The following is a 57671-nucleotide window of genomic DNA, read 5'->3' as shown; positions in this document are numbered from 1 at the left end:
GAGTGCTGGTCGTGTACCGCCTGAAACACCTGCAGCTGGCGAAAGGTCAGCTTGTTGAGCAGCTTGGGAGTGGTCATGATCACTTGCCGGATGGGCGCCGTCGGCCTCCTGTCGGTCTGTGATCCATGCTAGCACTGCCGGCCCCGCCGGGGCCATCGCCAAGGAGGCAACCGTGCCATGAGCACCTTCACCCTTCCCGGGGCGGGCCAGCCGCCGCCGCGGATCGCCCTGGCCGCCGTGGGGCTGGCCGGCCTGCGGGTACGCCAGGCCGCCGCCGAGCTGGGTCTGGCCTGCCTGGGCGCCACCACCCCCGACGAGCCCGCCGAGGCCCTGGTGGCGCGCGCTCTGAGTGCCGGCTGCACGGCGCTGCATCCCGGTGAAGCCGACACCCGGCGTCAGCTCGCCCTGGCCAGGGCCTGCCTGGCCGGCGGGCTTCCCTTCGTGGGGCCTCGGCTGGCGCTGATCGAGGCCATGCAGGATGGTGCCGCGGCCCGGGCCCTGCTGCGCGAGGCGGGTGTCCCCCTGGCCGAGGAGGGCGTGCCCGGGCGGCAGGTCGAGCTGGCGGTGCTCGGCGACCGGCTCGCCCGGGTGCGCTGGCTGGCGGTAAGGGAGCCACTCGGCAGCGCTCAGGTGCGAGCCCCGGTAACCTGGCTGACGCCCGAGCGGCGCGCCTACCTCGGCCAGCTCGCGGTGCAGGGGCTGGCCGGGCTTGAGCTGATCGGGCTTGTGACCCTGCGATTTGCGCTGCAGGAGAATCAACTGGGATTCTGCGAGATGCGCCCCGGGCTGACCGGTCGCGAGTCGCTTGACGAAGTGCTCACCGGCCTGGATCCGGTGGTGGTCCAGCTGCGCTTGGCCGCCGGCGACCGGCTGCGGGATCGCCAGGCGGCCCTGGCCCCCCGCGGGCATGCCCTGCAGTGGCGCTGCGTTCCCGAGACGGCGGCCGGCATCAGCGGCGGGCCCGGCCTGCGCCTGGATCGCGCTCCCGAGACGGGGGGCGAGGTGCGACTCACGGCCTGGGGGCGCACCCCCGAGGAGGCCTGGCGGCGGGGCCGGCGGGGCCTGGAGGAACTGCTCGGCGTGGAAAAAGCCGTCTCGCTGATGGGTCCGCCGAGCGACGAATAGCGCCCCTGTCACGGAGTTTTCACTCGCAGAGGTGTCGAAATTGCGTTATATTGCGATGCAGCAAAAGCCGTGGATTTTCCACGGCCTGATGTCCCCTTTCCTCTGACCGCAATGCCAGGAGCTCGCGATGAATCTTCCGATGCCGACTCCCCCGGCCCCCGTGGTGACGCTGCTCGACCCCTTCGGGTTCGGACGCGCGGCGGGCCGCTACTGGTTGGATGCCTTCGAGCGCAGCGTGCTCTACATGGATGTGATGCGCCAGCGTGGCAACCAGTACCTCGAACACATCGAGCAGACCAAGCCCAGCGTGCTGGGCTTCGATGCCGAGGTATTGATCGACGGCCGCGACCTGTCGCGTCCGGTCAACTATGAACTGCTGCGTATCCTGCCTCCCGCGGGATACCCCACCGACCCGCAGATGCGCCCCTTCGTGGTGGTCGATCCCCGCGCCGGTCATGGCCCGGGCATCGGCGGCTTCAAACCCGACAGCGAGCTGGGCGTGGCCCTGCGTGCCGGCCACCCCTGCTACTTCATCGGCTTTCTGCCCTACCCGGAGCCGGGTCAGAGCGTGGAAGACGTGGTGGAGGCGGAGATCGCCTTCCTGCGCCATGTGAATCGCCTCCACAGCGAGCGCGGGGCCGAGAAACCCATGGTGGTGGGCAATTGCCAGGCCGGCTGGCAGATCATGATGGCGGCGTCACTGGAGCCCGACCTGTTCGGGCCGATCCTGATCGCCGGTGCGCCGCTCTCCTACTGGGCCGGCCAGCGCGGCAATGCCCCGATGCGCTACGCCGGGGGCATGAGCGGCGGCAGCTGGATGACCTCCCTGTTCAGCGACCTGGGAGATGGTCAGTTCGACGGCGCCTGGCTGGTGCAGAATTTCGAGAACCTCAATCCGGCCAACACCTTCTGGACCAAGCAGTATCGCCTCTATGCCAACATCGACACCGAGGCCAGCCGCTACCTGGAGTTCGAGCGCTGGTGGGGCGGCCACGTGGTGCTCGGCGGCAACGAGATCCAGTACATCGTCGACAACCTCTTCGTCGGCAACCGTCTCTCCACCGCCCAGCTGGTGACTTCCGATGGTCGGCGCATCGACCTGCGCAACCTGCGCTCGCCGGTAGTGGTGTTCTGCTCCAAGGGCGATGACATCACCCCGCCGCCCCAGGCGCTGGGCTGGGTGCGCGACCTCTATGAAGACGTCGATGACATCGTGGCCAGCGAGCAGACCATCGTCTACTGCGTGCATGACACCACCGGGCATCTGGGCATCTTCGTGTCGGGCAGCGTCTCCCGCAAGGAGCACGCCGAGTTCACGGCCAACATGGACTATATCGACGTGCTGCCCCCGGGGCTCTACGAGACCACCGTGTCCGATGCCGCCCAGCGCGATGACGCCGAGCTGATCGAGCGGGACTACCTGCTGGAGTTCACCTCGCGCAGCATCGAGGAGCTCGACCAGGTGGTGCAGCACAGCCCCGAGGACGATACCCGCTTCGCCACCGTGGCGCGGCTGTCCGAGATCAACCTGGGCCTCTATCGGCTCTTCCTGCAGCCCTGGGTGCGCGGTATGGCCACACCCGAATCGGCTCACTGGATGCGTCGCATGCATCCCAACCGGATGGGCTATCGCCTCTTCTCCGACCGCAACCCGCTGATGAATGCGATCCCGGTGCTGGCCGACAAGATTCGCGCCGATCGTCACCCGGTGGACGAGGACAACCTCTTCCGGGTACTGGAGTCGATCGCCTCCAGCCAGGTCACCGGCAGCCTCAACGCCTGGCGTGACCTGCGCGACGGTGCCACCGAACGGCTCTTCCTGGATGTCTACGGCCAGCCACTCCTGCAGTCCCTGGTGGGCCTGGGCGGTGATGCCCACGTGCATCGTCGCCGTCCGGGGTCAGAGCCTGAGCATCGCCGTTTCATCGCGCGTCGCCAGGCCGAACTGAGCGAGCAGGTCGCCGAAGGTGGCAGCCACGAGGCGGTGATCCGTGCGCTGATCTTCGTGCTGGGGGGGGCGCCCTCCACCGACGAGCGCAACTTCAAGCGCCTGCGAGCCACTCATGCCGAGCTGGAGCCTCAGCTCACCGTGGGGGACTTCAAGCGGCTGATGCGCGAACAGTTCTTCATCCTCAAGCTCGACCGGGAGGCGGCCGTAGAGGCACTGCCCGAACTGCTCAAGGGGCAGACGGCGGAGCAGATCGCTGGCCACCTCTGGCACATCGAGCACGTGCTGGCGGCCAGCGGTGAGCTCTCCGAGCACTCTACCGAGCGCCTGGCCCGGGTGCGGGGGCTCTTCGAGCAGGCCATCGACCAGGCGCCGATCCTCGAGGCCCAGGCGCGTGCCGAGGCCCAGGAATGGGTCGGCAGCCAGGCCGAGGCCCAGCGCCTGGCCCTGAGCGACCTGGAGGGCCTGATGGAGTCCCAGCCGGCGGCGAATGCCGAGGCGCCCGTCGCCAAGGTCGAGGAACCCGTCGCCAAGGCCGAGCAGCCCGCCGCCAAGGCCGAGGAACCTGCCGCCAAGGCCGCGGCACCGCGCCGCCGGACGCCGGCCCCGCGTCGCAAGCCGGGTGGCAGCAAGCGCTGATCCAGGCCCGGCACGACCCCAGCAGCGCCCCTGCCACTCCGGTGGCGGGGGCGCTGTCATTGACGTCAGGCTTGCCCTGTCGCAAGAGTGCGGTCTAGGGTCAGTAAGCGCCAACCCGAGGCTCCCACTGGCGCGACAAGGGACGCTGGGGTAGGGTAGGCGCATTTTTCGCCCGCCGAATCAGGGCGGTATGGCATTGTCAGGCGAGGACTCGAGGTCCACGCCGTGCACTTTCAGTGGAGCACTATGGGAAAGTCACTGGTCATCGTCGAGTCGCCCGCCAAGGCCAAGACGATCAACAAGTATCTCGGCAACGACTTCATCGTGAAGTCGAGCGTGGGTCACATCCGTGATCTGCCGACCAGCGGCGCGGGCAAGGCGGCCTCGGATCCCAAGGAGCGCGCGCGTCAGGCCGCGCTGACCCGCAAGATGTCGCCGGACGAGAAAGTCGAGTACAAGAAGCGCAAGTCCCGGGAGCAACTGATCCGGCGCATGGGCATCGACCCCGAGCACGGCTGGGAGGCCCACTACGAGATCCTGCCGGGCAAGGAGAAGGTGGTCGCCGAACTCCAGAAACTGGCCCAGAAGGCCGACACCGTCTATCTCGCCACCGATCTCGACCGCGAGGGAGAGGCCATCGCCTGGCACCTTCGCGAGACCATCGGCGGCGACGACGCGCGCTACAAGCGCGTGGTCTTCAACGAGATCACCAGGAACGCCATCCAGGAGGCGTTCAAGGACCCCGGCACCCTCAACATCCCGCGGGTCGAGGCCCAACAGGCGCGGCGCTTCCTGGACCGGGTGGTCGGCTTCATGCTCTCGCCGCTGCTGTGGGCCAAGATCGCCCGGGGCCTCTCGGCCGGCCGCGTCCAGTCGGTGGCCATGCGTCTGATCGTCGAGCGCGAGCGCGAGATCCGCGCCTTCGTGCCCGAGGAGTTCTGGGACGTCCATGCCGACCTGGTCCCGCGGGCCGAGGGGGCCGACGGCGAGCCGGTGCGCTTCGAGCTGGTGCGCCAGGACGGCAAGGCCTTCCGGCCCACCTCCGAGGCCGAGACCCTGGAGCGCATCGCCGCGCTGAGGCAGGCGTCACTCGCCATCAGCGCGCGGGAAGACAAGCCCACGCGGTCGAAGCCGAACGCGCCCTTCATCACCTCGACCCTGCAGCAGGCCGCCAGCGGCCGGCTGGGCTTCTCGGTGAAGAAGACCATGACCCTGGCCCAGCGCCTCTACGAGGCGGGCTATATCACCTACATGCGTACCGACTCCACCAACCTGTCGAAGGATGCGGTGGAGACAGTGCGCGAGTTCATCGGCGAGGAGTTCGGACCGCGCTACCTGCCGGAGGGGCCCAACCGCTACTCCAGCAAGGAGGGCGCCCAGGAGGCCCACGAGGCGATCCGTCCCTCCGACGTGGGGCGGCGTGCCACCGAGCTCGCCGGCATGGAGCGCGACGCCGAGCGGCTCTACGAGCTGATCTGGCGCCAGTTCGTGGCCTGCCAGATGACCCCGGCCGAGTATCTCTCCAGTACCCTGACCGTGGAGGTGGACGGCTACGAGCTCAAGGCCAAGGGCCGCGTGCTCAAGTTCGACGGCTACACCCGCGTGATGAAGCCGGCCGGCAAGAACGAGGACCAGTCGCTGCCGGATCTCGCCGAGGGCACTCCCATGACCCTGGCGTCCCTTGACCCGCTGCAGCACTTCACCAAGCCCCCGGCCCGCTACACCGAGGCGAGCCTGGTCAAGGAGCTGGAGAAGCGCGGCATCGGTCGGCCCTCCACCTATGCCTCGATCATCTCCACCATCCAGGACCGCGGCTACGTCAAGCTGGAGAACCGGCGCTTCTATGCCGAGAAGCTCGGCGACATCGTCACCGAGCGCCTCAAGGAGTCCTTCCCCGACCTGATGGACTACTCCTTCACGGCGCGCATGGAGGATGGCCTCGACGAGGTGGCGGAGGGCGAGCGCAACTGGCGCGCGCTGCTCGACGCCTTCTATGCCGAGTTCAGGAAGGAGCTCGCGGAGGCCGAGAGCGAGGCGGGCATGCGCCCCAACCAGCCGGTGCCCACCGACATCGACTGCCCCAGCTGCGGGCGCAAGATGCAGATCCGCACCGCCTCCACCGGGGTCTTCCTGGGCTGCTCAGGCTACAACCTGCCGCCCAAGGAGCGCTGCAAGACCACCATCGACCTGCTGCCCGGCGAGGAGGCGGTGGCCGCCGACGCCGACGAGGAGGCCGAGACCGATGCCCTGCGGGCCAAGCACCGCTGCCCAAAGTGCGGCACCGCCATGGACAGCTACCTGATCGATGAGACCCGCAAGCTGCATATCTGCGGCAACAGCCCGGACTGCGACGGCTACGAGATCGAGCAGGGCAGGTTCCGCATCAAGGGCTATGACGGCCCGACCATCGAGTGCGACAAGTGCGGCAGCGAGATGCAGCTCAAGTCCGGGCGCTTCGGCAAGTACTTCGGCTGCACCAGCAGCGAGTGCAAGAACACCCGCAAGCTGCTGCGCAGCGGCGAGGTGGCGCCGCCCAAGATGGACCCCATCGACATGCCGGAGCTCGAGTGCCAGAAGGTCGATGACCACTATGTGCTGCGCGACGGGGCCAGCGGCCTGTTCCTGGCGGCGAGCAAGTTCCCCAAGAACCGCGAGACCCGCCCGCCGCTGGTCCGCGAGCTCAAGGCCCACGCCGAGGAGCTTCCCGAGAAGTATCGCTACCTGCTCGACGCGCCCAGCGAGGATCCGGATGGCCGCCCGGCGCAGATCCGCTTCTCGCGCAAGGCCAAGGAGCAGTTCGTGATGACCGACGAGGAGGGCAAGACCACCGGATGGAAGGCCACCTTCGACGGCCACCGCTGGCAGGTGGAGGACAAGCGCAAGTGACCCCGAGAGCCCGTACCAACCAGCTGCTCTACCAGGCCGAGCTACTGCTCGACACCCCCGAAGGCGGCGACGAGCACGCTGAGGCGCGACGCATGGCGGCGGAGGAGGGCGCCCTGGCGCTGGCCGAGCTGGCCCTGGAGTCGCTGTTGCGCGAGGTGACCGAGCATGCTCGCCTCGAGCGCCACGCCTGGCGCGAGCTGCTGGGGGCCGAGGGGGCCGGCATCGCCGAGCTGCACCGCCTGCGCGAGCTGGCCGCGCGACCCGACAGCTGGCTAGCCTGGCTGGTCGGCAGGCTCGAGACGCTGCACTCAAGCGAGGGCGTGGCTCGCCGCCGTAGCGGGGCCGCGGCCGGCCTGATCGCCGTGGGCAGCGGCGCGGCGCTGGGCGACGAACTGCGCTGGTGCCTCGCCGAGGCCAAGGCTGAACTCGCCGCCCTGCGTGAAACCAGTCAGGAGTGGTAGGGGCGAGCGACAAAGGCCCCCAGTCTGCCCTATCTGCCAATTTCAAGTTCCTTCGTCGGGAGCTGATCCGGCAACAGGTCTGCGAGGGGGCGCTGTAAACCCCTCCCTGGGCGCTACCGATGCCATCCCTGGCATAGGACCCCCTCTACGACCTGTCCCCGGCGCTCCCTTGGCCCGAGTCAGCGTTGAACCTGGCAACTTTCAAACAGTTGTTTATACTCGGTGCCATCTCCCACCCACCGGCTGATCGACATGAACGTCACCGCATGGAAGCGCCTGTTCATTGCCCTGGTGTGTGCGCCGCTGCTGGCGCCGGTCGCCGTCTCGGCGGCCGACGCTGCCTTCGATCCGCGCCTGCTGCCGGGCGGCCATGCCGATCTGCCGGCCCTGCAGCGCGAGCTCGATCGCCTCTCCGCCGGACGCGCCACACCTGTGGTCGTGCCGGCAGCGCCCGGCACCGGCGTTCGGCTGCCGGGTCTTGCGCGCCTGGAAATCCCCGCGTTTCTCACCGCCACGGACCCCTTCGCCCTGGAGCCCCTCGACGGCGCCTCCCGGGTACTGCTGCTTGGCCCTGTCTGGTCGATCGAGACCGCCGGCGAGGCCCTGGCCGCCCAGGCCGGGGCCCGCGGCATCGCGCTGGCCCCCCTGGGCGTCACCCCCGCCGGATCTCCTTCTGACGCCGACCTCCAGGGCGCCGATGCCGCCCTGGTGCTGGCCCTGCCCGAGCTCGATGAGGCCGACGAGCGCCGGCTCTTCGCCAGATTGACCGAGGCCGGTGTGCCCAGCGTGGCGCTGACCGATGCCCGCCAGGTGGAGCGCGGCGTGCTGCTCTCCTCGCCCGGGGCCCTGGATGTCGATGCCTGGCTGCGCCGGGTGGCGCTGCGCCTGGATGATCTCGTTGCCGGCCGCCCACCCGAACCCCTCGACTCGCGTCCCGCCCTGGGGCGTGCCTGGCTCAACCTCGAGACCGCCGACCGCCTCGGCTGGTCGCCCAGCTTCGGGCTGCTCAGCCAGGCGCGTCTGGTGGGCGAGGCAGTCGTCCCCGGCGGTGAACGGCTCGATCTCGGACAGGCGGTGGCCCTCGCGCTCGTCGACAACCTGGGCCTGGCCGCCGCCCGCCAGGGCGTCGAGGTGGAAGCCTTCGAACGCGACCTGGCGGCCTCGCGCTATCGCCCCAGTCTCTACCTGGAGGCCACCGGGCGAATGATCGACGAGACCCGCGCCCGCGCGGCCCTGGGCCAGGAGCCCGAGCGCCTGGCCAGCGGCGGGGCGGTGCTGGAGCAGCTGCTCTTCTCCGAGCCGGCGCTGGCTGCCATCGCCGTCGCCGGCAGCCTCGACCGCGCCCGGCGCGCCGAGCTCGAGGTGGAGAGCCTCGACCTGGCCCTGGACGTCGCGCGGGAGTTCCTCGACCTGCTGCGGCTCGACGCCAGCCGCGAGGTGCTCCAGGCCGACCTCGAGCTGGCCCGCGCCCAGCGCGACCGGGCGGTGCGCGGCGAGGCCGCCGGTGCCGTGGGGCGAGGCGAGGTGGCCCGCTTCGAGGCAGAGCTCCTCCAGGCCCGGGAGCGCCTGGAGCAGGCTGTGGCCGATCGCGAGCGGCTGAGGATCGCCCTCAACCGCCGGCTCGGGCGCGACTCGGCCGCGCCGCTGTCCCCGACCGAACCGGACCTCACCCGCCCCGGCTGGCTCGGCGGCGATGGCCGCTTCCTGGCGGTGCTCGATTCCCCGGCGAGCCTCGCCGCCTGGCAGGACCGCCTGGTGACCGCGGCGCTGCGCGATTCGGCCGAACTCGAGGCGATCGGCGAGCTGCGCGAGGCGGCACGCCGCGAGCTGACCTCCCGCCGCCGGGCCTTCTGGCTGCCCGAGGTGGGCCTCGAAGCCCGCTATACCATCGAGCTCTCCCGCAGCGGGGAGGGCGAGCGGGCCCCCTGGGAGTCCCCGAACCCGCTGGTCCAGGCCGGCGTCGGAGCCCTGGAGGGCGCGGGCGTGTCGCTGCCCGAGACCGGTCGCGACCAGTGGAGCGTCGGCGTCTCGGCGCGGCTGCCGCTCTATGCCGGTGGTCGGCGCAGCATCCAGCGTGACCAGGCCGCGGCGCGCCTGGAGCGGGTGGCGCTGGAGGACGCCGACGCGCGCCTCGGACTGGAGGCCCGCCTGCGTGGGGCCAGCGTCGAACTGGTGGCCGCCTGGCGTCGTATCACGCTGCGTGAGGAGGCCCAGGGCCATGCCGAGGAGGCGCTCAAGCTCGCCGAGGTGGCCTGGCGCGAGGGGGCATTGCCCCAGGTTGGGCTTATCGACGCCCGCACCAGCGCCCGCCAGACGGGTCTCGCCGCCGCCGAGGCGCGCTGGCAGGCGCTGCAGGCGCTGGTGCATCTGCAGCGGGCGCTGGGGATGACCCCCGGCCCCATGGCGGCCGAGGCGCGCGACCGGCTGCTGGCGGGGGCTCATGGGGCGACGCGTGCAGGGACGAAAAGAGGAGAGGGGCGATGATCATCCGTACCACCCTGCTGGCGGGACTGCTGCTGTTGGCCGGCTGCGCCGAGGAGGCGGTGGAGGAGCCACCGATGCGTCCGGTACGCACCCTGATCCTGGAGACCAGCGGAGTCGAGGCCGAGCGAGAGCTGCCGGGCCGCCTGGAGGCCGCCGCCAACCGACGCCTCAGCTTCCGGGTGGCAGGTCAACTCGCGTCGCACGAGGTGTCCGTGGGTGATGCCGTCGAGACCGGCCAGCCGCTGGCCAGCCTCGAGGCCACCGACCTGCGCCTGCAGCGCGACCGCGCCCACTCGGCCCTGGCCGGCGCCGAGGCGGCGGCGGCCAACGCCGAGGCCGAGTGGCAGCGCGCGAGGCGCCTCTATGAGGCCGGCAGCGCTCCGGCCCGTGACCTGGACGCCGCCCAGGCCCAGGTGGAGGCAGCCCGCGCCCAGCGCGACGGCGCCCGCGACGCCCTGGCCCTCGCGGACCGCCAGCTCTCCTTCACGCGGCTGGCGGCCCCCGGCGACTGCCGGGTGGCCACCCGCCTGGCCGAGACCGGCGAGAACGTCGCCGCGGGCCAGCCGGTGCTGGTGCTGGCCTGCGGCGATGACCTGGAGGTGCGTGCTGCCCTTTCCGAGGACCTGCTCGGTGCGCTGGTGGTCGGGGCGCCGGTGCGGGTGCACCTGCCCCTGGCCGACCTCGCTCTGGCCGGCGAGGTCACCGAGATCGGCCTGCCGGTGGACCCGCGCCAGGCCACCTGGCCGCTGCGGGTCAGGCTGATCAACCTTTCCGATGACGAGCGCGAGCGGCTGCGTCCCGGCATGGCAGCGGAGCTGACGCTGCCGCTGGGCGGTCCCGGCAGCGGCCTCTGGGTGCCCATGGTGGCGGTGCAGCAGGACATCGACGGCCACTATGTCTACGTCGCCGAGTCCGATGAATCGGTGGGTCACGCTGTCAATAACGGTCGCGAGGCGACGGTGCGGCGCCGCAACGTGACCCTGGGCAGGCGCCACGGCGAGCGCCTGGAGGTGGTGGCCGGCCTCGCCCCCGGCGAGTCGCTGATCGTGGCGGGCATGAGCCGGCTGCATGACGGCATGCGGGCACGGCTGATCGATGACCATCGCGTCGATGCGGAGGCCTCGCCGTGACCCTCACCGAGGCCGCGCTGCGCTACAACCGGGTGACCATCGCCGGGCTGCTGGTCGTCCTGCTGGGGGCGGTGATCAGCTACCTCTCCATTTCCCAGGCCGAGGACCCGGCGGTGACGGTGCGCGTGGCCCAGGTGGTCACCTACCTGCCCGGGGCCACCCCGGAGCGGGTCGAGCAGCTGGTCACCGACCCGCTGGAGACCGCTATCATGGAGATGCCGGAGCTCGACCACGTGGAGAGCACCTCCCGGGCCGGGGTCTCCATCATCCGCGTGGAGCTGCGCCCCGACGTCAGTGATGTCCGGGCCGGCTGGGACAAGCTGCGCCGCAAGGTGGGCGATGCCCGGGGCCGGCTGCCCGACGAGGCCCTGCCGCCCATCATCAACGACGAGTTCGGCGACGTCTTCGGCATCATGCTCTCGCTCACCGGCGAGGGCTATGAGCAGGCGGAGCTCAAGGCGGTGGCCGACGACGTCCGCGACCGGCTGCTGATGCTCGACGACGTGGCCAAGGTCAATCTCCACGGCTACGCCGAGGAGCGCATCTTCCTGGAATACAGCGAGGCTCGCCTGGCGGATCTCGGCGTCTCGCCCCAGGGCCTCGCCCAGCTGCTGGCGGCCCGCAACATCGTGCTGCCCGGCGGGGCGATCCGCACCGGCGACGAGCGCATGATCCTTGAGCCCACCGGCAACTTCACCCACATCGATGACATACGCCGGGCGCTGCTGCCGCTGCCCGATGGCACCCTGGTGCCCCTGGACTTGCTGATGGAGGTGCGCCACGGCTATGCCGAGCCGCCCATGACCCGCTACCACGCCAACGGCGTCCAGGGCCTGGCCATGGCCATCGCCATGCGCGAGGGGGGCAATATCCTCGACCTGGGCGAGCAGGTCCAGGGCGCCATCGAGCGCCTCGAGCGGGAGCTTCCGGTGGGCCTGGAATTCGAGGTGCTGGCAAACCAGCCGGACCGGGTCGAGGAGCGTATCAACGAGTTCCTGGTCAACCTGCTGCAGGCGGTGGCCCTGGTCTGCCTGGTGATGCTGCTGTTCCTGGGGCTGCGCACCGGGCTGATCGTGGCGAGCCTGGTGCCCTCGGCGATTCTCGCCTGCCTGGCCTTCATGGGGCTGTTCGACATCGGCCTGGACCAGGTGTCGCTCGGGGCATTGATCATCGCGCTGGGCATGCTGGTGGACAACGCCATCGTCATGGTGGAGTCGATCCAGGTGTCGGCCAGGGAAGGGCGCACCGTGCGCGAGGCGGCGCTGGACTCGGCTCGCCAGCTGCGCTTCCCGCTGCTTACCGCCTCGCTGACCACGGCGGCGGCCTTCCTGCCCCAGTTCCTGGCGGTCTCCGACGTGGGGGAGTACACCCGCTCGCTGTTCCAGGTGGTGACCATCACGCTGCTCTCCTCCTGGCTGCTGTCGCTGACCATGATCCCGCTGCTCTGCGTGGCCTTTATCAAGGTGACGCCGAAGGACGAGGACAACCCGCGCCAGGACCACGAGAACGGAGGCAAGGAGGGCGAGGATGAGCGCGAGTCGCGCCCGGGGCTCTCGGCGCGCCTGGCCGAGCGGGTCTACGCCGGCTATCGCCGCCTGCTGCTGGCCCTGCTGCGCCACCGCACCCTGACCCTGGCTGCGGTGGGCGGCCTGCTTGTGCTTGCCTGGCTGGGCTTCGGGCCGCTGCCCAAGATCTTCTTCCCCCAGGCGGAGCGCACCCTCGTGACCGTGGAGCTGCGCCTGCCCTTCTCGGCGCCCATCGAGCGCACCCGGGCAGTGGTGGAGGAGGTCGAGGCCTTCCTGGCCGAGGAACTGGCCGCCGAGCGCGACGCGGCGGGCGAGTGGGTCCGCGACGGGGTCGACCGCTGGGGCAGCTTCATCGGCTTCGGCGGCGACCGCTACATCATCAACCATGCGCCGGAGCCGCCGAGCCCCGAGTACGCCTTCCTGCTGCTGCAGGCCAACCGCTGGCAGGCGGTGGACGGGGTGATCGAACGCCTCGATACCTGGCTCACCGAACGCTTCCCGGACCTGCAGGCGACGGTGGCCGCCACCAGCTTCGGCCCGCCGGTGACGGTGCCGCTGGCGGTGCGGATCTCCGGTGACGACGAGGCGACCCTGCGGCGCATCGCCGAACAGGTGCGCCAGCGGGTAGCCGAGGAGCCCGGCACCCGCAACGTGCGAGACGACTGGGGGGAGTGGATCAAGCGCCTGCGCATCGAGGTCGACCCGGCCCGGGCGCTGCGCGCCGGCGTCACCGAGCGCGACGTGGCGCTGAGCCTGCAGACGGCGCTCTCCGGCATGACCGTGGGCACCTTCCGCGACGGCGACACCCTGGTGCCGATCCAGCTGCGCAACGAGCGCGGCGAGGCGCGCACGCCGGACGACCTGGAGGGCGTCACCGTGCTGCCCGCCGGCGGCGGAGTGGGATTGCCCCTGGCCCAGGTGGCCGAGGTCGAGCTCGACTGGGGGCCGGCGCGTATCCTGCGCCGGGACCGTTTCCGCACCATCGCCGTGGAGGCGGAGCTGGCGCCGGGGATCACCGCCGCCGGGGTGGCGGGCGAGCTGCGTCCCTGGCTGGAAGCCGAGCAGGCGACCTGGCCCGACGGCGTCTTCTTCGAGTTCGGCGGCGAGGTGGAGTCGTCGCGCATCGCCACGGCCTCCATCGCCGAGAAGCTGCCCATCGGCGCCATGGCGATCCTGCTGCTGCTGGTGGTGCAGTTCAACTCCCTGCGCCGGCCGCTGATCATCCTGGCCACCATCCCGCTGTCGCTGATCGGGGTGGTCTTCGGCCTGACCATCACCGGCTCCCACTTCGGCATCATGACCTTCCTGGGCGTGGTGTCGCTCGCCGGCATCGTCATCAACAATGCTATCGTGCTGATCGACCGCATCGATCTGGAGCGCGAGGAGCACTCCCCCCGGGAGGCGATCCTCGAGGCGGGGCGGCGGCGCCTGCGCCCGGTGCTGATGTCGACCCTGACCACCAGCGGCGGCCTGCTGCCGCTGTGGATGGGCGGGGGGCTGCTCTGGGCGCCCATGGCGATCACCATCATCTCCGGCCTGCTGGCCGCGGCGCTGATCACCCTCTGCGTGGTGCCGGTGCTCTACTCGCTGCTGATGCGGATACCCTTCGATGGCGCCGAGCCGGAGAGGCGCTAGCGGGACGCGGATCGCGACGGCGAGGCGGCGACTGTGTCACGCTGAGGGCCTCCTTCCCGGTCGAGGCCAGCCCCATGGAGCGTGTCGCCCTCTTCGTCGACGTGCAGAACGTCTACTACACCACCCGCGAGGCCTTTGGCCGGCACTTCGACTACCACGCCTTCTGGGCGCGCTTCGCCGCCGGTCGCGAGGTGGTGGTGGCCAACGCCTACGCGGTGGATCGCGGCGACCCCCGCCAGCGACAGTTCCAGGATATCCTGCGCGGCATCGGTTTCGACGTCAGGCTCAAGCCCTTCATCCAGCGCCGCGACGGCTCCGCCAAGGGTGACTGGGACGTCGGCATCGCCCTGGACGCCATGGAGGCGGGGCCGCTTGTCGACCACCTGGTACTGGTCTCCGGCGACGGCGACTTCGACCTGCTGGTGGACCGCCTGCGCGAGCGCTTCGGCATCCGGGTGACTGTGGTCGGGGTGGCGCGTCTCACCGCCGATTCCCTGGTGCGCGCCGCCAACGATTTCGTGGCCGTCGAGGCCTCCCTGCTGCGCTAGTGCAGCCATGAGTTCCGACATCAGCACCCTTCATTGCCTGTCGTTGATATACGTCAAGCAGGCGCCGCCCGCCTTGGCTAGGATAAAGACAGGAGCAGGGCGGCAGAGCGGCCGCGATGACGACAACGATGAGGAGGAGCAGTCATGCGTTTTCATCAGGTAAAGGAGTTGGTCACCTGGGCCGCCGGCTACCATCGACGACTTGCCGAGCGGTTCACGGCGCTGGCCGGGGGTGGCGTGGAGGAGCGCGTGCGCATGGCGCTGGAGTATCTGGCGGAGCATGAGCGCAAGATGGAGAACGACCTGACCGGGTATCTGGAGGACGGCACCGACCACAGCCAGGTACTGGAGACCTGGTTCGACGACCCCGCCGATTTCCCCCACCCGCCGGTGCTCGAACGCCTGCCCGACTGCATCGACTGCGAGACCGTCCAGAGCGTGCTCTCCACGGCGCTGACGGCTCATCGGACCCTTCAGGACCTCTATGCCCATCGTGCCGAACTGGCCGCCGGCAGCGAGGAGACGGCCTTCTTCGAGGCGCTCTCCAAGGGGCACGAGGCCGAGGTGCGTCGCATCGCCAGGGATATGCAACGACTCGAGGACTACTGAGGAGGCCATCATGACCGATCAGATGCTATCCCCCAAGATGCTGGGCTACTGGACCGAGGAGACCCTCGGGGAGGCGCCGGACGAATCCGGCATCTACTGCGTGTTCCGTGCGGCGAAGGACCCCGAGACCGAGGAGATGGACGTTCAGGAGCTGCTCTACGTGGGCGAGCATCGCAGCGCCCGGTACGGCATCCAGCACGACGAGATGCGGGAGACGTGGCACGCCTTCCCGCAGCCCGACGAGGAGATCTGGTATGCCGTGGGCCTCTGCGGCAGCGCCAACCGCGAGCGCCTGGCCGCGGCGATGATCAACGCCCACAAGCCGCGCTTCAATGCCAAGAGTCCCTACCTGGAGCGCTTTCCCTTCGACGAGACCACGGTGCATATCTACGGCAAGAAGCACAAGCTGCAGAGCATCTTCAACGTGGAGCGTCAGGACTGAGTCACCCTCCTGCGGCATGATGCGCGGCCCCGGCGTTTCGGGCCGGCCAGGGCTAGCGCCGTTATCTATAGCGAGGGGCGCCGGGGACAAGCCGAAGGGGAGGTCCTACGCCAGGGATGGCGTCGGTAGCGTACAAGGAGGTATTCACAGCGCCTCCCCGCAGGCTTGTCGCCGGAACAGCCCCGAGCGATTCAGCCATCTTCAATGGCCCTTTCGGGTCCCTCCACGGTGTGACGCGCGCCTAGAACCGGTACAATCGCGCCCCTTCCATGCACCGACCGGACCCTCTCCTTGATCTCCACCGCCAACATCACCATGCAGTTCGGGGCCAAGCCCCTGTTCGAGAACGTCTCCATCAAGTTCGGCAACGGCCACCGCTACGGCCTGATCGGGGCCAACGGCTGCGGCAAGTCCACCTTCATGAAGATCCTCGGTGGCGACCTGGAGCCCTCCTCGGGCCAGGTGATGGTCGAGAACGGCGCCCGGCTCGGCAAGCTGCGTCAGGACCAGTTCGCCTACGAGGACGAGCGGGTCATCGACACCGTGATCATGGGCAATGCCGAGCTTTCCCGGGTGGCCGCCGAGCGCGAGCGCATCTACTCGCTGCCCGAAATGAGCGAGGAAGACGGCATGGCGGTGGCCGACCTGGAGGTTCGCTTCGCCGAACTCGACGGCTATACCGCCGAGGCCCGGGCCGGTGAGCTGCTGCTGGGGCTCGGCATTCCCCTCGAGCAGCACACGGGGCCCATGAGCGAGGTGGCCCCGGGCTGGAAGCTGCGCGTGCTGCTGGCCCAGGCGCTGTTCGCCGACCCCGACGTGCTGCTGCTCGACGAACCCACCAACCACCTGGATATCAATACCATTCGCTGGCTGGAAGGGATGCTGAAGGCGCGCAACAGCACCATGATCATCATTTCCCATGACCGCCACTTCCTCAACAGCGTCTGTACCCATATGGCAGACCTGGACTACGGCGAGATCCGTCTGTTCCCGGGCAACTACGACGAGTACATGACCGCGGCCACCGCCGCCCGCGAGCGCCAGCATGCCGACAACGCCAAGAAGAAGGCGCAGATCGCCGATCTGCAGGCCTTCGTCAGCCGCTTCTCGGCCAACGCCTCCAAGGCCAAGCAGGCCACTTCCCGGGCGCGCCAGATCGACAAGATCAAGCTCGAGGAGATCAAGCCCTCCAGCCGTGTCAGCCCCTTCATCCGCTTCGAGCAGGCGCGCAAGATCCATCGCAATGCGGTCAACGTGGAGGGGCTCACCCAGGGTTACCCCGGCGAGGCGCCGCTGATCGAGCGCTTCGGCATGACCGTGGAAGCCGGCGAGCGCATCGCCATCATCGGCCCCAACGGCATCGGCAAGACCACGCTGCTGCGCACCCTGGCCGGCGAGCTTGCGCCGCTGTCCGGCAGCGTGAAATGGACCGACAGCGCCGACCTGGGCATCTTCGCCCAGGACCACGCCGACGACTTCGCCAACGACGCGACCCTGTTCGAGTGGATGGCCCAGTGGACCGACGGCGGGGAGCAGGTGATCCGCGGCGCCCTGGGGCGGATGCTCTTCTCCAGCGACGATATCGGCAAGTCGGTCAAGGTGATCTCCGGCGGCGAGCAGGGGCGCATGCTGTTCGGCAAGCTGATCCTGACCCGTCCCAACGTGCTGCTGATGGACGAGCCCACCAACCACCTGGACATGGAGTCCATCGAGGCGCTCAACCTGGCCCTGGAGAATTACCCGGGCACCCTGATCTTCGTCAGCCACGACCGCGAGTTCGTCGCCTCCCTGGCCACCCGCATCCTCGACATGAACGAGTCGGGGATCACCGACTTCAGTGGCAGCTACGATGACTACCTGAGAAGCCAGGGCCTGTTCGGCTGATCGGCCACGGCGTTGAGGTGGCATTTGGTGGCTTCGGCGCCGCTGGACTAGGGTGAGGGTGTTGCCGGCCGCGGGCCGGCGTCGTCGCAAGGACGCCCATGCCCTGGATCAAGTTCCTGCATATCATCGCCCTGGTGAGCTGGTGCGGGCTGCTGCTCTACCTGCCGGCGCTGCTCTGTCAGCTGGCCCGGCCGGAGCGAGTGGCCCAGGGCTTTTCGCCCGCCGCGCCGCCGCTGCCACGCCTGCTCTACAACAGCCTGGCGAGCCCTGCCGCGCTGCTCACCATTGCCTCAGGCACCCTGCTGTTCCTGCTCCACGACCTGGCCGGCCCCTGGCTGGTGCTCAAGCTGCTGGCGGTGAGTGCCATGGTGCTGGCTCACGGGCTGTGCGGCTGGCTGCTGCTGCGCCTGGAGCATGGTCAGCCAAGGTGGGTGGCCGCCGGCGCCATGCTGACTGGCGGCGTTGCCGGGCTCGCCATGCTGGCGGTAGTCGGCCTGGTGCTGGCCAAGCCGGAACTCTGAGCCCGGGAGAAGAGCGAATGTCGAGTCGTCTGCCGTCAGTCGTCCAGATCCACGCCCACCGCGTGTTCGTAGACCAGCTGTCCGCCAAGAAAACCGGCCAGGGCGATAAGCGCCGCAGAGGCCAGGCTCAATACCAGCCCCCAGGGCAGCAGGGCCTCCCCCGCGAAGCGCCACAACCAGTTCAGGGAGGCCAGCGAGAGCAACACCACCGCCACCATGGCGTGGCTCCAGGCGGTGATCAGGCGGCGAATGCGCTTGACCGTCACCAGATCGATGAGGCCGGCCAGGCTGGCGATCCAGCCGCCGAAGGCGCCCACCCCGGCCAGCCACAGCGAGGCGCGGGTCCAGAAGGGGTCCCCCGTATAGAGATAGCCCAGGTCGCTGGCGACCAGGGCGAGCAGGGCGGCCACCGGGAAGTGAATCATCACGGGATGCAGCGGGTGGCCCGCAACGGCGGCGCGGCTGTGGATGGAGCGCTGGGGGGGCGTTGGCATGGCGGCGTCCCTGTCGATGGCGTCATGGGTGGCGTCCCCCTCAGTGAAGGACGCGGCGGCCGACGGGTCAACCCGGGTCCGCCGCGCCGGGCGCGGCTCGAAGGGGCGGGCGGGGCGCTGGCAGTGGCGCTCACCATGGGGTTGGCCGGCTGCAGCGGTAGCCACTCGATCCTCGCCCCGGCCGGGCCCGCGGCCCGGGACGTGGCCTGGCTGTGGTGGGGCATGCTGATCGGCTTCGGCCTGGTGTTCCTGGCGGTGGTGGGCCTGTGGCTGGCCGCCTTCCGCCCGCGTGACCGCGCCGAGCCCGGCCCCGGCCAGGAGCGCCGCCTGGGGCTGGGCTGGATCCTGGGTGGTGGCATCCTGCTGCCGGGGGTGAGCATCCTGGTGCTGCTGGCCTTCGGGGTGCCCACCGGGCAGCGCCTGCTGCCCCTGCCGCTGCCCGGGGGAGAGGCACCCAGGGTGATCGAGGTCACCGGCCACCAGTGGTGGTGGGAGGTGCGCTACCCGGACGAGGCGGGCGAGGTGGTCACCGCCAACCACCTGGTGATGCCGGCGGGCGAGCCGGTGGACTTCCACGTCATCGGCGCCGATGTCATCCATGCCTTCTGGGTGCCGCGCCTGGGCGGCAAGATCGACATGATTCCCGGGCGCATCAACCGCATCCGCCTGGAGGCCGACGCCCCGGGGGTGTTCGGCGCCCAGTGTGCCGAGTACTGCGGTGTCCAGCACGCCCATATGCAGCTCCACCTGGAGGCCGTGCCGCCGGAGGACTTCGAGGCCTGGCTGGCGGCCCGGCGTGGGCCTCCGCCGGCGCCTGCCGACGAGCATGCCCTGGCACGTGACACCTTCACTGAACAGTGCGCCAGCTGCCACCGGGTGGCGGGGCTCAGCCAGGGCGACGTGGGGCCGGATCTCACGGACATCGGCGCCCGCGCCACCCTCGGCGCCGGCACCCTGGCCATGGAGAAGGGCGCCATTGCCCGCTGGCTTGCCGAGCACCAGCGCCTCAAGCCCGGCAATCGCATGCCCGCCCATGACCATCTCGCGCCCGAGGCACTCGAGGCCCTGGGCGCCTGGCTGGAGACCCTGCGCCCATGAGCGAATCGATGCGGCCGACCCCCGAGGCCGAGCACCTGCACCAGGAACTTTCGGCGGTCTGGGGCAACTCGCCCGGCTGGCGCGGCAGGCTCAGCGTGGTCAACCACAGCACCCTGGGGCTGCGCTTCATGTTTACGGGGCTGGTCTTCTTCCTGCTCGGCGGGGTGCTGGCGATGCTCATTCGCACCCAGCTGGCGCTGCCCGACCAGGCCTTCATGTCGCCGGAGATCTATGCCCAGGTCACCACCATGCACGGCACGGTGATGATGTTCCTGTTCGCCATCCCCATGCTGGAGGGGCTGGCGATCTACCTGATCCCCAAGATGATCGGCGCCCGGGACCTGGCCTGTCCGCGGCTCACCGCCTTCGGCTACTGGTGCTATCTGTTCGGCGGGATCATCCTCTTCGCCAGCCTGCTGCTGGAGATGGCCCCGGACAGCGGCTGGTTCATGTATACCCCGCTGAGCAGCAGCGAGTACGCCCCCGGCCCGGGCTCCGACTTCTGGCTGCTGGGCATCACCTTCGTGGAGATCTCGGCGCTCTCCGCCGGGGTGGAGCTCACGGTATCGATCCTGCGCACCCGGGCGCCGGGCATGGCGCTGCATCGCATGCCCCTGTTTGCCTGGTACATCCTGGCCATGGCGCTGATGATCGTGGTGGGCTTCCCACCCTTGATACTCGGCAGCGTGCTGCTGGAGCTGGAGCGCGCCGCCGGGATGCCCTTCTTCACGGTGGCCGGCGGCGGCGATCCCATCCTCTGGCAGCACCTCTTCTGGCTGTTCGGCCACCCCGAGGTCTACATCATCTTCCTGCCGGCGGCGGGCATCGTCTCGACCCTGATCCCCGTGTTCGCGGGACGCCCCATCGTCGGCTACGGCTGGGTGGTGGCAGCCATCGTCATCACCGGCTTCATCAGCTTCGGGCTCTGGGTGCACCACATGTTCACCGTGGGCATCCCCCAGCTCGCCCAGGCCTTCTTCTCGGCGGCCAGCATGCTGGTGGCGGTTCCCACCGCCATCCAGGTCTTCGTGTGGCTGGCCACGCTGTGGCTGGGCCGGCCGCGCATGACCCTGCCGATGCTGTGGGTCACGGGCTTTCTGGTGATTTTCGTCTGCGGCGGGCTCACCGGCGTGATGCTGGCGCTGGTGCCCTTCAACTGGCAGGTCCACGACACTCACTTCGTGGTGGCCCACCTGCACTATGTGCTGGTGGGCGGCATGTTCTTCCCGCTGCTGGCCGGGGCCTACTACTGGCTGCCGCTGGTCACCGGGCGCATGCCCTCGGAACCCCTCGGCCGCCTCGGCTTCTGGCTCACCTTCCTGGGCTTCAACCTCACCTTTCTGATCATGCACTGGACCGGCCTGCTTGGCATGCCGCGGCGCGTCTACACCTACGACAGTGCCATGGGCTGGGACCTCTACAACCTGATCTCCTCCATCGGCGGGTTCATGATGGCGGCGGGCATCGCCGCGGTGCTGGTGGACCTCGTGCTCCACGGCCGCTACGGGCGCCGCGCACCGCCCAACCCCTGGGGGGCCGATACCCTGGAGTGGAGCCTGGCGATGCCGCCGGCCAGCTACAACTTCGCCAGTCTTCCGCGGGTGGAGAGCCGCCATCCGCTGTGGGAAAGCCCCTCCCTGGGGGAGGAGATCGCCCGGGGTGAGCATGCCCGGCCCGGTGCCGCCCACGGCCGCCGCGAGCTGTTCGGCAGCGAGGCCCTGACCGGTCGGGTGCGCCAGGTGATCCACTTGCCTGGCAACAGCCTGCTGCCCCTCTACGCCGCGCTCTGCCTGGCGGTGGTCTGCGTGAGCCTGCTCACGCGTCTCTATCCACTGGCGCTGCTGGGCCTGGCCGGCGCCGGGGTGCTGCTGCTGCGCTGGTCCTGGGAGAACGGTGGCCACTCCCGGGCCGCCCCCCTTCGGCATGATGAACCCGAGGACCCGCCGCTGCACTCGCGTACCGCCGACGGCCCCGGGCGCTGGACCATGGGGGTGGCGCTGCTAGCCGACGGCGCCTTCTTCCTGTCGCTGCTGTTCGGCTGGTTCTATCTGTGGACGGTCTCGCCCGAATGGCAGATGCCGGCGCGCTCGCCTCTCTCGCTGCCGCTGCTGCTGGCCTCCGGGGCGGCCCTCACCCTGGGCAGTCTGTGGCTGGAGCGGCGGGTGGCGGCGCTGAGGCGCGGCCGTGAGGTGGGGCTGACCCTGGCGCTTGGCGGCATCGCGGCGCTGGGCGGGCTGCATGTGGCGCTGCTGGTCCTGGTGCTCATGGTCGCGGGACTGTCGCCCACCGCCACGGCCCACGACGCCACCCTGCTGGTGGGACTTGCCTACCTGCTCGCCCACGGCGGGTTGGCTACCGTGCTGGCCGCGCTGCAGGCCTGGCGCGCGGGGCTGGGTCTGGTCGGCGCCCGGCTGCCCTTCGAGCCCGGCGTGGTGGCGCTGCTGTGGCGCTACCAGGTGGGCGTCTACTGGATCCTGGTGGCGGCCATCGCCCTGCTGCCGCGACTGACGGGAGCCGGCCCATGACGCCGTTGCGCCGATGGCTGGCACCGAGCCATCCCGTCCAGCTGCTGCTGGGCCTGACCCTCTGGAGCCTGTGGTTCGTGTTGCTCTACGCCGGCCTCTCGGTGGCCTGTGAACTGGCGCCACCGTCGCCGGGGCAGGGCGCACTCACTGGCATCAACGCCTGGCTAGCTGTGCTGACCCTGGCCATCCTGGCACTGCTCGGCTGGCTGGCCTGGCGGGGGCTGGCGGTCGGCCGGGCCAGCGTGGGCAGGCCGCGCTTTATCGCCCTGGTGGGTGCCGGGCTGCATCTCTATTCGGCGGCAGGAGTGGCCTTCGTGGGGCTGCCCCTGGTGGCCCTGCCGCCCTGCCTGTAGGGGAGTGCCCATGGCCGCTCCTGACGCCTCTCTCGATGTCGAACGAGATTCCCTGACCGAGGCCGACCTTGCCCGGGCCGGTGAGGCCCAGCTGCTGCGCTCGGTGGAGGGCATGTGGTGCACCAGCTGCGCCCTGGCCATGGAGCACCGCCTGCGCCGCCTGCCTGGAGTGAATCGTGTGGGGGTGGACTACCTCTCCGCCACCCTGATGGTGGAGGGGGCGGCATCGGCCGTGACGCCTGAGCGTATCGGCGCGGCGGTGGGGCGGCTCGGCTATCGGCTCTGCGCGCTCGAGTCGGCGCCGGATGCCCGCACTCGCCTGGACGTGGAGAGCCGTGACCTGGCGAAGCGGCTGATGCTTGCCGCGGCGTTCGGCATGTGGACCATGCTGGCGTCACTCCTGATCTACGCGGGCGCCCTGCCCGAGGTACGCCTGGAGCGGGTGTTGGCCTGGGTCTCCGGCGCCTTCGCGCTGCCGGTGGTGACCCTGGCCGCCTGGCCCTTCTACCGCGCTGCCTGGCGCACCCTGCGCGCCGGGCGGCCCGGCATGGATGCTCTGGTCTCGCTGGGCGTCATCGGGGCGCTGACGGTCTCCCTGTGGCTGCTGGGGCGAGGCTCGGCGGAGGTCTACTTCGATACCGCGGTGATGCTGGTGGTGCTGCTGCTGGCGGGGCGCTGGGTGGAGACCCTGGCGCGCTATCGCGGGCTGCGCGCCCTGGAGGGGCTGGCCCCGCTCCCCGAAAAGGCCTGTCGCCTCCCGGCGGGTGGTGAGGGCGAGACGGTGCCCCTCGCCGAGGTGGCACCCGGCGAACGGATTCGCGTGGCGACGGGGGAGACGCTGGCGCTGGATGGCGAACTGCTCGACGCCGAGGCGCGGCTGGATCTCGCCCTGCTCACCGGTGAGAGCCGCCCGCGCATCCTGACCCGAGGGGCACGGCTCTCGGCGGGGTGTCGCAACCTGGGCGAGCCCTTCACCCTGCGGGTGACCGCCGGGGTGGGGGCACGCCGCCTGGATGGGCTCTACCGCCAGGTGCAGGCCCTGCAGGCGGGGAAGGGCGAGCTGCGCCGTCTGGCCGAGCGCTTCGCCGCCTGGCTCAGCCCCGTCGCTCTGGCCCTCTCCCTGGTCACCCTGGCCGCACTGCTGCTGGCCGGGGTAGCACCGGAGGAGGCCGCCGTGCGGGCGCTGTCGGTGCTGGTGGTGGCCTGTCCCTGCGCGGTGGGCCTGGCGGTGCCGATGGCCAGCCTGGCGGGCACGGCTCGAGCGCTGGAGGCCGGCGTGGTGTTTCGCGACCCGGCGGCCCTGGAACTCGCCGGCCAGGCTCGCGCCGTGGCTTTCGACAAGACCGGCACCCTGACCCGTGGCACCCTGCGCCTCGCCGCCCTGCAACCGGCCGCGGCCACGAGTGACGAGCACCGGAGCAACGAGCGTCTGCTGGCCCTCGCGGCCCGGGCCGAGTGGGGCAGCGAGCACCCCCTGGGGCTGGCGATCCGTGCCGCCGCCGCCGAGGCGGGGATTGCTCCGGGGCAGGCGCCTGTGGCGATTGTCGAGCACCCCGGACAGGGGCGTGAGGTCCGGGACGCCGACGGCAGGACGCTGCGTATCGGTTCCTTTGGCTGGCTGGTCGGCGGGTCTATAGACCAGGGAACGGCGTCGCCCGAGCGCGAGGCGGGTCCTCCCTGGGCCAGCGAGGTCGTGCTCTCCCGTGACGGGGCGTGGCTGGCCACCCTGTGGCTCGAGGACGAGCCCGACCCATCGGCCCCGGCGACCCTGACGGCGCTGCGCCGCCAGGGCCTGGCGCTGGCGCTGATCAGCGGCGACCGCCCGGCGCTGGTGCGCCGCCTGGGCGGGCGCCTGGGGCTCGAACCCGAGGCCTGCTTCGGTGGGCGCTCGCCGGAGGCCAAGCGCCACCTGGTGTCGGCGCTGCCGGGTCCGGTGCTCTACGTGGGGGATGGCATCAACGACGCCCCGGCCCTGGCCGCGGCGACGGTGGGGGTGGCCACCGCGGAGGCCAGTGCGGCCGCCAGGGACGCCGCGGCAATCCAGCTGCTGGGGGGTGGCGTGCAGGGCGTGCCGGCTGCCATCGCCATCGCCCGCGCCACCCGCCGGGTGATGCACCAGAATCTCGCGCTCTCGGCGCTCTACAATGCCCTGGCCCTGGGGCTCGCCGCCTGGATGGTGATTCCGCCCCAGGTGGCGGTGCTGGCCATGGTGACCAGCTCGCTCTCGGTGGTGGGCAACGCCGCTCGGTTGGGGCTGGGCGGGTCTCCCGAAGCCCCCGCTCCTCGATCCATGCCTCGACTCGCCTCGTCTGGCCCCGGGCGGGCAGGCCCCGGGGATCGCGCCTAGGCTGAGAGAGCCCGCACCCGCGACGGGTGCCTCCGACCGAAGAGGATTCCAATGGCCGACGAGACGACCCGACACGCCAATCGCCGCCTGCTGCCCAGGCTGAGCCCGCTGCTGGAGACTCCGCCTGCCGCCGGCGACGAGGTGCTGGAGGCCCACGCCCTGCTCGAGGATGCCATGCATGCAAGGGCCACCGATATCCATCTGGACCCCCACCAGGAGCACCTGCGCATCCGCCTGCGCATCGATGGCCGGATCATCGAGGCGCTGCGCGTCGATGCCGGTACGGGGGCTCGCCTCATCAACCAGTTCAAGGTGCTGGCGGGCCTCAACCCGGTGCCGTCCCTGGCCGCTGCCGAGGGCAGCTTCAGCTGGCCACCCGGCGAAGAGGGGAGTGAGGAGACCTTCCTGAGGGTCACCGCGGTGAGTTGCGTGGCGGGCGAGAAGATGGCGATCCGTTTCCTGGCGCCGCCTGAGACCTTCCGGGACACCCTGTCCCTGGGCATCGGCGAACAGGGCGCCCGGGGGATCCTGCGCTGGATGGACGCGACCGGGGGCATGCTGCTGGTGGCTGGCCCCACCGGCTCGGGCAAGACCACGACCCTCTACACGCTGCTCAACCAGCTGCGCCTCACCGATAGCCACGTGATCACCCTGGAGGATCCCGTGGAGTACGAGATCCCCGGGATCAACCAGATCCAGGTGGACGAGGCCAGCGGCCTCGATTTCGCCAGCGGTATCCGCTCGCTGCTGCGCCTCGACCCGGACTATGTGCTGATCGGCGAGATCCGCGATCCCGACTCCGCCCGGGCCGCCCTCAGCGTGGCCGGCAGCGGCCGCTCGCTGATGGGTACCCTGCACAGCCGCGATGCGGTGGGGGTGGTCTCCAGCCTGCGCCACCTGGGGCTGGGGGACGCCGAGATCAGTGCCAACCTGGGGCTGGTGGTGGCCCAGCGCCTGGTGCGCCGGCTCTGCGAGCACTGCCGGGAGCGCGGGCCCCTGCCCGAGCGCGAGGCCGAGTGGCTGGAGGCCATGGGGGTGGCGCTGCCCGAGGAGGCCTGGCTGCCCGGCGGCTGCGATCGCTGCGACGGCCTGGGTTTTCGCGGTCGGACCGGGGTCTTCGAGGTGTGGCAGCCCACCGCCGCCGATCACGGCCTGATCCTGCGCAACGCCGATGAGTCGCGGCTGCGCCGAGCCCTGCTGGAGCGCGGCGAGACGCTGATGCTGAAGGACGGCCTGACCAAGGCCGAGCAGGGGATCACCAGCCTGCGCGAGGTGCTGCGCATGGGGGCTCTGCTGCCCGCTTGAAAGGGGTAAGGGGTAAGGGTTGCTGCGGGACAGGCCCTCATCGATGTCCTTCCCTCGCTCCTCGTCACGGGTGACGCAGCACCTCCGGGTCGCCCTCGCCGGCCAGGGCGTCGCGCTCGGCTTCGCCGAGCAGGGCCTCGAGGTCGAGTCCGGCCACCTCGCTCGCCGCCTCCAGCACGTGAGCCCAGGTGGCGCGGTTGGCAAACAGCATGCCGAAGGTATCCAGAGTACCCCCACGGTTGCGATAGCCCAGGAAGCGGGTTCGCGTGCCGGTATCCAGCGGACGCAGCACGCCGGCCAGGGGCTCTGGGCGGCAGTGGGCGAGAAACACCCGGGCGGGCACCTCCGGTACCAGGGTGCTGAGCCGGCACTGGCTGAGCACCGCCGTCGCCTCGTTCTCGTCGCGGGCCTCGCGCAGCCTGCCTGGCGCGTGGATCACGTAGAGGCTGGTGGCGATGCCGGCGGCCTCCAGACGGGCGAGGGAATGGCGCATCTCGATCAGTTGGTAGGCGCCCACGGCGAACAGCTGGACGCGCGGGGCGTCGGCTTCGTGCAGACAGATCAGACCATCCTCGGTGAGCCGCACGGCCTGTTCGGGTGTCAGCCGCACCGGTACTGGGCTCTTGGGCACCACCATCACCGCGATGCGCCCGCGGCTGGCATAGAGCTCGAGCAGGGCGGCGACGGCGCTGGGGGCGTCGATTGGGAAGAGCGTGGGCGCCACGTCATCCATCTCGCCGAGCCACGCCTCGCACAGGGTCGGGTCCTGGTGAGACTGTTCGTTCTTGCCGTTCTCCCAGGTGTGGGAGCTGGCCAGCACCGGCAGCGACAGCCAGCCGGGCGGTCGACCCGCCTCTCGGCAGTGGCGGGCGAAGATCGCCTCCTGTCGCATGGCGCCGAGCATCTTGACGGCGAAGGCCTCGTAGCTGGCCACCAGGTTCAGCCCCTGCTTGTTGGCCAGCGCCGCGCTGACCACCGCCTCCTCGTTCAGCGCCGTGATCACGCAGCCGTCCAGCGCCTCGGCCACGCCCTTCTCGGGCTCGGTGACCCTATGCTGCAGGCGGTCCAGTGTGTGGTTGAGGCGGTTCGAACGCATCTCGTCGGGGTTGCCGACCCGCACCCGCAGCTCGGGGTTGGTGTCCACCAGGGCCACGAAGGCCTCGTCGATGGCGGCCATGGGGGAGACGGCCTCACCCAGGGGCCAGTGGGGAAGCTCGGGAGGAACGGGAAGGGCCGGGTGAGGGTCGGCCAGGGGGTGGTCGCGCTCGCGCACGCGGCCGCTCTCGGCATGATTGTTGAGGGTGGTGATGGCGGCGCGCAGCTCCTCCTCGGGTACGTGCAGTGCCCGAGCGCCCTCATTGAAGGCGGCGCGGGCGGCCTCGTCCGCCGAGGGGTTGCCGCCCAGCGGCAGGTTGTGGGCGGCGTTGGTGCCGGCCCCGGGAAAGCCGAAGCCCTTGACCGTCTCGGCGATCACGTAGGGCAGGCGCAGCGGGTAGCGGCCACGACCGTTTCGGGCCTGCCCGGCCTGGTCGGCCAGTTCCGCCTCGGCGGTGAGGATTCCCCAGACGAAGGCGGCGGGGTCGCGGCCGTCGATGGTCAACGGGGCGAAGCCGTTGAGTACCAGATGGTCCTCGAACCAGTCGGTGCCGCCGGACTGGCTCATGGTAGTGCGCTGGTCGATGCGCCGGCCGTTGGCGATCATCACCGGCACCACCGGGCCCGAGTCCTCGGCGCGCCACCAGCGCGAGGCCCAGTCGCTGCCGCGCTGCTCCTCGAAGGCGCCGTCGCTGAGGAAGGCCACCAGATGCTGGCCAGGCAGCGGCATGTGCACGTACTGGAGCCCGGCGAAGCCGAGATAGCCCCCCTCGCCCACACCGCCGGCGGTGTGGGCGTTGACGTGGCTGCCCAGCGGCGAGACGGGATGCCCGTCGGGATCCACGGTGCAGCGGTAGAAATCGTTGACCAGCTGCGTCAGGCCGGCCCCAGTCAGGGCGTAGCGAGCGGTGTGGGCGGGGCCCATGTTGTCCACCAGCAGGTTGACGGCGTCGATGGCCGCCACGCAGTGCCCCTGCCCCATCAGCCAGCTGCGCGTCAGCTCGCCCATGGCGTTGGCGGCGAGATAGCCCACGTAGGCGGGCACCATGTTGAGCGCGCCGCCGGTGTGCCCCTCGGGGGTGGGCTTGAAGTCCTCGGTGGTGAGCGGCTCGCCGTCCAGGCGCACCCGGCGGGCGTAGGTCATGTGGGCCACCAGCCACATGCCCATGCAGGCGAGGCGATCGGCGGCGGCGAGGCGCTTGAGCCAGGCCCGGCGGCGCGCCGGCTCGGCGGCATGGTGCGTCAGCAGCTGGCCGATGCGCTCGATGGTCACCGCGTCGTGCTGGATCACGCCGTGTCCCGCGGCCCAGGTGGCGAAGTCGGGATCGTCGGCGAAGGCGGCGGGAAGGGCGGGGCGGTTCGCTCGGGTCATGGGGGCTCCTGGTGGGTTAACGCGAGGCCTGACGCGGGAGGCGGGTCGAGCCGCCGTCTCCCCCCCCCCCAGCCTAGATGGCGCCGCGCCGGGTGGCCATGCTCTGGATCAGCGCCGGCCGCGTTGAGCACGGGACCTGACAGAAGGGGGCTGGGTGCGCTATAAACATTGGAGATTCACTCACCTTCCCGGCTCGAGCGACCTATCGATGACTCCGCTTTCCCGTCGCCGTTTCACCCTGCTGGCCCTGGGCGCACCCGTGGCGCTGCTCGGGACCCAGGGGGCCTCCGCCAACCTGATCGAGACCGTGCTGTCTCGTGCCCATGTGCCCCGCCATGACGACGAGGTGTGGGTGCTGGTAGACGACCGCGAGGCGACTCTCACCCTCTACCGAGGCAACCGCCAGTTGGACCGTTTCGCCCCGATCTCGCTCGGCCGTGGCGGCGCCAGCGCGGCGCGGCGGCGTGGCAGCAACGTCACGCCCCTGGGTGAGTTCCGGGTCAATCGCTTCAACCACGAGAGCGACTGGCACATCTTCATCGGGATCGATTACCCCACGCCGTCCCATGCGCGCATGGCACTGGAGGAGGGGGTCTTTACCCAGCAGGATTACGACGACTACTACGACTACTACCGGCGCCAGGGGTATCCACCCCAGCAGACTGCCCTGGGCGGCTTCATCGGTATCCACGGGATCGGCAAGGGCGACCCCGCTATTCACCAGCAGTTCCACTGGACCCAGGGGTGCGTGGCGGTGACCGATGAACAGATTGAACGGCTCGCCGCGCTGATCGACATTGGCACCCGCGTCGTGATCCGCTAGGCTGTTACTTGCGTAAGGGAAGATCAAAGCTATGGACAAGCGCGTTTGTCTATAATAAAACAGCGTTTGACTCCTGTGCTAAGCAGCACAAGTCGCTGCAAGATGGCCTGCTCGTGCAGGAAGCCTGACCTCAGGCAATCACCAACGCAGTACCCAAGGAAGACTCAAGGAGAACACCATGACTCTGAAGACCACCCTGAAGCTGACCGCCGCCGCTGCCTCCCTGGCCATTCTGGCTGGCTGTGCCTCTAGTGGCGCCCTGGAAGAAGTCCGCCAGACCGCCGAGTCCGCACAGGCCGACGCTGCAGAAGCTCGCAGCATCGCTACCCAGGCTCAGAACACCGCCAACCAGGCACAGCGCGACGCCCAGGCGGCCCTGCAGATGTCCGAGCAGAACCGCGACGAAATGAACCGCATGTTCCAGCGCTCCATGCAGAAGTAATCCTGCCGGAGTGCCGGTGCTGCCCTCGGGCAATAGCGGTTCTGCACCACAAGAAGACCCCGCCTCGGCGGGGTCTTCTTGTTTCGAGGTTCTTGTTTAAGGTATCGGGTCGGCCGTTACCTCACGCTGAGCTCCAGCTCGCCGCCGAAGAGGCTTTCCACCTCGGGAGAGGGCGTGGCGGGGGTGGGGGCTTCGTCGGCGGTGTGCAGCAGCGAGACGATCAGCCCGTCGGGCTGCTCCACCAGTTCGCGCAGCCGGGCGTAGTCCACCGGTGGCTTCTCGTCGCCGAAGGCCCTGGCCACGGTCTCGATGGCGTTGAGCAGCGGTTCGACGCTGCCCTCGTTCTCCTCCAGCGGCGGGAAGGACTGGGCATAGAGGGTGCCATCCGGGGCCCAGCCGGCCTTGAAGGGCTGGTCGATGATGTTGACCCGGGTGCCGCTGGGCACGCGCTCGTAGAGCGACTCGATGTCCTCGGGGAACATGCGGATGCAGCCGCGGCTGGCGCGCATGCCGACGCCGTCGGGACGGTTGGTACCGTGGATCAGGTAGCTGGGGATGCCCAGCAGGATGGCGTGACGGCCCAGCGGGTTGTCCGGGCCTGGGGGGACCACCGCGGGGACCGGCTCTCCGCGGGCGGCGGCTTCGGCGCGCATGGAACGGGGCGGCGACCAGGCCGGGTCCTTCACCTTGACGGTGGTGCGGGTCACGCCCACCGGGGTGCCGAAGCCGTCGCGGCCCACGCTGATCGGGTAGGTCTCCACGACCCCGGGAGCGGAATAATAGTAGAGCCGCATCTCGGAGAGGTTGATCACGATGCCTTCACGCTCGGCGTCCGGGAGGATGTGCTGGTCGGGGATCACGACCTCGGTGCCCTCGAAGGGCGCCCAGATGCTGACGTCCGGGTTGGCCATGCGGATGGCCTCGTAGCCCACGTTGTGGGTACGGCCCAGATCGACCAGGGTGTCCCCCTCCTGGACCGTGATCGTGTATTTCTCGCCGATCACATTGCCGGATTCCGGCAGCGGGAAATGGCCTCGGGGCCGGTCGCGCTCCTCAGCCAGGGCGCCGGTAGTGAGCAGGGCGGAGAGGCCCAGAGTAATGGCGCCGCGGACCGTGCGCCTTGCCAGTATCGGGATGTTCATCAACGTCATTCTTCTCGTGTGGGGCGCCGACCCTGGGGTCGACGCCAACCATCGTCGTGGGCGCCCGGCGCTCCCTGCCTGTCGCCGTCGGTTATCGGGTGCGATGAAACGCTCAACCGACAGTGTAGATTGCCCCGAGTCGTCACGGTACGCCAGCCCTGCGCGCACCCCTGGATCGCGACCCGGGGATCATCAGCACGGTCAGGCGGCTTCGGCCTTGCGGTTGAGAGTCTCGAGCAGCTGTTCCAGGGCCTGGAAGCGGGCCTCCTCGTTGCCCATGGTCGCCTCGAAGCGCAGGGTGTCGGCGCCGTCGAGGCGATAGCGCGCGGGTTCGCGCTGGATCAGTTCCACCAGGGTCAGCGGATCGACCCGGGTGTGGCCGCCGAAGATCACACGGCCGCGCTCGGGGCCCGCCTCCAGCTTCACGATGCCCAGCTGCTCGGCGCGCTGGCGCAGCTTCGTCTGGCGCAGCAGGGTCTTGACCGGTGCCGGCAGCAGGCCGAAGCGGTCGATCATCTCCACTCGCAGCTCCTTGAGCGCCGCTTCGTCGGCGGCGCTGGAGATGCGCTTGTACATCACCAGGCGCTGCTGGACGTCATGCAGGTAGTCGTCGGGGATCAGCGCAGGCAGGTTGAGGCTCACCTCGACCCCCTCGTCCAGCGGGGCCTCGATGTTGGGCGTCTTGCCGGCGCGAATCGCCGCTACGGCGCGGTCGAGCATCTGCATGTAGAGGCCGTAGCCGATCGCCTCCATCTGGCCGCTCTGCTCCTCGCCGAGCAGCTCGCCGGCGCCGCGGATCTCCATGTCATGGCTGGCTAGGGTGAAGCCGGCCCCCAGCGCCTCGGCCCCGGCGATGGCCTCCAGGCGCTTGACGGCGTCCCGGGTCATGGCACTGGGCGGCGGCGTCAGCAGGTAGGCGTAGGCCTGGTGGTGGCTGCGCCCGACCCGACCACGCAGCTGGTGCAGCTGGGCCAGGCCGAACTTGTCGGCGCGCTCGATCAGGATGGTGTTGGCGCTGGGTACGTCGATGCCGGTCTCGATGATGGTGGAGCAGACCAGCACATTGAAGCGCTTGTGGTAGAAGTCCGACATGATGCGCTCGAGTGCCCGTTCCGGCAGCTGGCCGTGGGCCACTCCGACCCGCGCCTCCGGTACCAGTTCGCGCACTTTCTCGGCGGCTGTCTCGATGGTCTTGACCTCGTTGTGGAGGAAGTAGACCTGGCCGCCGCGCAGGATCTCGCGCAGGATGGCCTCCTTGATGATCGGCTCCTCGCGGCGCTGTACGAAGGTCTTGACCGACAGACGCCGCGCCGGGGGCGTGGCGATGATGGAGAGGTCGCGGATGCCGCTCATCGCCATGTTGAGGGTGCGCGGGATCGGGGTGGCGGTCATGGTGAGGATGTCCACCTCGGCGCGCAGCTGCTTCAGGCGCTCCTTCTGGGCGACCCCGAAGCGGTGCTCCTCGTCGATGATCAGAAGCCCCATCTTCGGCAGCTTCATCGACTTGGCGAGCAGCTTGTGGGTGCCGATGACGATGTCCGCCTGACCCTCCTCGATGCGGCCCATGGCGGCGGCCTGGCCCTTGCCGGCGGTGAAGCGCGAGACCAGTTCGATGTTGACCGCGGTATCGGCGAAGCGGTCGCGGAAGTTCTCGAAGTGCTGGCGGGCGAGCAGGGTGGTGGGCACCAGCACCACCACCTGGCGGCCGGAGTGCACCGCCAGGAAGGCGGCGCGCATCGCTACCTCGGTCTTGCCGAAGCCCACGTCGCCACACACCACCCGGTCCATGGGCCTGGGGGCGGTCATGTCCTCGATCACCGCGGCGATGGCGGCGCGCTGGTCCGGGGTCTCCTCGAAGGGGAAACCGGCGGCGAAACGGGCGTACTCGGCGTCGGGGGGCGCGCAGGCAAACCCCTCCCGGGCCTCGCGGCGGGCGTAGATGTCGAGCAGCTCGGCGGCGGTGTCGCGGATCTTCTCGGCGGCCTTGCGGCGGGCCTTCTCCCACTGGTCGGAGCCGAGGCGATGCAGCGGGGCGAGTTCGTCGTCGGCGCCGGCATAGCGCGATATCAGGTGCAGGCTCTCCACCGGTACATAGAGCCTGGCGCCTTCGGCGTACTCCAGGGTCACGAACTCGGCGGCCTGGCCGCCGGCCTCCAGGGTCTCGAGCCCCGTGTAGCGGCCCACGCCATGGGTCTGGTGGACCACGGGAGAGCCGGTACGGAGCTCCGAGAGGTGGCGAATGGCCAGTTCGTCGGCGTCGGTGGCCTTCTCCCGGCGGCGAGTCTGGCGCACCACCTCGCCGTAGAGCTCGGACTCGCTGATCACGACGAGGTCGGGCTCGGTCAGCCACAGGCCGGCCTCGAGTTCGCCTTCGGTGATCGCCATGGCGCTGTCGCCGGCGAGGAAGTCGGCGAAGTCAGCCACGTGGGGCAGGCTGAGGCGCAGGGGGGCGAGGACCTCCTCCAGGGCCTCGCGCCGCCCGCGGGATTCCGCCACGAACAGCACCCGGGACAGGGCGTGGTCGGCGAGAAACGACGACAGCGCCGCCAGGGGGGCCTTCGCCCTCGCGTTGATGCCCACTTCGGGGAGCGCCTGGCTGGCGGGGGCGAGGGCGTGGCGATGCTCGACGTCCTCGGTAAGTGCCACCCGGGGGTGGCACCTGATGGCGCCGAACACCTCGGCCACCGGCACGAAGGCCCGGTGGGGGGGCAGTAGCGGTCGAGCGGGGTCGACGCGGAGGTTCTCGAAGCGGCTCTCGATGGCCGCCCAGTGGTGCTCTGCGGCGGCGTGGACGTCGGGCATCAGGGCGACTCGCGTGCCTTCGGCGAGGTGTTCGAAGAGCGTCGCGGTCTGTTCGAAGAACAGTGGCAGGTACTGTTCCAGGCCAGGCGAGGGGATGCCCTTGAGGGCATCCACATAGAGCGGGCACTGGCGCGGGTCGACGTCGAAGAGGGTCTCGAAGCCCTCGCGGAAACAGGCGATGGCGCTACGCGACAGCGAGTATTCGTGGGCCGGCAGCAGTTCCACCGCCTCGACCTTCTCCTGGCTGCGCTGGGTGTCCGGGTCGAAGCGGCGCAGGGTGTCGATCTCGTCGTCGAACAGGTCGATGCGCAGCGGCGCCTCGGTGCCCATGGGGAAGAGGTCGATCAGGGCGCCGCGCAGGGCGTACTCGCCGGGTTCGAAGACGGTCTCCACCGCTCGATAGCCGGCCCGGGAGAGCGCTTCGCGAAAGCGTTCGCGATCCAGTCGCTGGCCCACCTCCAGGGTGAGTACCCGTCCGGCGATGTACTCCACCGGCGGCAGGCGTTGCATCAGGGTGTTGATGGGCACCAGCACGATGCCATGCTCGCCGTCCTGCAGGCGGCGCAGGGTGCGCAGCCGCGCCGAGACGATGTCCTGGTGGGGGGAGAAGCTGTCGTAGGGCAGGGTTTCCCAGTCGGGGAAGGGCAGCACCGGCACTCGGCTGTAGAAGGCGAGTTCGCTCTCCAGGCGCAGCGCCTGGGCGGTATCGGCGGTGATCACCAGCAGCGGGGCATCCTCGGCCAGGCGCGCCAGGGCCAGGGCGGCGGCGCTGCCATGGGGGGCCTGCCAGTAGAGGGTGTCGCGCACGCCTTCGGGGCGGGGCGGATCCAGCGGCGAGAAATTGAGCATGGTCACGTCGGTTGGCTAACGACGGGCGGGGCCCGCCTGGGTCCTGGGTGGGTTCGATGCACGTATGATACCAGATCCCAGGCGGCCGCCGATTTGTAGTCGCGCGGGGCCCTTTTCTGGGGCATTTGTGTAATGCCGCTACAGCGGCTGCGACCATCCTGCGATTGACCCCGGGGGCGGGCTCCGGATAATGGCGGCGACCCTTCAACCCCACAGTGAGGCCGCACGTGAGTCAGCAACCCTCCGATACCGTCTTCCAGGAATGGCACGACAACCAGGCGCTTGCCGAGCAGATGATCCCGATGATCGGTAGGCTCTACCGTCATAACAACGTGGTCACCACTCTCTACGGGCGGTCGCTCTTCAACCGCAGCGTGATCCGCATCCTGAAGGACCACCGCTATGTGCGGAAGGTCGAGGGAACCGAACTCTCCGTGCAGGACACCTTTCCGCTGGTCCAGGCCATGGGCGAGCTCAACCTGGGCCCGGCCCATGTCGATGTTGGCAAGCTCGGCGTGGCCTTCAAGAAGCAGGGCGGCGGCGACGCCGTGGCCTTCCTGCGCAGGGAACTGGCCGAGATCGTCGACCAGCACGACCCCGCCGGCAACAACGGCGAACCCAAGGACGTCGTGCTCTACGGCTTCGGGCGTATCGGGCGCATCCTGGCCCGGGTGCTGGTGGAGAAGGCCGGCGGCGGCAACCTGCTGCGCCTGCGCGCCATCGTCGTGCGTGGTCGCGGCGATATTGCCAAGGACCTCGAGAAGCGCGCGAGCCTCCTGCGCCGCGATTCCGTCCATGGCCCCTTCGACGGCACCATCAGCGTCGACGTGGAAGCTCGCACCATTACCGCAAACGGTAACGTCATCCAGGTGATCTACGCCGATTCGCCCGCAGACGTGGACTATACCGCCTACGGCATCGACAACGCCGTGGTGGTGGACAACACCGGCATCTGGCGCGACGAGGCGGGCCTCGGCCAGCACCTGGCGTGCAAGGGTGTGGCCAAGGCGCTCCTCACCGCGCCGGGCAAGGGCGACATCAAGAATATCGTCTTCGGCATCAACCACGGCGACATCACCGAGGAGGACCGTATTCTCTCCGCGGCGTCGTGCACCACCAACGCCATCGTGCCGGTGCTCAAGGTGCTCAACGACGAGTTCGGGGTCGAGCATGGCCACGTGGAGACGGTACACAGCTACACCAACGACCAGAACCTGATCGACAACTACCACAAGGGTGACCGTCGCGGCCGTAGCGCACCGCTCAACATGGTGCTTACCGAGACCGGTGCCGCCAAGGCGGTGGCCAAGGCCCTGCCGGAGTTCGCCGGCAAGCTCACCGGCAACGCCATACGAGTGCCGACCCCCAACGTTTCCATGGCGATCCTGAATCTGCGCCTGGAGAAGGAGACCGACGCCGAGGCCCTCAACGACTTCCTGCGCCGCATGTCCCTGGACTCCCCGTTCCAGAAGCAGATCGACTACGTCGATTCCCCCGAGGTGGTCTCCACCGACTTTGTCGGCAACCGTCACGCCGGCATCGTCGACGCCAAGGCGACCATCGCCAACGGCAAGAACGCCGTGCTCTACGTCTGGTACGACAACGAGTTCGGCTACAGCTGCCAGGTGGTTCGCATCCTGCAGCACATGTCCAACGTGCACTTCCTCAAGCTGCCCCGCGCCAGCACCTGACGGTACCGCGTGATAGCGCCCGGGAAAGCCCGTCGCTGACTCTGAAACCCCCGCCCGGCTGGCCCCAGCGGGGGTTTTGCGTCTGGCGTTCCGGGCGCCTCTCCACCCTGCGACATTTTTTCCCTTGCCGTGGGTCACTCCCTGCGACCTTCGCTCAGCTAGTCATTGCCCGGCCTAGTCTTTATAATACGAGAGATTTTTCGGGGTGGTTCGAGCCTGGCTCGGGCCCGACTGGTAAACGTACCGACACGACAAGAATTCGAACCCATTCGAACCCCTTTCCTTCGTATATCCGATCCATCAACTGGGCGAGACTATGATCGAAGTCAAGAAAGGCCTGGATCTCCCCATCACGGGGGTGCCCGAGCAGCGCATCGAGGATGCGCACCCGGTGCGTCACGTGGCGGTCCTGGGAACCGACTACGTCGGCATGAAGCCGACCATGGAGGTCAAGGAGGGAGACAAGGTCAAGCTGGGCCAGCTGCTCTTTACCGACAAGAAGATCGATGGCGTGCGCTTCACCGCGCCGGCCGCCGGGGAGGTGATCGCCATCAACCGTGGCGAAAAACGTCGCCTGCTCTCGGTGGTGATCAAGGTCGACGGGACCGAGGAGGCCGTCGAGTTCAAGGCCCACGGCCGTGACAAGCTCGAGGGGCTGGAGCGTCAGGCGGTGGTCGACCAGCTTGTCGAATCCGGCCTGTGGCCCGCGCTGCGCACCCGCCCCTACTCGCGCACCCCCGCCATCGACAGCAAGCCGGTCGATATCTTCGTCACCGCGGTGGACACCCATCCGCTGTGCCCGGATCCCGTCGAGGTCATCAACGAGCAGCCCCAGGCCTTCGAGGATGGTCTCAAGGTGCTGGCCCGCCTGACCGAGGGCAAGGTCTACCTGTGCACGGCGCCGGCCGCCCGCATCCCTGGCGGTGACGTCAAGGGCGTGCAGGTCGAGGAGTTCGGAGGCCCGCACCCGGCCGGCCTCGTCGGCACCCACATCCACTTCCTCTCGCCCGTGGCTCTGCACAAGCGTGTATGGCACATCGGCTACCAGGACGTCATCGCCTTTGGCAAGCTCTTCGCCGAGGGCAAGCTGGATGTGAGCCGCGTCGTCGCCGTGGGCGGGCCGCGTGCAGAGAAGCCGCGCCTGCTGCGCACCCGCCTCGGCGCCAGCACCGAGGAACTGCTGGCCGGCGAGGTGGTCGATCCAGAGGGCACCCGAGTGATCTCCGGTTCGGTCTTTTCCGGTTCCGCCTGTGAAGGCAGCCTGCGCTATCTGGGTCGCTTCCATAACCAGATCAGCCTCCTCGAGGAGGGCAACAAGCGCCTCTTCTTGGGTTGGCTGTCGCCGGGTGCCAACCGCCACTCGGTGCTGGGTATCTACCTGTCCAGGATCACCGGCCTCAAGGACTACGCGCCGACCACCTCCACCAACGGCTCCGAGCGTGCCATGGTGCCGGTGGGCGCCTACGAGGCGGTGATGCCGCTGGATATCCTGCCCACGCAGCTGCTGCGCTCGCTGATCGTCGGCGACATCGAGACTGCCATGCAGCTCGGGTGTCTGGAGCTGGATGAAGAGGACCTGGCCCTGTGCACCTATGCGTGCCCGGGCAAGTACGAATACGGCCCCATCCTGCGTGATAACCTCACCCTGATCGAGAAAGAGGCCTGATCATGCCAATTCGACAGACACTCGATGCTCTCGAGCCCCACTTCCACAAGGGCGGCAAGTACGAGAAGTTCTACCCGTTGTTCGAGGCGGTGGACACGCTCTTCTACGCCCCCCCCAATGTGGCCAAGACCACCGCTCATGTGCGTGACGGCGTCGACCTCAAGCGCATCATGATCACTGTGTGGATATGCACCTTCCCGGCGATGCTCTTCGGCATGTGGAATGCCGGCTGGCAGACCAATACCGCCATCGCCGATGGCTACGCCTCCATGGCCGGCTGGCGCGAGGCGATCATGATGACCCTGGCCTCCGGGCATGATCCGGGTAGCTTCTGGGCCAACTTCGTGCTCGGGGCGACCTACTTCCTGCCGATCTACCTAGTGACCTTCGTGGTCGGTGGCTTCTGGGAAGTGCTGTTCGCCATCAAGCGCGGCCACGAGGTCAACGAAGGCTTCTTCGTTACCTCCGTGCTCTATGCGCTGATACTTCCGGCCACCATCCCGCTGTGGCAGGTGGCGCTCGGCATCACCTTTGGCGTGGTGATCGGCAAGGAGATCTTCGGCGGAACCGGCAAGAACTTCCTCAACCCGGCGCTGACCGGCCGTGCCTTCCTCTACTTTGCCTACCCGGCGCAGATCTCCGGGGATGCGGTATGGGTGGCAGCCGACGGTTACTCCGGCGCCACCGCGCTCTCCATCGCCTTCCAGGATGGCATGGCCGCCCTGACCAGCACCTTCAGCTGGTGGGACTCCTTCCTCGGCTTCATCCCGGGCTCCGTGGGTGAGACCTCGACCCTGGCGATCCTGATCGCAGCGGTGGTGCTGCTCTGGACCGGCGTCGCCTCGTGGCGAATCATGCTCGGGGTGTTCCTCGGCATGGTGGCCACCAGCGCGCTGTTCAACCTGATCGGCTCCGACAGCAACCCGATGTTCGCGATGCCCTGGTACTGGCACCTGGTCGTCGGCGGCTTCGCCTTCGGCATGGTGTTCATGGCCACCGACCCGGTATCCGCCGCCATGACCAACCAGGGTCGCCTGCTGTTCGGCGTGCTGATCGGCATCATGACCGTGCTGATTCGCGTGGTGAACCCGGCCTTCCCCGAGGGGATCATGCTGGCGATCCTGTTCGCCAACCTGTTCGCGCCGCTCATCGACCACTTCTTTGTGCAGGCCAACATCAAGCGCCGTAAGCTGCGCACCGGTGCACCGGCCGAGGAGACCGCCTGATGGCACAGAGCAATAACTCCATCAAGAAGATCCTGACGGTGGCGTTCGCACTTTGCATCGTGTGTTCGGTCATCGTCTCCACCGCCGCGGTGGCGCTGCGTCCCATGCAGCAGCTCAACCAGGAGCTGGACCGCAAGACCAACATCCTCAACGTCGCCAACCTCTATGAGAGCGGCATGGATGTGGAAGCGGCCTTTGGCCAGGTCACGCCCCGCGTCGTCAACCTCGAGACCGGCGAGTACTCCGACCAGCACGACCCGGAGACCTTCGACGGCTTCGAGGCGCGCCGCGACCCGGCCGCTTCCCGGACCCTGTCCGGCGAGCGTGACCCGGCCGGCCTGTCCCGCGTGGAGAACTACGCCACCGTCTACCTCGTCGGCGACCCCGACGACCCGGAGCAGGTCATCCTGCCCATCCGCGGCCAGGGCCTGTGGGGGCTGATGCGCGGCTTCCTCTCCGTGGAGGGTGACGGCAACACCATCGTCGGCATCACCTACTACGAGCACAGCGAGACTCCCGGCCTCGGCGCCGAGGTCAACAACCCGCGCTGGCAGGCCCAGTGGGAAGGCAAGCAGGTCTTCGACGAAGAGGGCGACCTGACTCCTGCCATCCGCGTGGCCAAGGGCAGCGGCAGCGGCGAGCACGAGGTCGATGGCCTCTCCGGTGCCACCCTGACCAGCAACGGCGTCACCAACATGCTGCAGTTCTGGCTGAGCCCGGAAGGCTTCGGCGAGTATCTCGCCAAGTTCCGCAGCGGCGTCGATCAGGATGACGCCCAGGACGCCGACGTCGAACTCGAAGCGGAAGGAGCCTGATCATGTCGGATGCATCAACCAAGAGCGTCCTCACGGGGCCGGTCTTCAAGAATAACCCCATCGCGCTGCAGGTGCTCGGCATCTGCTCCGCGCTGGCGGTGACAACCAGCATGAGCGTGTCGCTGGTCATGACCCTGGCGGTGATCTTCGTGACGGCCTTCGCGAACCTGTTCGTGTCGCTGATCCGTCATCACATCCCGTCGTCCATCCGCATCATCGTGCAGATGACCATCATCGCCTCGCTGGTGATCGTGGTGGATCAGATCCTCAAGGCCTACGCCTACGAGATGTCCAAGCAGCTCTCGGTGTTCGTCGGCCTGATCATCACCAACTGCATCGTGATGGGGCGGGCTGAAGGCTTCGCCATGCAGAACGGGCCCAAGATGTCCTTCATCGACGGCATCGGCAACGGCCTGGGCTACGGCTTCATCCTGATGACCGTGGGCTTCTTCCGTGAGTTGTTCGGCTCCGGCAGCGTCTTCGGCTTCACCGTTCTGGAGACCGTGCAGAACGGCGGCTGGTACGTCCCCAACGGCTTGCTGCTGCTGCCGCCGTCCGCGTTCTTCATCATCGGCCTGATGATCTGGGTGCTGCGCAGCGTGAACCCGGAGCAGATCGAGGAGAACGAGTTCAAGATGAAGCACAACACCGAACCGAAGGAGGCCGTGTAACATGGAACACTACATCAGTCTGTTCGTAGCCTCGGTCTTCGTCGAGAACCTGGCCCTGGCGTTCTTCCTGGGCATGTGTACCTTCCTGGCGGTGTCCAAGAAGGTCTCCGCGGCCTTTGGCCTCGGTATTGCCGTGATCGTGGTACTGACCATTTCCGTACCGGTGAACAATCTGGTCTTCAACCTACTGCTGGCAGAAGGGGCGCTGTCCTGGACCGGCATCAGCGGCGCCGAGAACATTGACCTCTCCTTCCTGGGCCTGCTCAGCTACATCGGCGTCATCGCCGCACTGGTGCAGATCCTCGAGATGTTCCTCGATAAGTACGTGCCCGCGCTCTATAACGCGCTGGGCGTGTTCCTGCCGCTGATCACCGTGAACTGCGCCATCCTGGGTGGCGTGCTGTTCATGGTCGAGCGTAACTACAACTTCGGCGAGTCCGTGGTCTATGGCTTCGGCTCCGGCGTTGGCTGGGCGCTGGCCATCACCGCCCTGGCGGGTATCCGCGAGAAGCTGAAGTACAGCGATGTCCCCGGCTCCCTGCAGGGCCTGGGCATCACCTTCATTACCGTGGGTCTGATGTCGCTGGGCTTCATGTCCTTCTCCGGCATCCAGCTCTGAGGCAGGTCGTGCTCTCCCGGCGGCCGGATGTGCCGTCGGGGTCCAGACAACGTCAAGCAATAGGAAACCGACATGGTTGATACATCCGTCATCTTGCTCGGTGTGGTCATGTTCACCCTGATCATCATCGGTCTGACCCTGGTGATCCTGGCCGCCCGCAGCAAACTCGTGAGCACCGGGGACGTGACCATCGAGGTCAACGGCGACCCCGAGCACACCCTGACCACCCAGGCCGGCGGCAAGCTGCTCAACACGCTGGCCGCCAACGGGATCTTCCTCTCCTCCGCCTGTGGCGGCGGCGGCTCCTGCGCCCAGTGCAAGTGCCGCGTGGAAGAGGGCGGCGGGGCGATCCTGCCCACCGAGGAGTCCCACTTCACCATGCGCGAGAAGAAGGAGGGCTGGCGCCTCTCCTGTCAGGTGCCGGTGAAGCAGGACATGAAGGTCGAGGTTCCAGAGGAGGTCTTCGGCGTCAAGAAGTGGGAGTGCGAGGTCATCGCCAACCCCAACGTCGCCACCTTCATCAAGGAGCTCAACCTCAAGCTGCCCGAGGGTGAGAACGTCGACTTCCGCGCCGGCGGCTACGTACAGCTGGTGGCTCCGCCCTACGATATCTCCTTCAAGGATTTCGATATCGAGGAGGAGTACCGGGGCGACTGGGAGAAGTTCGATCTCTACAAGATCTCCCACAAGAACAACGAGGAAGTCATCCGCGCCTACTCCATGGCGAACTACCCGGAAGAGGTCGGCATCCTCAAGTTCAACATCCGTATCGCCACGCCGCCGCCGAACACCAACCATCCCCCGGGCCTGATGTCCACCTACGTCTTCAGCCTGAAGCCGGGTGACAAGGTCACTGTGATGGGTCCCTTCGGCGAGTTCTTCGCCAAGGACACCGATGCCGAGATGGTCTTCGTCGGCGGCGGTGCGGGCATGGCGCCGATGCGCAGCCATATCTTCGACCAGCTCAAGCGCCTCAAGACCAGCCGCAAGATCACGTTCTGGTACGGCGCACGCTCCTGGCGCGAGACCTTCTACAACGACGAGTACGACCAGCTGGCCGAGGAGTTCCCCAACTTCGAGTGGCATCTGGCACTCTCCGACCCGCAGCCCGAGGACAACTGGGAAGGGCCTACCGGCTTCATCCATAACGTCCTCTACGAGAACTACCTCAAGGATCACCCGGCCCCCGAGGACTGCGAGTACTACATGTGCGGGCCGCCTATGATGAACGCCTCGGTGATCAAGCTGCTGCTGGATCTTGGCGTGGAACCCGAGAACATCCTGCTGGACGACTTTGGCGGATGACCTCCCTCGCCGCGAGGCGACACCCGGGGCTGGCCATGCGGCCAGCCCTCTTTCTATTCGCCCTGCTGATGCCGCTGGCCCTGCTGGTGGGCTGTCGTCAGCAGGGGGAATGGCACCAGTTCGAGGGCGTGGCCCTCGGCACCGGCTACCACATCACGCTGAATGGCGAGCTGGGCGAGGATGAGCACGCCCTCGTCGAAGCCGCCATCCAGGGTGAACTGGCCAGCCTCGATAGTCAGATGGATGTGTTCCAGAGCCTGCTGTCGGCCTCCCGGCTGCCCCTTGCCGGTGCGCATTCGGCAGATGCCGTCGATTCGGCCCTGCGCGAGCACCTGCAGGCCCTGGCGGTGGATCGTCTCTTCCGGGTATTCGATGATTTTGGCATCGCCAACGCCATGGTCGAGTTCGGGGGAGTGCAGCGGGCCAGAGGGACGACCGGACGCCATCCCTGGCGCGTGCGCCTGCCGCGCAGTGGTATCGGATCGTCGCCGGAACCCGCCCTGCGTCTTCAGGACGTCGCTCTGGTGACTCGCACCGTGCTTCGGCCTGCGGGTGTCGAGGACGCGGCAACGAGCCTTGTCCTCTCGGTCAGTGCGGTGGCAGCCAGCGCCGAAGCTGCCGATCGCCTGGCCCGGGGCCTACTCGACGCCGCCCCGGATGGCACCCTGGAACACCCCGCACGCCTTGTTGTCCTTACCCCACAGGGCCTGGAATTACATATCGGATATGCCCTCGAGCCGCTGCTCGAGGCTGAGTGAGGAGAAGCATATGACCGTCTGGATTATCGCCTTTGCCTTCATGCTGTTGATCATGGCTGCCATGGCCGTCGGGGTGATCCTCGGCCGCAAGCCCATCGCCGGCTCCTGCGGTGGGCTCAACCAGCTCGGCCTCAAGGAGGGCTGCGAGGTATGCGGCGGCAAGGATGAGGTGTGCGAGGAGGAGAACCGCAAGCGTGGCAGCGTGCGCCGCCGCAGCGACGAGAGCCGCGGCGCCGACCTGGGCTACGACGCCACCCGGCGCTAGGCCCTGGGGCACCGACAAGGCGCCACTCGGAGCGGAAAGCCTCCAAGGTCCGTGATCACGGGTAGGAGCTGGGCTCTGCCCGGCGAATGGAGACCGGAGGGCTCCCTGGAGGTATTCGCCAATGCCAGCGACTCTTCCAGGGCGCCTGAGGCGCCATTCGTCGAGGCGTCGAACCGCCCGCTGAGCGTGGCTCCCACCAGAAGAAACAACCTCAACGGATGCCCAATAGCAAGGAGATCGAACGGCCAATGGCAGTCCATAACTACGACGTGGTGGTGATCGGTACCGGCCCGGCGGGGGAGAGCGCCGCCATCAACGCCGCCAAGCACGGCAAGCGTGTGGCGGTGGTCGAGAAGCAGCCGCTGGTGGGGGGCAATTGTACCCACTGGGGGACGATTCCCTCCAAGGCACTGCGTCACCAGGTCAAGCAGATCATGCAGTTCAACACCAACCGCATGTTCCGCGATATCGGCGAGCCGCGCTGGTTCTCCTTCCCCAAGGTCATGGAGCGCTCCCGGGCCACCATCGACCAGCAGGTGGCGATGCGCACCAACTTCTACGCTCGCAACCGGATCGACCTGTTCAGCGGCGTGGCCCGCTTCAAGGACGAGCACAGCCTGCTGGTGCGCGACAGTGACGAGGGCATGGATGAGCTGGTCGCCCGGAAGATCGTCATCGCCACGGGCTCACGCCCCTATCGCCCGGCGGACATCGACTTCCGCCATCCGCGCATCTACTGCTCGGACACCATCCTCAGCCTCAACCATACGCCGCGGACCCTGATCATCTTCGGCGCGGGGGTCATCGGCTGCGAATACGCCTCGATCTTCTCCGGGCTCGGCGTCAAGGTGGACCTGATCAACAACCGCGACAGCCTGCTCAGCTTCCTGGATGACGAGATTAGTGACGCGCTCTCCTACCACCTGCGCAAGCACGGGGTGCTGATCCGCCATAACGAGGAGTATGACCGGGTCGAGGGCGACGAGTCGGGGGTCATCGTTCACCTGAAGTCCGGCAAACGGCTGCGTGCCGATGCCTTCCTGTGGGCTAACGGCCGCACCGGCAACACCGACCAGCTGGGCCTGGAGAACATCGGCCTGGAAGCCAACGACCGCGGTCAGCTGACGGTCGATGAGCACTACCGCACGGCCATTCCCCACATCTACGCCGCCGGTGATGTGATCGGCTGGCCGAGTCTCGCCAGCGCCGCCTACGACCAGGGGCTCAACGCCTCCAGCGAGATGGTGGATGACGACTTCCGCTACGTCACCGAGGTGCCCACCGGCATCTACACCATTCCCGAGATCAGCTCGTTCGGGCGCAACGAACGCGAGCTCACCGAGGCCAAGGTGCCCTACGAGGTGGCCCAGGCCTTCTTCAAGGATACCGCCCGCGCCCAGATCACCGGCGACACCGTGGGCATGCTCAAGATCCTCTTCGATCAGGACACCCTGGAGATCTACGGCATTCACTGCTTCGGCGACCAGGCCTCCGAGATCGTCCATATCGGACAGGCGATCATGCAGCAGAAGGGCGAGGCCAATAGCCTCAAGTATTTCGTCAGCACAACCTTCAACTACCCCACCATGGCAGAGGCCTACCGGGTGGCCGCCATGAACGGCATGAATCGGGTGTTCTAGATAGCTCCATGGGAGGGCTAGCGCGGCGCCTGACGGCGCCCGCCTCAGTGAACGGTAACGAGGCCCTCCTGCTCCAGCTGTTCGAGAAACGTCATGACGTCCCTCTCGCAGATGGGCCTGTCCACGTCGAAGGCCGCCTGGAGAGCTTCGCAAACGTCCAGCACGGTAGCGCGGCGCTCCAGGAAGGACCAGATGAAGGTGCCGACCTCCTCGGTGCCGTAGTACCTGCCATTTCTGGCGCTGAAGATCACCAGGTCATCGCCGAGGTGTGATGTCAGCGGATCTTCCTTGCGCTGTATCTGACTCTGCATGTTCATGGGCGGGTCCTGTTCTCGTAGGGTCGCGGTTGGCGGCGATCACCGTAATATCGCCCTGTGCCGTGCCGTGCCGTGCCGTGCCGTGCTGGGCCGGGCAGAGCGATGATCGGTTGACTGGCGGGATGCCCTGTCCATTCTAGCCTAGCCGCGGCTGCGCTCGTCCCGGGAGCATGCTGATTCTACTCAGCCGCCTCGTCCCAGAAATTTCCCCCTTCGCGGCTGCCCGAGGCGCCTTTCGCTCTCATTCCGGATAGCTTCTCACGAAGCTCGCCAGGGGCAGGTAACGGCCGTCATGCCCGCCCAGGATCACCTGCCTGCCGACCCGCAGCCAGGCGTGGGCCGTCATGGTGGGGCCTTGCTGCTCACCGTGTTCGGTAAAGGTGCCGAGGATGAGGCTGCTCGAGATATGCCGGCGATTGAGCATGCGCTGGCCGGCCACGGCCAGCATCAGACAGGTATAGCGGCCGCCGACCGCGCGATTGATGTCGCTGACGGCCCGGCTGATATCCTGGGCTCGCGGGTCGTCGACGCTCTCGGGGGGGAGCTGTTCTCCCGCGGAGGAGTCGCCCAGGATCGGCGACCACCAGCGAAACGGGAAGAGCCTGACCAGGAGCCAGGCAAGCCACAGTTGCACGGCGGCTTCCCCCAGCAGGCATTGGCGAGTCAGGGGAGCCTGGAGGAATCTGCGGAGTCGTTTCACGGTTACTCTAGCCTCTCGTCAAGATGGACGGGGACGGAGACATCGAAGGAATAGGCAGCCGGTGCCGGATGTGCGTTCGACCCCGCTGTCACGCCGAATGTAGTTCTCCGGCCAACGGCCTGTCCAGCGGCAAGGTGATTCCGAGGTAGTGATAACGATGGTAGCCCCGGGTGAAGTTGACTAACATGATGTAACAAAAAAAGATGATCAGATGCTGCCTTGCACCGTTGGATCTGCCATCCGGGATGGCGTAAGCGTTAGGAGAACGTCCTGCCATGCCCAAACGAGTGAATGTCTCTACCCCGGGCCCCATGCTGAAGCTGTTGCTGTTGCTGGCACGTCTCGAGCTCACGGAGAAGCAGCAAGCGGCGGCACTCGCACTATGCACACAGGTTGATGACTGGCCCGAGCTGGCACGACAAGCCAATCAACGCTTCGTGCTGCCGCTCGTCTATCGACACCTGCGGCGTCTTGCGCCTGGAAACCTGCCTGCGACGCAACTGGACGAAATCCGCCAGGGAAGCCTGTCCGTGGTCCAGCTCAACCTGCTGGTGGCGGACGCTCAGCGGAAACTTCGGGACGAGCTGCTGAGTCCTCTTGAGGTCCCTCACGCTTTCTTCAAGGGGCCCAGTCTGGCGGCACGCTACTACGACGATCCGTCGTTGCGGTTCTCGCGGGATATCGATCTGCTTGTTCCGCCTGGGCGGCTGGTTGAGTTGCTGGAGCGAGCACTGAACAAGGGCTACGTATCGCTCATGCCGAAAGGCCTGACGACGGACCGAGAAGGGCTTGTGTATGCGGCCGGTGCCCACCATGTCTTCTCGCTCCTGTCTCCGGAGGGTGTCCCGATCGATCTTCATCAACAGATCGACGTTTCCGGAACGATCTATACAACCCAGGCACTGCTCGACGGTGCAGAACCGTTCGTGATGGGTGGTGCCGAGATCCAGGTCATGCCCACGGAGGAGCTCTTTGTCTACATCTGCCTGCATCATACCAAGCACCATTGGTCTCACCTGCACTGGCTGGTCGACCTGGATGCGATTCAGCGTCATCCGAGCTTTTCATTGGCGGCGAGTCGCCAGCTTGCGGCCCGGCTGAAGCTTGCGGCAACCCTCGAGGCCTGCCTGGAGATGCATCGAGCCTTGTCCGACCCTGAGCCTGATAATGTCATCATTTCCAATCATGGTAAGGAGCTTCTGGATGCATGCCTGATGGCACTTCAAGGTGGACCGGAGGTGGAGCTGGCAATGGAGAGGATGAAAACCTCTCCGGACTTTGCATTCGACTGGCAGGCCTCCGCCAGAGATCGGCTCCAGGGTCGAATGCAGGGAGTGGTCAAGCTCCTTCGGCCCAACTATGCCGACTACCGTCTATGGCCGTTGCCAGCGCGTTGGCAGTGGATTTACCGATTGACCTGCCCCTTCCAGAAACTCCATTCAAGAATCACGACCGGGCGGTGGCGGTCATGATGCTGGTTCACGGCCGACGTCCATGATGCTAGTTGCTCGACTCTTCGCCCCCTTGCTCTCATTGCGACGCATCCTGCCGATCCTGTGGCATAGCAGCCGCAAGTGGACCCTGCTGGGGACGGCATTGATGGCCCTGGAGGTGGCCTCTGGGCTGGCCGTCCTCTATCTGTTCAAGCAGCTGGTCGATGTGATCACCGGGACTATGGCTAACGAATCGGTCGAGGACGAGGCATGGCGGGTGCTCTGGTTCGTGGCGCTGACGGGCGGCTGCACGCTGGTCTTCCTGGCCGCCAGGTCGATGGCTGGCCTGGCCAGGGAGGCCCAGGGAATGCTGGTGGCCGATCATATCGATCGGGAGATCCATACCCGTGCGGTGCGTGCCGATCTTGCCTTCTACGAAAGCCCACGCTACTTCGATACGCTTCAACGCGCCCGCGAGGCCGGTAATCAGCGACCGGTGCAGGTGGTCACCAACCTGATGATGCTGGCCAGGAACAGCCTGATGCTGATGGCGATCGTGGTGCTGATGGTGAGCATCAACTGGTTGATGCTGCCGGTGCTGCTGATCGCCATCGTGCCGGCCCTGCTGGTCAGGATTCATTTCACCCGGTATCTGTACGAATGGCAGCGACGACGTACCCAGATGGAGCGGCGCGCCTATTATCTCGATTGGCTGATGACCTCCGACATAAATGCCAAGGAACTTCGCCTCAACCAGCTGGGCAATGTGCTGCGTGATCAGCATTCCGAGCTGCGGGGTCAGATCCGCCGCGAGCGCATGTGGATCACCCGGCGGCGGACCCGGGTCGAACTGGCCGTCGCGAGTATCGCCACCGTGGCCTTCTTTGGCGCCCTGGGGTTTCTTGCCTGGGAAACCGCCGGGGGGCGCAGCAGCGTCGGCGACCTGGTGCTGTTCCTGCTGATTTTCCAGCGGGCCCAGTCGATGGGGCAGGAGCTGGTGCATCAGCTCGCCCAGCTCTACGAGGACCATCTCTTCCTCGGCCTGCTGTTCGAGTTTCTCGACATTCGGCCGGTGATCGGGGAGCCGGAGCATCCCGTGGCGATGCCGGCGTCGCCGCGTGAAGGGATCCGCTTCGAGGGCGTCGGCTTCCACTATCCCGGTACCGATACCCCCGTGCTGAACGGCATCGAGCTCACCATCCGTCCCGGGCAGGTCGTCGCCCTGGTAGGGGCCAACGGCTCCGGCAAGACCTCGCTGATCAAGCTGCTGTGCCGACTCTACGACCCGACATCGGGGCGGATCACCCTGGATGGGGTGGACATTCGCGAGTACGGTCTCGAGGAGTATCGCCGCCTGTTCAGCGTGATCTTCCAGGACTATGCCCACTATGCGACCAGCGTGCGGGAGAACATCCGCTACGGCGACATCCGTCAGCCGGTGGATACGCCGGCGGTCGAAGCCGCTGCGATAAAGGCCGGTGCCGACCCCTTCATCCGCAGGCTCAAGGACGGCTACGAGACTCCCCTGACCCGGATGTTCGACGACGGCCAGGAGCTCAGCATCGGTCAATGGCAGAAGGTCGCCCTGGCGAGGGCCTTCATGCATCGTTCCAGTGTGATCATTCTCGATGAACCCACCAGCGCCATGGACCCCGGGGCGGAATCCGAACTGTTCGAGAACTTTCGCGAACGCATCGACCATCGGGCCGCCCTGATCATCAGCCATCGTCTGTCGACCGTACGGATGGCGGATTACATCTACGTTCTGGATCAGGGCGAGATTCGTGAGGCGGGCACCCATGACGAGCTGATGCGCCGACGAGGCTTGTATTGCGATCTGTTCAGCCGTCAGGCGCATCACTATCGCGCGACGGGAACCTGACCGCTCGGGCTCAGCCCTCGTCGCGCGACGGGTCTGGCGGGAGGTGGGCGTAGCAGGGCGGTGATGCGGGCTCCAGGTCGGCCGCATCCTCGTCGCGCAGCGCCTTGAGCAACGCCTCGTGCAGCACCGGCAGGTGGGACGCCTCGATATTGCGTGCGGCGGTGAGCAGGGTGAGGCGCCTCACGCGGGCATGGCGCATCAGCGGCACCAGGTGTTCCGGGTGGTCGCGCAGTTCCCCGCGATAGCGGAAGGCGAACACGAAGTGGCTGATCTCCCGCTGATGGTACTGGCGCCGCAGCGTGGGGCTGGGCGAGGCGTCACGGTACCAGTCGGTGAGCGCCAGCGTCTCGCGGGGCTTGCCCCTGGGCCACAGCCGGTCCACCAGCACCCGGGCACCGTCCTCGGCCTCGATGGGCTGGTAGATGCGCTTGATCACGATGTCATGGGTCACGGCTAACCCTCCTCCAGGGTCTCCAGTGCCTGGCGGGCGTGGGGCTGCCAGTGGCCGTGCAGGGCGGCGGCCTCTTCCAGGGCTTCTCGGGCGCCTGCCGCGTCGCCCTGGCCACGCCGGGCCAGGCCCAGATTGAGCCAGGCGACGGCCAGTCCGGGCTCAGCCGAGACGGCTCGCTCGAAGGCGGTGAGGGCGCCCGAGGCGTCACCGGTGGTGTAGCGGGCGTTGCCCAGGCCGAAGTGCACCAGGCCGTTATCCGTGAAGCGCTTGGCCAGCGACTCCCAGGCCGGCAGGGCGGTCTCGGCTCCCTGGAGACTCTCGAAGTCGCTGATCGCCTCCATGGCGCGGTGGGGCCTCACGCCCGCCGGCAGTTCGCCCGGGGGCAATGCCACGAAGGCCCAGCGGTCACTGCGCGCCCAGGTGGCGTCGAAGCGCCGGAAGGACTCGACCCGACGCGGCTCCTCGCCGCTATGCAGGATCAGTTCGTTGCGATCCAGGTCGAAGCCGATGGCCACCGCGTAGTGCCACATGGGCCAGGCGGGCAGCGACAGGTTCTGCATCACCACCACCGGATGGCCCTCGTCCAACTCGAGCAGCAGGCCGTCCAGATGGCCGTCGATCACGAAGGGAATCCGGCCGTGGCGGCGCACGGTGGCCAGCATCTCCGGCTGCACGCTGCCCTCGCGGCCGGGAAGGAAGACCTGGGGGATCAGCGTGTCCACCTCGACATCGACACCGGCGTCATTGAGCACCATGGCCAGCGATGCCGGGCCGCACTGATAGTAGCGCTGAGCGTGGAAGGGGACCTCGTCGAGCAGCAGTTGGCGGGGCAGGCGGTCCTCGGTGGTATCGGCCAGGCGCGGGGTGCTGGCGCAGCCGGTCAGCAGCGCAAGCAGCAGCAACAACGCAAGAACGCCCGCAGGGCGGGCGTTCCAGGCTGATGCTGCCGCCGGCTGCCGGATAAGGCAGTCGATCACGGCGGCGCCCTCAGCGGGTGAAGGGGAAGATGTTGGTCAGGCCGAGGATATCGGTGACCAGCAGGATCACGAAGACGGCAAAGAGGGCGCCGACCACGCTGGCACCGGCCGGAAGCTGCTCGAGCTGTTCGGCCATCTGGGCGGCCTCGGCATCGGAGAGCGCCGCCACGCGGGCCTCGACCTCGGCCAGGTCAACACCCTGGGTGATCAGCTGCTCGCGGACATCGTCACGGGCGAGGATCTCGTGAATCCGCTCCCGATCGGCCTGGCCATGTTCCGCGTTCAGGGCGGCCTGGGTTGTGATCAGGTCGTTGCCTGCGGGGGCCGGTGCGGCCGACACCGAGAAACTCCCCAGGACCAGGGCAGCGATCATCAGCGGGCTCAGGTAACGGCAGATCTTCTTCATCATGTCGGTGTTCCTTCTTCGTTATAGTGGGCTTCCGGCTCTTGGATGATCCACGCGTCGCGTCCTGGCGAACAAGTGTGGCGTCACGATGATGCCCGTCCAGTATAGGATGAAAGGGTGTAAGATTTCATGCCCTTGGCGGTCAACGCTTGGGTCGTTCACGCGATGCGATAGGAGGAAGGCAGCTCGGCGAGCAGGCCGCGGCCGCCGGCGAGCGTCAGGGCCAGGTCGTGGAGGCCGTCCTGCACCGGCAGCGCGGCGGCCCCCTTGATGGCCAGGTCGAGTCGCTGGGCGAACAGCAGCAGCTTGTGCAGTCGCTTGACCGGCAGGCGACCGATGGCCTGCTGGTAGGCGGGGCGGCGTTTCTCGAAGATCGAGGGCTTCTGTGCCTTGCAGGCGTGCTCGAAGCTCTGGCCCTGGTCGATGTGCTGGTGCAGCGATAGCAGGGTGCGCAGCTCGCGGGTCAGCGCCCAGAGCACGATGGGGGGCTCCACCCCCTCGCCGCGCAGGCCGGCCATGATCCGTGAGACCCGCATCCGTTCCCCCCTGAGGCAGGCATCGACCAGCGTGAAGACATCAAAGCGGGCGCTGTCCTCCACGCCGCCGGCCACGTCCCGGGGGGAGACGCGGGTGTTTGGCGGCATCAGCAGGGCGAGCTTCTGCAACTCCTGATCGGCGGCCAGCAGGTTGCCCTCGGTGCGCTCGCCGAGCAGGCGGGCGGCGTCCAGGTCGAGAGTAAGGCCGTGGCGAGAGGCGCGGTCACGCAGCCAGAAGCCCAGCCGCGAGGCGTCCACCGGCCACACCGGCACGAAGAGCCCGACCTTGTCCAGCGCCTGGAACCAGGCGCTCTTCTGCTGGCGGAAGTCGAGCTTGCCCATGGCCAGCAGCAGCACGTTGTCGCTGCCCTTGAGCTCCTCGGCGTAGGCCTTCAGTGCCTTGCCGCCCTCCTGGCCCAGGTTGTTGCCGGCCAGGCGCAGCTCGATCAGCTTGGCGCTGGCGAACAGCGACAGGCTGGCCGAGGCCTCATGCAGGCGCCCCCAGGCGAAGTTGCCCTCCACGTGGAGGATCTCGCGCTCCTCGATGCCGCGGGCCCGGGCCGCGGCGCGCACGGCGTCGCAGGCCTCCATATGCTGCAGCGGCTCCTCGCCGGCGACGATCACCACCGGCGGCAGCTTCTTCGCCAGCGCATCGGCCAGCTTGTCGGGGAAGACTTTCAACAGAACACCTTCACAGGCTTCTCAGGCGATCCAGGAGTTGGCGCACGGCGGCTTCGCGCAGCTGCTGCCGGGCCTCCTCGCGCAGGTCGTCCTGGATCAGCAGGTTGGCGTCGCTCACCGTGTAGCGGGTGGCAACCTCCAGGCGCTGCTGGTCGAGCAGGTAGGCGCCGTCGCTTGTGCGCTGTACCGAGAAGGGGATGTTCAGTGTCATCTCCTCCTCCCGGGGGCCCGAGTCCATCACGCTGAGGTTGCGTCGCTGGAAGTCGGCCTGCCCCAGGTTGAGCACCCGCTCGGCGCCGCCATGCACGCGAGTGCCGGTGGCCTCCAGGCGCTCACGGGCGAGTCGCGAGAAGTCGCTGTCGGGGCCTGCCAGCGACAGGTCATCGATCACCGTGGCGGGCTCATCGAAGCCGCGCAGCCGGAAGCCGCAGCCGGCGAGCGCGAGGCCGGCGGTGCCGGCCAGGCCCAGGGTAAGAAAGTTGCGTCGCTGCATGGGTCACTCCCTCTGGCGCGCTGGGCTCAGCCCACCACGATATTGACCAGCTTGCCGGGCACCACGATCACCTTGCGCACCGTCTTGCCCTCGGTATGGCGCTGGACGTTCTCGGCGGCGAAGGCCTCGGCCTCGACGGCGGCCTTGTCGGCGTCGGCGGCCACCTCGATCCGGGCGCGCAGCTTGCCGTTGACCTGTACCACCAATTCGATGGTGTCCCGGGCGAGTGCCGACGCGTCCACCGCCGGCCAGACGGCGTCGATGACCGGCTCGTCGTGGCCCAGCGCCGCCCAGAGGGCATGGCAGGCGTGGGGCACGATGGGGGCGAGCAGCAGCACGCAGGCTTCCACCGCCTCGCGGGCCACGGCCAGGCCCTCGGCCGAGGTGTCCTCGTACCTGGACAGGGCGTTGGTGAGCTCCATCACCGCGGCGATGGCGGTGTTGAAGGTGGTGCGACGGCCGATGTCGTCGCTGGCCTTGGCGATGGTCTCGTGGGTCTTGCGGCGCAGTTCGCGCTGGGCCTCGGTGAGGGCCTTCCGGTCCAGCTCGCCGGGGGTGCCGGCGGCCAGGTGCTCGCTGACCAGGCGCCACAGGCGCTTGAGGAAGCGGCTCGCCCCCTCGACGCCGGAGTCGGACCACTCCAGGGACTGCTCCGGCGGGGCGGCGAACATCATGAACAGGCGCACGGTGTCGGCGCCGAAGCGGTCGATCATCGACTGGGGGTCGACGCCGTTGTTCTTCGACTTGGACATCTTCTCGATGCCACCCATCACCACCGGTTGGCCGTCCGCGATCAGCACGGCGCTGAGCGGTCGCCCCTTGTCGTCGCGCTTGACCTCCACGTCGGCGGGGTTGAACCACTGCTTGCCGCCGTTCGCGGTCTCCCGGTAGTAGGTCTCGGCGATCACCATGCCCTGGGTGAGCAGGCGCTGGAAGGGCTCATCGACGTTGACCAGGCCCAGGTCGCGCATCAGCTTGGTGAAGAAGCGCGCGTAGAGCAGATGCAGGATGGCATGCTCGATGCCGCCGATGTAGAGATCCACCGGCAGCCAGTAGTCGGCGCGCTCGTCGAGCATCGCCTCCTGGTTGTCGGCGCAGCAGAAGCGCGCGAAGTACCAGGAGGACTCCATGAAGGTGTCGAAGGTATCGGTCTCACGCACCCAGCCGTCGCCGAGATCGCTGAACGCCGGCATGCGCTTGAGCGGCGAGCCTGAGGCATCCACGGTGACCTCCATGGGCAGGGCCACCGGCAGCTCCTCGTCGGAGAGCGCCACCGTCTGGCCCTCGGGGCCGTACTTGACCGGGATCGGCGCGCCCCAGTAGCGCTGGCGGGCCACGCCCCAGTCGCGCAGGCGGTAGTGGGTCTTGACCTCGCCGCGGCCAAGCTCGGCGAGCCTGGCGGCGATGGCGCCGAAGGCCGCCTCGAAATCGAGGCCGTCGAACTCCCCGGAATGGATCAGGGTGCCGTAGTCGTCATGGGCGCCCCGGGAGAGATCCGGCGCCTGGCCGTTGGCATCCGCAATCACCGCCTCGATGGGAATGCCGTACTTGGTGGCGAACTCCCAGTCGCGCTGGTCGTGGGCGGGTACTGCCATCACCGCGCCGGTGCCGAACTCCATCAGCACGAAGTTGGCCACATAGACCGGCACCTCTCGGCCAGTGAGGGGATGCACCGCCACATGGCCGGTGGGCATACCCTGCTTCTCGCGGGTGGCGAGCTCGGCCTCGGAGGTGCCGCCGCGGGCGCACTCCTCGCAGAAGGCGGCCAGCGCCGGGTTACCCTCGGCGGCCGCCTTGGCCAGGGGGTGGCCGGCGGCCACCGCCATGTAGGTAACCCCCATCAGGGTGTCGGGGCGGGTGGTGTAGACCGAGAGCGGCTCGCAGGCGGCGCCGTCCGCGTCCTTGATGTCGAATGACATCTCCACGCCGCGGGACTTGCCGATCCAGTTGCGCTGCATGGTCTTGACCTGCTCCGGCCACTCGATGGTGTCCAGGTCGGCCAGCAGTTCATCGGCGTAGTCGGTGATGCGCAGGAACCACAGCGGAATCTCCTTACGCTCCACCAGGGCACCGGAGCGCCAGCCGCGCCCATCGATCACCTGCTCGTTGGCCAGCACGGTCTGATCCACCGGGTCCCAGTTCACCGTGGACATCTTCTTGTAGACCAGCCCCTTCTCCACCAGCTTGGCGAAGAACCACTGCTCCCAGCGGTAGTAGCTCACATCGCAGGTGGCGAACTCGCGGCTCCAGTCGTAGGCGAAGCCCAGCGCCTTGAGCTGTGCTCGCATGTAGTCGATGTTCTCGTAGGTCCACCTGGCCGGCGGGACCTGGTTCTGGATGGCCGCGTTCTCGGCCGGCATGCCGAAGGCGTCCCAGCCCATGGGCTGCAGCACGTTCTTGCCCTGCATGCGCTGGTAGCGCGAGACCACATCGCCGATGGTGTAGTTGCGCACATGCCCCATGTGCAGCTTGCCGCTGGGGTAGGGGAACATCGACAGGCAGTAGAACTTCTCGCGGCTGACGTCTTCCACCGCCTTGAAGCACTGGTTCTTGTCCCAGAACTGCTGGGCGTCGCGTTCGATCTCTTGGGGCTTGTACTGTGCGTCCATCGCTGTCTGTGGGTACCTTGCAAGTCCGTGCGTCGGCCGGTAGCTACGCGCGGTCGTGGCTTGTCCGGCGTCATGTCCTGGGGCCAGGAGGGCGACAAGACGTTGAACTGCCGGCGGGAAGTCGTCTAAATGGTAGGCAAGGATACCCCAGCACGGCCCGGCCCGGCTATGCCCGGCCCCGCCGGCTCACCGCAGGAAAAGGAGCAGACCATGAGCGATTCTAGGCAACCCCAACCGGACCACCGCCTGCGCGAGGGCTACGAGCGTATGCTCGAGCGCCTGCGCGAGGGGGCCCAGGAGCTGACCTGGGAGAATCTGCAGCAGGAGCTCGATGATGCCGTGGAGTTCGAGGCCGAGCTCGAGGAGTTCACCAAGGATGAACTGTCGCTGCTGCGCGCCTGGGTGGAGCGCGACCTCAAGGACATGCGCCGCTACCTGAGCGCCGGCGGTGAAGGGGTGGCCGCCTGGCTCGGCATCGACCTCTCGGCGCTGTCGCGCAAGGTCAGCGAGTCGCTGCTTTCCATCGCCGATCGTAGCGTGATCGAACGTGAGCGCTTCGAGGAGGACCTCGAGGCCGCCCAGGCGGATTACTGCGAGGGGGAGATGGCGGTCCCCGGCCGCATGGCCTGCGTGCACTGCGGTGCCGAGGTGGATCTGCCCGAGCTGACCCGGATCGAACCCTGCCACCAGTGCAATCACCGCTACTTCAAGCGGGTGTCGAAGTAGGGGGTTACAGCCAGGCATCGAGCAGGACGATTCCCGCCACCACCATTGTGGAGAGCGCGCCGGCATAGCCCAGGTTGTGTCGCATCATCATGCCGCCGCTGACGCCGTAGCGCCCCTGCAGCGAGAGGTTGATGCCGGAGAGCGGGCCGACGCTTGTACCCACCGCCCAGGAGGCCAGCGCCACGAAGGCGAAGAGCGTCTGGCGGCTGCCTTCCAGGTCGAGCATCGAGGCCAGCACCGAGACGCCGATGATCGGGTGCAGCCCCAGCACGGCGCTGGCCACGATGGCCAGGAAGCTCGCCACCGCCTGGGGCGCGCCGAAGTGGGCAAATAGCGTCCACTGGCTGCCGGTCACTGCGCCGATGAAGGCCGAGAGCCCCTGGGTCAGCAGGCCCGCGCAGAGGAAGAGCGCGATCTCGCCACGCATGGCCGGCAATCGCTCCAGCGTGTGGCTGCGCACTCGTCGCAGGGTCCAGCGCGGCCCTCGGGGCAGGTTGCTGGCCAGAGCCACCGCCGGCAGCAGGAAGGTGATGATGCTGACGATGGAAAGCCCGGGGGTCAGGCCGTAGTGAAATAGCAGCACCAGAGCGGCCATGCCCACCGGCATGAGAAGGCTCTTCGGCGAGAGCGAGTAGCCGGCCACCCGGGAGAGGTCGAAGCGCCGGGAGAGGTCGAGCAACGAAACAGTGCCGGCCAGCATCGCCAGCGGCAGGCCAAGGGCCAGTATCGTCGTGAAGCGCATCTCCGGCGCCAGGGTCATCACCACCCCCATGGAGGCGAAGAAGGGCGACCAGAGCGCGGCGCTGGAGAGCCCGCGGTTCAGCGCCAGCAGCTGCGGCAGGGAGAGCCCGCCGTGGCGCCGGAGGCGATCCCCCACCATGAACACCGTGGAGAGGTTCAGCACGGCGCCGAGCAGATGCACCCCCAGCCAGGTGCCGGCGGTGCCGCGCGCCCCGATCACGGCGCTGCCGGGCGGGGCGGCGTGCCCCTGACGGGTGCCGATCAGCGTGATGAAGCTCACCCCCACCAGCATGGCCACCACATAGCTGTTGCCGTCCAGCAGCCGGTGCCAGGCGATCTCGGCGCCGTAGCCGAGGGCCGCAACCAGCGCCAGCGCCAGGCCCAGCCCCGCCAGAATGCCGGCCTGGCGGCGATTGCCCCGCTTGAGGTCCGGCCACAGCAGCACGACGGCGAGCCAGAAGGCGTAGCTCACCGCTGGCAAGGCAATCGGCAGGCCGGCCAGACGCAGCACCTGCAGGGCGAGCCCCGCGAGGATCAGGGTGCCGGCGCAGGCATGGCGAAGCGAAGCGGGCGGGGCG

The 57671-nt window shown here is 68.1% G+C and carries 46 protein-coding genes (1 of these 46 running past the window's edge); 32 read left to right on the top strand and 14 right to left on the bottom strand.

All coding sequences use genetic code 11. The features are described from left to right. Window positions 1-77: the start of a LysR family transcriptional regulator gene (locus IBX53_RS00230; protein ID WP_290903594.1), read on the bottom strand. The gene continues 907 nt to the left of window position 1, outside the view; the window shows 77 of its 984 coding nt (coding positions 1-77); it begins with the start codon at window positions 75-77; its stop codon lies beyond the left edge, outside the window. 100 nt (window positions 78-177) lie between these two features. On the opposite strand from IBX53_RS00230, the gene IBX53_RS00225 reads away from it, so the two are divergent. From IBX53_RS00225 to IBX53_RS00170, 12 genes are all read left to right on the top strand, one after another. Further along, window positions 178-1125 (top strand): hypothetical protein, encoded by a 948-nt coding sequence (locus tag IBX53_RS00225; protein WP_290903591.1) that lies wholly within the window; start codon window positions 178-180, stop codon window positions 1123-1125. A gap of 127 nt (window positions 1126-1252) precedes the next feature. Further along, on the top strand, window positions 1253-3712 hold the full coding sequence (locus IBX53_RS00220; RefSeq protein WP_290903589.1) for a DUF3141 domain-containing protein: 2460 nt from the start codon (window positions 1253-1255) through the stop codon (window positions 3710-3712). A 246-nt stretch (window positions 3713-3958) separates the two neighbouring features. Next, window positions 3959-6598 carry a type I DNA topoisomerase gene (topA, locus tag IBX53_RS00215; protein WP_290903587.1) on the top strand — a complete coding sequence of 880 codons (2640 nt, stop codon included), beginning with the start codon at window positions 3959-3961 and terminating at the stop codon, window positions 6596-6598. Next, the gene (locus tag IBX53_RS00210; protein WP_290903585.1) at window positions 6595-7059 is read left to right on the top strand and encodes a DUF6586 family protein; all 465 of its coding nucleotides are present in this window, start codon (window positions 6595-6597) and stop codon (window positions 7057-7059) included. The genes topA and IBX53_RS00210 overlap by 4 nt, the downstream gene beginning before the upstream one ends. 252 nt (window positions 7060-7311) lie before the next feature. Then, window positions 7312-9543: a TolC family protein gene (locus tag IBX53_RS00205; protein ID WP_290903583.1), complete on the top strand. Its 2232-nt coding sequence runs from the start codon at window positions 7312-7314 to the stop codon at window positions 9541-9543. After that, window positions 9540-10673: an efflux RND transporter periplasmic adaptor subunit gene (locus IBX53_RS00200; protein ID WP_290903580.1), complete on the top strand. Its 1134-nt coding sequence runs from the start codon at window positions 9540-9542 to the stop codon at window positions 10671-10673. Before IBX53_RS00205 ends, IBX53_RS00200 begins: the two co-directional genes overlap by 4 nt. Continuing rightward, complete coding sequence (locus tag IBX53_RS00195) at window positions 10670-13834, top strand: efflux RND transporter permease subunit (protein ID WP_290903578.1); 3165 nt, start codon at window positions 10670-10672, stop codon at window positions 13832-13834. Before IBX53_RS00200 ends, IBX53_RS00195 begins: the two co-directional genes overlap by 4 nt. 74 nt (window positions 13835-13908) lie before the next feature. Beyond that, window positions 13909-14382: an NYN domain-containing protein gene (locus IBX53_RS00190; protein ID WP_290903576.1), complete on the top strand. Its 474-nt coding sequence runs from the start codon at window positions 13909-13911 to the stop codon at window positions 14380-14382. Window positions 14383-14526: 144 nt separating this feature from the next. Next, window positions 14527-14991, top strand: coding sequence for a 2-hydroxyacyl-CoA dehydratase (locus IBX53_RS00185; RefSeq protein WP_290903574.1), 465 nt, complete (start codon window positions 14527-14529; stop codon window positions 14989-14991). A 10-nt stretch (window positions 14992-15001) separates the two neighbouring features. Next, complete coding sequence (locus IBX53_RS00180; protein WP_290903572.1) at window positions 15002-15433, top strand: hypothetical protein; 432 nt, start codon at window positions 15002-15004, stop codon at window positions 15431-15433. A 291-nt stretch (window positions 15434-15724) separates the two neighbouring features. Then, a complete protein-coding gene (locus IBX53_RS00175) occupies window positions 15725-17317 on the top strand; it encodes an ABC-F family ATPase (RefSeq protein WP_290903571.1) in 1593 nt (530 codons plus the stop codon). 98 nt (window positions 17318-17415) lie between these two features. Continuing rightward, complete coding sequence (locus IBX53_RS00170) at window positions 17416-17838, top strand: CopD family protein (protein ID WP_290903569.1); 423 nt, start codon at window positions 17416-17418, stop codon at window positions 17836-17838. Window positions 17839-17873: 35 nt separating this feature from the next. Here the strand turns inward: IBX53_RS00170 and IBX53_RS00165 are convergent, their stop codons facing one another. Further along, complete coding sequence (locus IBX53_RS00165) at window positions 17874-18332, bottom strand: DUF2231 domain-containing protein (protein WP_290903567.1); 459 nt, start codon at window positions 18330-18332, stop codon at window positions 17874-17876. Between the two features lie 24 nt (window positions 18333-18356). Between IBX53_RS00165 and coxB the strand changes: the two genes are divergently transcribed. From coxB to IBX53_RS00140, 5 genes are read left to right on the top strand one after another with little or no spacing between them, the layout of a single operon-like run. Beyond that, window positions 18357-19430: a cytochrome c oxidase subunit II gene (coxB, locus tag IBX53_RS00160; protein WP_367171512.1), complete on the top strand. Its 1074-nt coding sequence runs from the start codon at window positions 18357-18359 to the stop codon at window positions 19428-19430. Next, the gene (gene ctaD / locus IBX53_RS00155; protein WP_290903564.1) at window positions 19427-21955 is read left to right on the top strand and encodes a cytochrome c oxidase subunit I; all 2529 of its coding nucleotides are present in this window, start codon (window positions 19427-19429) and stop codon (window positions 21953-21955) included. The genes coxB and ctaD overlap by 4 nt, the downstream gene beginning before the upstream one ends. Next, window positions 21952-22308: a hypothetical protein gene (locus IBX53_RS00150; protein ID WP_290903561.1), complete on the top strand. Its 357-nt coding sequence runs from the start codon at window positions 21952-21954 to the stop codon at window positions 22306-22308. Before ctaD ends, IBX53_RS00150 begins: the two co-directional genes overlap by 4 nt. A gap of 10 nt (window positions 22309-22318) precedes the next feature. Continuing rightward, window positions 22319-24655 (top strand): cation-translocating P-type ATPase, encoded by a 2337-nt coding sequence (locus IBX53_RS00145; RefSeq protein ID WP_290903559.1) that lies wholly within the window; start codon window positions 22319-22321, stop codon window positions 24653-24655. A 51-nt stretch (window positions 24656-24706) separates the two neighbouring features. Further along, window positions 24707-25960: a GspE/PulE family protein gene (locus IBX53_RS00140; RefSeq protein ID WP_290903557.1), complete on the top strand. Its 1254-nt coding sequence runs from the start codon at window positions 24707-24709 to the stop codon at window positions 25958-25960. Window positions 25961-26024: 64 nt separating this feature from the next. On the opposite strand, the gene IBX53_RS00135 is transcribed toward IBX53_RS00140, so the two are convergent. Next, window positions 26025-28427: a xylulose 5-phosphate 3-epimerase gene (locus IBX53_RS00135; protein WP_290903555.1), complete on the bottom strand. Its 2403-nt coding sequence runs from the start codon at window positions 28425-28427 to the stop codon at window positions 26025-26027. A 208-nt stretch (window positions 28428-28635) separates the two neighbouring features. Between IBX53_RS00135 and IBX53_RS00130 the strand changes: the two genes are divergently transcribed. Together IBX53_RS00130 and IBX53_RS00125 are read left to right on the top strand one after the other, a co-directional pair. Continuing rightward, window positions 28636-29250 (top strand): murein L,D-transpeptidase family protein, encoded by a 615-nt coding sequence (locus IBX53_RS00130; protein ID WP_290903553.1) that lies wholly within the window; start codon window positions 28636-28638, stop codon window positions 29248-29250. A gap of 178 nt (window positions 29251-29428) precedes the next feature. Next, window positions 29429-29692, top strand: coding sequence for an Lpp/OprI family alanine-zipper lipoprotein (locus IBX53_RS00125; protein WP_290903551.1), 264 nt, complete (start codon window positions 29429-29431; stop codon window positions 29690-29692). A gap of 116 nt (window positions 29693-29808) precedes the next feature. Here IBX53_RS00125 and IBX53_RS00120 read toward each other — a convergent pair whose 3' ends face one another. Together IBX53_RS00120 and mfd are read right to left on the bottom strand one after the other, a co-directional pair. Next, complete coding sequence (locus IBX53_RS00120; RefSeq protein ID WP_290903549.1) at window positions 29809-30834, bottom strand: L,D-transpeptidase family protein; 1026 nt, start codon at window positions 30832-30834, stop codon at window positions 29809-29811. Window positions 30835-31035: 201 nt separating this feature from the next. Beyond that, window positions 31036-34485, bottom strand: coding sequence for a transcription-repair coupling factor (gene mfd, locus IBX53_RS00115; RefSeq protein ID WP_290903547.1), 3450 nt, complete (start codon window positions 34483-34485; stop codon window positions 31036-31038). Window positions 34486-34712: 227 nt separating this feature from the next. On the opposite strand from mfd, the gene IBX53_RS00110 reads away from it, so the two are divergent. The 10 genes from IBX53_RS00110 to sthA all read left to right on the top strand — a co-directional run bounded on the left by IBX53_RS00110 (window position 34713) and on the right by sthA (window position 45141). Beyond that, window positions 34713-36176 carry a glyceraldehyde-3-phosphate dehydrogenase gene (locus IBX53_RS00110; RefSeq protein WP_290903545.1) on the top strand — a complete coding sequence of 488 codons (1464 nt, stop codon included), beginning with the start codon at window positions 34713-34715 and terminating at the stop codon, window positions 36174-36176. 316 nt (window positions 36177-36492) lie between these two features. Continuing rightward, on the top strand, window positions 36493-37842 hold the full coding sequence (locus IBX53_RS00105) for a Na(+)-translocating NADH-quinone reductase subunit A (protein ID WP_290903543.1): 1350 nt from the start codon (window positions 36493-36495) through the stop codon (window positions 37840-37842). 2 nt (window positions 37843-37844) lie between these two features. Then, on the top strand, window positions 37845-39068 hold the full coding sequence (locus IBX53_RS00100) for an NADH:ubiquinone reductase (Na(+)-transporting) subunit B (RefSeq protein WP_290903541.1): 1224 nt from the start codon (window positions 37845-37847) through the stop codon (window positions 39066-39068). Beyond that, a complete protein-coding gene (locus IBX53_RS00095; RefSeq protein WP_290903539.1) occupies window positions 39068-39883 on the top strand; it encodes a Na(+)-translocating NADH-quinone reductase subunit C in 816 nt (271 codons plus the stop codon). Before IBX53_RS00100 ends, IBX53_RS00095 begins: the two co-directional genes overlap by 1 nt. Before the next feature lie 2 nt (window positions 39884-39885). After that, the gene (locus IBX53_RS00090) at window positions 39886-40554 is read left to right on the top strand and encodes an NADH:ubiquinone reductase (Na(+)-transporting) subunit D (RefSeq protein ID WP_290903536.1); all 669 of its coding nucleotides are present in this window, start codon (window positions 39886-39888) and stop codon (window positions 40552-40554) included. 1 nt (window position 40555) lies between these two features. After that, the gene (gene nqrE / locus IBX53_RS00085) at window positions 40556-41173 is read left to right on the top strand and encodes an NADH:ubiquinone reductase (Na(+)-transporting) subunit E (RefSeq protein WP_290903534.1); all 618 of its coding nucleotides are present in this window, start codon (window positions 40556-40558) and stop codon (window positions 41171-41173) included. Window positions 41174-41245: 72 nt separating this feature from the next. Continuing rightward, the gene (gene nqrF / locus IBX53_RS00080) at window positions 41246-42478 is read left to right on the top strand and encodes an NADH:ubiquinone reductase (Na(+)-transporting) subunit F (RefSeq protein ID WP_290903532.1); all 1233 of its coding nucleotides are present in this window, start codon (window positions 41246-41248) and stop codon (window positions 42476-42478) included. Further along, window positions 42475-43236: an FAD:protein FMN transferase gene (locus IBX53_RS00075; RefSeq protein WP_290903530.1), complete on the top strand. Its 762-nt coding sequence runs from the start codon at window positions 42475-42477 to the stop codon at window positions 43234-43236. The genes nqrF and IBX53_RS00075 overlap by 4 nt, the downstream gene beginning before the upstream one ends. A gap of 10 nt (window positions 43237-43246) precedes the next feature. Then, window positions 43247-43501 carry a (Na+)-NQR maturation NqrM gene (gene nqrM / locus IBX53_RS00070; RefSeq protein ID WP_110069755.1) on the top strand — a complete coding sequence of 85 codons (255 nt, stop codon included), beginning with the start codon at window positions 43247-43249 and terminating at the stop codon, window positions 43499-43501. A 248-nt stretch (window positions 43502-43749) separates the two neighbouring features. Continuing rightward, complete coding sequence (sthA, locus tag IBX53_RS00065) at window positions 43750-45141, top strand: Si-specific NAD(P)(+) transhydrogenase (RefSeq protein ID WP_290903525.1); 1392 nt, start codon at window positions 43750-43752, stop codon at window positions 45139-45141. A 44-nt stretch (window positions 45142-45185) separates the two neighbouring features. On the opposite strand, the gene IBX53_RS00060 is transcribed toward sthA, so the two are convergent. Both IBX53_RS00060 and IBX53_RS00055 read right to left on the bottom strand, forming a co-directional pair. Beyond that, complete coding sequence (locus tag IBX53_RS00060) at window positions 45186-45458, bottom strand: PqqD family peptide modification chaperone (protein ID WP_290903523.1); 273 nt, start codon at window positions 45456-45458, stop codon at window positions 45186-45188. Window positions 45459-45699: 241 nt separating this feature from the next. After that, window positions 45700-46158: a lasso peptide biosynthesis B2 protein gene (locus IBX53_RS00055; protein ID WP_290903516.1), complete on the bottom strand. Its 459-nt coding sequence runs from the start codon at window positions 46156-46158 to the stop codon at window positions 45700-45702. A 275-nt stretch (window positions 46159-46433) separates the two neighbouring features. Here IBX53_RS00055 and IBX53_RS00050 point away from each other — a divergent pair, with 275 nt between their 5' ends. Next, window positions 46434-47630, top strand: coding sequence for a nucleotidyltransferase family protein (locus IBX53_RS00050; RefSeq protein WP_290903514.1), 1197 nt, complete (start codon window positions 46434-46436; stop codon window positions 47628-47630). 22 nt (window positions 47631-47652) lie between these two features. Beyond that, window positions 47653-49473: an ABC transporter ATP-binding protein gene (locus IBX53_RS00045; RefSeq protein WP_290903511.1), complete on the top strand. Its 1821-nt coding sequence runs from the start codon at window positions 47653-47655 to the stop codon at window positions 49471-49473. Between the two features lie 10 nt (window positions 49474-49483). On the opposite strand, the gene IBX53_RS00040 is transcribed toward IBX53_RS00045, so the two are convergent. The 6 genes from IBX53_RS00040 to leuS form a co-directional block, all read right to left on the bottom strand. Further along, window positions 49484-49924 carry a DUF488 domain-containing protein gene (locus tag IBX53_RS00040; protein ID WP_290903509.1) on the bottom strand — a complete coding sequence of 147 codons (441 nt, stop codon included), beginning with the start codon at window positions 49922-49924 and terminating at the stop codon, window positions 49484-49486. Window positions 49925-49926: 2 nt separating this feature from the next. After that, window positions 49927-50829: a PA2778 family cysteine peptidase gene (locus IBX53_RS00035; RefSeq protein ID WP_290903506.1), complete on the bottom strand. Its 903-nt coding sequence runs from the start codon at window positions 50827-50829 to the stop codon at window positions 49927-49929. Between the two features lie 82 nt (window positions 50830-50911). Then, window positions 50912-51307, bottom strand: coding sequence for a PA2779 family protein (locus IBX53_RS00030; RefSeq protein WP_290903676.1), 396 nt, complete (start codon window positions 51305-51307; stop codon window positions 50912-50914). Between the two features lie 158 nt (window positions 51308-51465). Further along, the gene (gene holA, locus IBX53_RS00025; protein WP_290903503.1) at window positions 51466-52524 is read right to left on the bottom strand and encodes a DNA polymerase III subunit delta; all 1059 of its coding nucleotides are present in this window, start codon (window positions 52522-52524) and stop codon (window positions 51466-51468) included. A gap of 10 nt (window positions 52525-52534) precedes the next feature. Next, window positions 52535-53017, bottom strand: a complete 483-nt coding sequence (lptE, locus tag IBX53_RS00020) for an LPS assembly lipoprotein LptE (RefSeq protein ID WP_290903500.1) — start codon at window positions 53015-53017, stop codon at window positions 52535-52537. Window positions 53018-53043: 26 nt separating this feature from the next. After that, window positions 53044-55626, bottom strand: coding sequence for a leucine--tRNA ligase (gene leuS / locus IBX53_RS00015; RefSeq protein WP_290903498.1), 2583 nt, complete (start codon window positions 55624-55626; stop codon window positions 53044-53046). 210 nt (window positions 55627-55836) lie between these two features. Between leuS and IBX53_RS00010 the strand changes: the two genes are divergently transcribed. Next, window positions 55837-56352: a zinc ribbon-containing protein gene (locus IBX53_RS00010; protein ID WP_290903495.1), complete on the top strand. Its 516-nt coding sequence runs from the start codon at window positions 55837-55839 to the stop codon at window positions 56350-56352. A gap of 4 nt (window positions 56353-56356) precedes the next feature. Here the strand turns inward: IBX53_RS00010 and IBX53_RS00005 are convergent. Further along, window positions 56357-57671 (bottom strand): hypothetical protein (locus tag IBX53_RS00005; RefSeq protein ID WP_367171487.1); only part of this gene is annotated, 1315 nt, incomplete at its 5' end.

The sequence above is a fragment of the Halomonas sp. genome (assembly GCF_014859505.1).
Taxonomy (GTDB): domain Bacteria; phylum Pseudomonadota; class Gammaproteobacteria; order Pseudomonadales; family Halomonadaceae; genus Halomonas.
This window is presented reverse-complemented; position numbering and strand designations above follow the sequence as displayed.

Excerpts from the sequence above, each read along its gene's own strand:
- IBX53_RS00225 (WP_290903591.1), top strand. The coding sequence starts at position 178 with ATGAGCACCTTCACCCTTCCCGGGGCGGGCCAGCCGCCGCCGCGGATC.
- IBX53_RS00220 (WP_290903589.1), top strand. The coding sequence starts at position 1,253 with ATGAATCTTCCGATGCCGACTCCCCCGGCCCCCGTGGTGACGCTGCTC.
- topA (WP_290903587.1), top strand. The coding sequence starts at position 3,959 with ATGGGAAAGTCACTGGTCATCGTCGAGTCGCCCGCCAAGGCCAAGACG.
- IBX53_RS00205 (WP_290903583.1), top strand. The coding sequence starts at position 7,312 with ATGAACGTCACCGCATGGAAGCGCCTGTTCATTGCCCTGGTGTGTGCG.
- IBX53_RS00200 (WP_290903580.1), top strand. The coding sequence starts at position 9,540 with ATGATCATCCGTACCACCCTGCTGGCGGGACTGCTGCTGTTGGCCGGC.
- IBX53_RS00190 (WP_290903576.1), top strand. The coding sequence starts at position 13,909 with ATGGAGCGTGTCGCCCTCTTCGTCGACGTGCAGAACGTCTACTACACC.
- IBX53_RS00185 (WP_290903574.1), top strand. The coding sequence starts at position 14,527 with ATGCGTTTTCATCAGGTAAAGGAGTTGGTCACCTGGGCCGCCGGCTAC.
- IBX53_RS00180 (WP_290903572.1), top strand. The coding sequence starts at position 15,002 with ATGACCGATCAGATGCTATCCCCCAAGATGCTGGGCTACTGGACCGAG.
- IBX53_RS00170 (WP_290903569.1), top strand. The coding sequence starts at position 17,416 with ATGCCCTGGATCAAGTTCCTGCATATCATCGCCCTGGTGAGCTGGTGC.
- IBX53_RS00165 (WP_290903567.1), bottom strand. The coding sequence starts at position 18,332 with ATGCCAACGCCCCCCCAGCGCTCCATCCACAGCCGCGCCGCCGTTGCG.
- coxB (WP_367171512.1), top strand. The coding sequence starts at position 18,357 with ATGGGTGGCGTCCCCCTCAGTGAAGGACGCGGCGGCCGACGGGTCAAC.
- ctaD (WP_290903564.1), top strand. The coding sequence starts at position 19,427 with ATGAGCGAATCGATGCGGCCGACCCCCGAGGCCGAGCACCTGCACCAG.
- IBX53_RS00150 (WP_290903561.1), top strand. The coding sequence starts at position 21,952 with ATGACGCCGTTGCGCCGATGGCTGGCACCGAGCCATCCCGTCCAGCTG.
- IBX53_RS00145 (WP_290903559.1), top strand. The coding sequence starts at position 22,319 with ATGGCCGCTCCTGACGCCTCTCTCGATGTCGAACGAGATTCCCTGACC.
- IBX53_RS00140 (WP_290903557.1), top strand. The coding sequence starts at position 24,707 with ATGGCCGACGAGACGACCCGACACGCCAATCGCCGCCTGCTGCCCAGG.
- IBX53_RS00135 (WP_290903555.1), bottom strand. The coding sequence starts at position 28,427 with ATGACCCGAGCGAACCGCCCCGCCCTTCCCGCCGCCTTCGCCGACGAT.
- IBX53_RS00130 (WP_290903553.1), top strand. The coding sequence starts at position 28,636 with ATGACTCCGCTTTCCCGTCGCCGTTTCACCCTGCTGGCCCTGGGCGCA.
- IBX53_RS00125 (WP_290903551.1), top strand. The coding sequence starts at position 29,429 with ATGACTCTGAAGACCACCCTGAAGCTGACCGCCGCCGCTGCCTCCCTG.
- IBX53_RS00120 (WP_290903549.1), bottom strand. The coding sequence starts at position 30,834 with ATGAACATCCCGATACTGGCAAGGCGCACGGTCCGCGGCGCCATTACT.
- mfd (WP_290903547.1), bottom strand. The coding sequence starts at position 34,485 with ATGCTCAATTTCTCGCCGCTGGATCCGCCCCGCCCCGAAGGCGTGCGC.
- IBX53_RS00105 (WP_290903543.1), top strand. The coding sequence starts at position 36,493 with ATGATCGAAGTCAAGAAAGGCCTGGATCTCCCCATCACGGGGGTGCCC.
- IBX53_RS00100 (WP_290903541.1), top strand. The coding sequence starts at position 37,845 with ATGCCAATTCGACAGACACTCGATGCTCTCGAGCCCCACTTCCACAAG.
- IBX53_RS00095 (WP_290903539.1), top strand. The coding sequence starts at position 39,068 with ATGGCACAGAGCAATAACTCCATCAAGAAGATCCTGACGGTGGCGTTC.
- IBX53_RS00090 (WP_290903536.1), top strand. The coding sequence starts at position 39,886 with ATGTCGGATGCATCAACCAAGAGCGTCCTCACGGGGCCGGTCTTCAAG.
- nqrE (WP_290903534.1), top strand. The coding sequence starts at position 40,556 with ATGGAACACTACATCAGTCTGTTCGTAGCCTCGGTCTTCGTCGAGAAC.
- nqrF (WP_290903532.1), top strand. The coding sequence starts at position 41,246 with ATGGTTGATACATCCGTCATCTTGCTCGGTGTGGTCATGTTCACCCTG.
- IBX53_RS00075 (WP_290903530.1), top strand. The coding sequence starts at position 42,475 with ATGACCTCCCTCGCCGCGAGGCGACACCCGGGGCTGGCCATGCGGCCA.
- nqrM (WP_110069755.1), top strand. The coding sequence starts at position 43,247 with ATGACCGTCTGGATTATCGCCTTTGCCTTCATGCTGTTGATCATGGCT.
- sthA (WP_290903525.1), top strand. The coding sequence starts at position 43,750 with ATGGCAGTCCATAACTACGACGTGGTGGTGATCGGTACCGGCCCGGCG.
- IBX53_RS00060 (WP_290903523.1), bottom strand. The coding sequence starts at position 45,458 with ATGAACATGCAGAGTCAGATACAGCGCAAGGAAGATCCGCTGACATCA.
- IBX53_RS00050 (WP_290903514.1), top strand. The coding sequence starts at position 46,434 with ATGCCCAAACGAGTGAATGTCTCTACCCCGGGCCCCATGCTGAAGCTG.
- IBX53_RS00045 (WP_290903511.1), top strand. The coding sequence starts at position 47,653 with ATGATGCTAGTTGCTCGACTCTTCGCCCCCTTGCTCTCATTGCGACGC.
- IBX53_RS00030 (WP_290903676.1), bottom strand. The coding sequence starts at position 51,307 with ATGAAGAAGATCTGCCGTTACCTGAGCCCGCTGATGATCGCTGCCCTG.
- lptE (WP_290903500.1), bottom strand. The coding sequence starts at position 53,017 with ATGCAGCGACGCAACTTTCTTACCCTGGGCCTGGCCGGCACCGCCGGC.
- leuS (WP_290903498.1), bottom strand. The coding sequence starts at position 55,626 with ATGGACGCACAGTACAAGCCCCAAGAGATCGAACGCGACGCCCAGCAG.
- IBX53_RS00010 (WP_290903495.1), top strand. The coding sequence starts at position 55,837 with ATGAGCGATTCTAGGCAACCCCAACCGGACCACCGCCTGCGCGAGGGC.